Raw genomic sequence first — 56,443 nt, 5'->3', positions numbered from 1 at the left:
CGCTCCGGCGCCGCGAAGGCGAAGGCGACGGGCGAGGGGAGGCGGCCGTGCTGACGGCGGCGGTCAGTGTCGCGCTCACGGCGGCCGGGGTGGCGGTGGCGGGCCTGCGTGCCTACCGCCGGCGCTTCCTCTCCGCGACCCGCTGGTTCGCCGTGGCGCTGCTGCCGCTGGGCCTCTATCTGACCGGCCTGTTCCCGGTGGCCCGGACGATCGGCGACGAGCTGGCCGACTGGGCCACCAAGCTCGTCCTCGATCCCCGGGTGTGGACCGGCATCGTGCTGCTGGGCGTCTCGGCGGGTCTGCTGGCGACGACCCGCTGGGTGGCCCGCCGCGGGGCCGTGGCCGGCGGCGAGTCCCGTCCGGCGGCGGCCGGTCCGGCGCCGGCCAGGCCCGCCGTGGCTCCCGCCGCCGGTGCCCCGGCCGCGGGGCCGGTTCCGAAGCGCGCCGAGGAGGCCGCTCGGGCCGAGCCGGGCCGGGCGGGGAACCCGGGCACGGCGGCGAAGGGCAAGGCGGGCAAGGGCAAGGACGACGACGGACTGGGCGACTTCGCCGAAATCGAGGAGATCCTGCGCCGGCGCGGCATCTGAATCCGAGAGCCCCGCTTCCCGGTCCCGCTCCCGGATGCCGGGCCCCGGCCGCTCAGGCCGGGGCCACCGCGTCCGCGGAGCGCTGGCGCGCCCGGTAGGCGGCCACGTGCAGCCGGTTTCCGCAGGTCCGGCTGTCGCAGTAGCGGCGCGAGCGGTTGCGCGAGAGGTCCACGAAGACCCGTGCGCAGTCCGGCGCCTCGCAGCGGCGCAGCCGTTCGCGTTCGCCCGCGGTGAGGATGAAGGCCAGCGCCATGCCCAGTTCGGCGGCCAGGTGGTCGCCGAGGGCGGCGTGCGGCGCGAAGTAGTGGATGTGCCAGCCGTGGTGGTCGTGGTTGGTCAGCCGGGGTGTCGTCCCGGCGGCCGCGACCAGGGCGTTCACCTGCTCGGCGGCCGCTTCGGTGGACTCGGTGCCGAAGACCTCGCGCAGCCGGGAGCGCAGCCGGTGCACCTTCCGCAGGTCGTCCTCGGTGAGGGAGTCGACCTCGCTGATCTCCTGCCGGACCACGAAGGCGTCGAGCGCCGCGATGTCGGGCAGCAGTTCGGTGCCGCACACCTCGGGCGCGGTGTTGAGCAGCTCGACGAGGATGCTCAGGGCGCACTCGGTGTCATGGGTGATCAGCACGTGGAGGCTCCTCGTGCGGAGGGGGCCGTGGGCACCCCGCGACTACGGGTCATTCCCAGACCTTACCGGGGCGGCGAGCGGTCCGGCGGTGGCTTGCTTCGAAGACGTGTACGGATTCCGTAGGTCTGTACGGAGTTTCCTCCGGGAGTCCGCCCGGGCGGTGCCCGCCGGGGCGGACTCCCGGGGCAGCCGGCGCCGTGTCCCGGGGCACGGCCGCCCGCGCGGGCGGGAAGGCGGGCGGGAAGGCGAAGGGCGAGCAGAGGGGAGCGGAGGGGGCGCCGGGAGCAACGGGGCGGCGGCGGGGAAAACGGTCACGCCCGACAGCGAGGCCGGCCACCCGTGGGATGGCCGGCTCCGGTGCCGGGCGTGTGCGGTGCCGAGGGCCCACCCCGGTCGGGGTGAACCGTTTCAGCACCGGCCCCGAGACCGCGTCGTGCGCGGCTGAGTCTGCTGCCGTGCCCCCGAGTAGGACGGCTGCGGTGACGGCAGGGGTGACGACCCCGCCGACAGCGGGGCGTGACCGCCTCCGGTCGGGGTCAGCTTTCGGCGAGGATGTGGGACAGCTCCCGGTCGAGGTCGAAGTGACGGTGTTCGGTGCCGGGTGGCACGGCGGCGTCCGTCCGCTTGAGGAAAGACTCAAGCGCCCGGGCCGGGGCTTCCAGCAGGGCTTCTCCTTCCGGAGAGCTGAGGGCGATGCAGACCACCCCTTGCCCGTGGCTGCGCGACGGCCAGACCCGGACGTCGCCGGTACCGGTGGGTCGGTGCAGCCCCTCCGCAAGGAGATCTCGGGCGAACACCCACTCCACGGTCTCGTCGGCGCCGGTGTGGAACGTGGCGTGCACGGCATAGGGGTCGGCGGTGTCGTAGCGCAGGCCCGCGGGGACGGGCAGTGAGGACTCGCTGGACACGATGAGGCGCAGGTGCAGCTCGCAGCTGACCGTGGTGTTCATAAGCGCCATGGCCTTTCGCTCAGTGTGCGCTCGGGGAATCGCACGTCGGCGAACGGACCATCCCACCTCCAAGACCGATGTAAACCCCTCTGTCCCGATTCGGGCGCGAGTCGTACCCCTTACGGCGCATTGCGGAATCGCCACAGACCGGCTTCCGGGCGATTAGTGGAGCCCTTCTCGGTTAGTTTCCTGGCATGACTGTGCGAAGCGACAAGGCACGCGGTGACGCGGGCGGGAACACCGGAACGGGGGATGTGGTCGTGCCGGACGACACGGGGGTGCCGACGGGTGCGGACGACGGGGGCCGGGGGGCCGACGGGCCCGGCGCGGAGGGGGCGGCGGAGGCCGGCGCGGACGGCACCGGGGGTGCGGAGGGCGGCAGGCCGCTCGGCTCCAGGGCCCCGCGCTTCATCCGCCGCTCCCGCCCGCTGCACCTGAGCTGGCAGGTCGCCGTCTTCCTGGTCGGGCTGGCCGTCGTGGCGCTCGGCGTGGTCATGCTGCCGCTGCCCGGCCCGGGCTGGGTGGTGATCTTCCTGGGTATGGGCATCTGGGCGACCGAGTTCGTCTGGGCCCAGCTGGCGCTGCGCTGGACCCGCCGCAAGGTGGCCGAGGCGGCCCAGAAGGCGCTGGACCCGAAGGTCCGGCGGCGCAATCTGACGCTCACCGCGATCGGCCTGGTGCTGATGGCCGCGCTCGGCGGCTGGTACCTCTGGAAGTACGGGCTGGTCATGCCCTGGAAGATCCACGAGGACTGAGCCGTCCGCCCGCCCGCCGGGCGGGGCCGTCCGGGTGAGGGTGCCGCCGGCGGCGGCCGGACCCCGGGGGGAGAGCGCCGTTCGGACCACCCCTCGGGATGCGGTAATGTTTTCCCTGCACCCGGGCGATTAGCTCAGCGGGAGAGCACTTCGTTCACACCGAAGGGGTCACTGGTTCGATCCCAGTATCGCCCACCGGAATGCATTGTGATATGTGAGGCCCAGCCGATTATCGGCTGGGCCTCACATGTATTTCCCGCAATCCGTTGAACGGTGTCGGGGAATGTCCTGAGGCGCAGTCATCTTCCGCACCGCGCGGGAGTTCTGTGGGTGCGTCGGACGGCACTCCCCGAACGAGTTGTACGGCACCCCCCGAATGGTGCTACAGTTCTTCTCGTTGCCCGGGCGATTAGCTCAGCGGGAGAGCACTTCGTTCACACCGAAGGGGTCACTGGTTCGATCCCAGTATCGCCCACCGGACAGCACGCAGGCCCTGATCGGGATACCGATCGGGGCCTGCGGCGTTCGTGCGCGGCACACCGCCGCGTGTCGGACGGCGGGTGTCCTGGCGGGAGTGTCCGGGCGGGGCCTACGCGGCCACCTCGCAGTCGTGCTCCGGTGCCAGTCGCCGCCCGCATCCGCACCGGGCCGGGCGCATCGGCCAGGACAGGTCCACCCGTTCGTCCGCCCCCGAGCGGTCGAACCAGGCTTGCAGCCCCCGGGCCTGCGCCGCGTGCCAGACCGCCTGCCGCAGGTGCAGCTCGCCCACCGTCAGCCCGCCCAGCGCCCCCGGGTACCGGGCGCCGACCGCCCGCACCAGTTCCAGCGCCGCCGTCGCGTCCGCCGCCGCCTCGTGCGCCCCGGTCAGCTCGACCCCGTAGTGCGCGCACAGGTCCGTCAGCGTCCGCCGGCCCCGGCGGTAGCGGTCCACGTGCTTGTCCAGCACCCGCGGGTCCAGCACCAGCAGCGCCGCCGGACCGGTCACCTCGGCCAGCGACGTCCCCCGGTGCCGGCGCAGCTCGCGGTCCAGCAGTGTCAGGTCGTACGGGGCGTTCATCACCACCACCGGGCGTCCGGCCCGGGCCTGTTCGGCCAGCGCGGCGGCCACCTCGGCCACCACCACCGCCGCCGGGCGCCCGAACGCCCGCACCCTCGCGTCGTCTATCCCGTGCACCGCGCGGGCGCCGTCGGGTATCGGCACGCCGGGATCGGCGAGCCAGGTGGTCGCCACCGGGGCGGCGCCCGGGGCGGGTTGGACGACCAGGGCGGCCGAGACGATGCGATCGGTCTCGACGTCCACGCCGGTGGTCTCGGTGTCGAAGGAGGCGAGCGGGCCGGTGAACCAGTGCTGCTGCATGACTGCCCCTCGAAAACAGCGTGTTCCGCCCCGGTGATACCCGCCCCTGACACCCCCTCAACCGTTTGGCGCGACACCGGCCGGGCACCCTGCCCACGGGTGCCGTGTTCGAATCCGGACCGGCCGGGGGGACGGGGGAGGGACGGACGGTCATGGCGCTGACGCAGCCGCAGCCCGACGAGGCGGCGGCCGTCCTGCGGGGCGACCTGGCGGTGACGGCCTGCATGGAGACCTTGCAGGTCGGGTATCTGCACGCGGTCGTCGCGGCGGCCGGCTGCTCGCTCTCGCAGCCGTTCCCGGACAACGGCATCGACTGGCAGGTCAGCCACGGCTCGCGCAGCCACGAGGTCGACGACGAGGTCACCGTCAAGATCCAGCTGAAGGCCACCCAGCAGATCGCGCCCGACCCGCGCGGCGCCTTCTTCTCCTTCACCCTGGACAACGACCATCTGCGCAAGCTCGCCCGGCCCCGGGTCGCGGTGCCCCGGATCCTCGTCGTCATGCTGCTGCCCCGCCGGGTGGACCGCTGGCTGGCCGCCCGGCCCGACGCGCTGGAGCTGCGGCACTGCTGCTACTGGGTCAACCTGGCCGGCCACCCCGTGACCGGGCAGCGCCGGACCAACGTCCGTGTCCCCACCGCGAAGGTCTTCGACGACCGCGCCCTGTGCGACATCATGGCCAGGGTCGGCGCGGGCGGCAGCCCGTGACGGCCCGGCCCCCGGCCGGGAGGAGCCGCTCCATGACACTGCCCCACGGGCCGTCGCGCCCCGCGACCGGCGAGCCGCCGCAGACCGGGCCGCTGCCCGATCCGGCCGCCGTCGACCCCGCGGTGCTCGCCACCCTGCTCGCCCGGCACGGCTGGGTCCGGCGCGGCGGGCCCTCCGCCCGCTACGGGCGCTGGACGCCCCCCGAGGGCACCGACCCCGGCGTCAGCCTGCTCGTCCCGGCCGGCGACGGCTTCGACGACGCGGTCGATCTGCTCACCGACGCCGTCACCGCGCTGTCCCGCTCCGCCAGTCCCTCCGCCCGGGCCATCCTGCTCGCCCTCGCCGTCCCCGGCGACGAGCTGCACTGGCACCGAGACCCGGCCGGGCCGCCCGGCGCCGCCGCCCCCGGCACCGCCCCCTGGGAGGAGGCCGAACGGCTCCGGCGGGCCGCCCGCGCCATGCTCGCCGCCGGCGCCAAGGCCGGCCGCACCCGCGCCGCCTACTTCGGCGCCCGCCTGGACGCCTGGGCCGGCGACTTCGTGGACCGGGTCCTGGTCGTCGCCGACGGCCCCGGGCTCACCGTCCGCAGCCCCGCCCCCGAGGGCCGGGCGGCGGTCACCACCCTGGTCCGCGCCCTGGAGGCGCTGCGCGACGCCGTCGACTACCGCCGGGTCAGCGGCGGCGCCGAGGCGTTCGAGAACGCCGTCCAGTCCGGGGTCAGCCGCGAGCTGGTCGACGCCGTCCAGGAGCTCGTGCGCGGCGCGACCGCGGGCCGGTTCGCCGTCGCCTGGTCGGCCGCCGTCGGCACCCCGGGCGGCTTCGGCGACCGCCGGACGGCCGTCGAGTTCTCGCCCGGTGACCTGCCCGCCCTGACCGAGGCCGCCGAACTGCTCGAACGCCTCGAACCCGCCGTCGCCGTCACCCTGGTCGGCCTCGTGGTCCGGCTCAAGCGGGCCGACCCCGCCGGACCGGGCAGCGTCCGGCTGCGGGTGCTCGGCGGCGCCGAGGTCGACGAGGTCAAGATCCGGCTGCCCGACCCCGCCTACCGGCTCGCCGCCGAGGCCCATCTCGCCGGCACCCCCGTGCGGATCGCCGGCCGCCTGGAACGCCGCGGCGGCTTCCGCCGCCTCACCCGCCCGACCGGCCCGGAGCCCTGCGGACTGGAGGACGCCGAGCGGGACCGGCTGCTCAAGACGCTGGGGGAGGGACGGGAGAAATACCCGGGGGAGCGACGGGAGCCGTAGTGGGGGTACGGAGGTGACGGTGGGGTCACCGGTCTCGGTACCATCGTCAGGCGCAGTGCTGTGCTGCGTCCTCTGAATCCAGCACGTCAGGAGAGACCGGTGACGGACGTCCGGGTAATCATCAACCGCGAACCCGATCGGGAAGAGCGCGTGGTGACCACGGGCACCACGGCCGCCGAGCTCTTCGCGGACGATCGCTCGATCATCGCGGCCAAGGTCGCCGGCCAGCTCAAGGACCTCGCCTACGCGGTCCAGGACGGCGACGAGGTCGAGCCGGTCGTGATCGGCAGCCCCGACGGCCTCGACATCCTGCGCCACTCCACCGCGCACGTGATGGCCCAGGCCGTGCAGCAGCTCTTCCCGGAGGCCAAGCTCGGCATCGGCCCGCCGGTCAAGGACGGCTTCTACTACGACTTCGACGTCGAGAAGCCGTTCCACCCCGATGACCTCAAGGCCATCGAGAAGAAGATGCAGGAGATCATCAAGCGCGGGCAGAAGTTCTCCCGCCGCGTCGTCACCGACGAGGCGGCCCGCGAGGAGCTCTCCGGCGAGCCGTACAAGCTGGAGCTGATCGGCCTCAAGGGCTCCGCCGCGACCGCCGGCGAGGGCGCCGACGTCGAGGTCGGCGCGGGCGAGCTCACCATCTACGACAACCTGGACGCCAAGAGCGGCGAGCTGTGCTGGGGCGACCTCTGCCGCGGCCCGCACCTGCCCAGCACCCGGATGATCCCGGCGTTCAAGATCATGCGCTCGGCCGCCGCCTACTGGCGCGGCAGCGAGCGCAATCCGATGCTCCAGCGCCTCTACGGGACCGCCTGGCCGAGCAAGGACGAGCTCAAGGCGCACCTGGAGTTCCTGGAGGAGGCCGCCAAGCGCGACCACCGCAAGCTCGGCAACGAGCTCGACCTCTTCTCCATCCCCGAGGAGATCGGCTCCGGCCTCGCCGTCTTCCACCCCAAGGGCGGCATCATCCGCCGCGCCATGGAGGACTACTCGCGCCGCCGGCACGAGGAGGAGGGCTACGAGTTCGTCTACACCCCGCACGCCACCAAGGGGAAGCTGTTCGAGAAGAGCGGCCACCTGGACTGGTACGCGGACGGTATGTACCCGCCCATGCAGCTCGACGAGGGCGTGGACTACTACCTCAAGCCGATGAACTGCCCGATGCACAACCTGATCTTCGACGCGCGCGGCCGCTCGTACCGTGAACTGCCGCTGCGCCTGTTCGAGTTCGGCACCGTGTACCGGTACGAGAAGTCCGGCGTGGTGCACGGCCTGACCCGCGCCCGCGGCTTCACCCAGGACGACGCGCACATCTACTGCACCCGCGAGCAGATGGCGGACGAGCTCGACTCGACCCTCACCTTCGTGCTCAACCTGCTGCGCGACTACGGCCTGACCGACTTCTACCTGGAGCTGTCCACCAAGGACCCGGAGAAGTTCGTCGGCGACGACGCGACCTGGGAGGAGGCCACCGCCGTCCTGGCCGCGGTGGCCGAGAAGCAGGGTCTGCCGCTGGTCCCGGACCCGGGCGGCGCGGCCTTCTACGGCCCGAAGATCTCGGTGCAGGCGAAGGACGCCATCGGCCGTACCTGGCAGATGTCGACCATCCAGCTCGACTTCAACCTGCCCGAGCGTTTCGACCTGGAATACACCTCGGCGGACGGCTCGCGCCAGCGGCCGGTCATGATCCACCGGGCGCTGTTCGGCTCGATCGAGCGCTTCTTCGCGGTGCTGCTGGAGCACTACGCCGGCGCCATGCCGCCGTGGCTGGCCCCGGTCACGGTGACCGGCATCCCGATCACCGACGAGCACGTGCCGTACCTGCTGGAGGTCGCGGCCGAGCTGAGGAAGCGGGGGATCCGGGTCGAGGTGGACACCTCGGACGACCGGATGCAGAAGAAGATCAGGAACGCCCAGAAGACCAAGGTCCCGTTCATGCTGATCGCCGGCAACGACGACGTCGAGGCGGGCGCGGTCTCCTTCCGCTACCGCAACGGCGAGCAGAAGAACGGCGTCCCGCTGGCCGACGCGGTCGCCGAGATCGTGGACGCTGTGGAGCGCCGGATCCAGGTCTGACCACGACCGTGCGCGCGGGGCGGGCTCCTTCGGGAGTCCGCCCCGCGCGCTTTGCAAGCGGGGGTGGGCGAATATGCTGATCAGCATGACGACTGAGCCGGAACTGCAGCGGGGCGTCGGGGAGCCGGACGGCTTCCGCCGCCTGTGGACCCCCCATCGGATGGCCTACATCCAGGGCGAGAACAAGCCCACCGGCCCGGCTCCGGACGACGGCTGTCCGTTCTGCTCGATCCCGTCGCTCACCGACGAGGACGGGCTGGTCGTCGCGCGCGGGAACGCGGTGTACGCGGTGCTCAACCTGTACCCGTACAACGGCGGCCACCTGATGGTGGTCCCGTACCGGCACGCGGCGGACTACACCGAGCTGGACGAGGCGGAGACGGCCGAGCTGGCGGTGTTCACCAAGAAGGCGATGACGGCGCTGCGCGCGGCCTCGGGCGCGCACGGCTTCAACATCGGGATGAACCAGGGCGCGGCGGCGGGGGCCGGTATCGCGGCGCACCTGCACCAGCACGTGGTGCCGCGCTGGGGCGGGGACACCAACTTCATGCCGGTGGTCGGCCACACCAAGGTGCTGCCGCAACTGCTGGCGGACACCCGGAAGATGCTGGCCGAGGCGTGGCCCCAGGACTGACGCGCACAGCGAGGAGGGCCCCCGCCGACCCGGAACGGTCGGCGGGGGCCCTCCTCGTGCCGCGGGGCGTCCCGGTTCAGGCGTCGTAGCGGTCGACCTTGAACGGGCGGCTGCCCTGGGCCTCGGCCTTGAGGCCGGCCGCGCGGCCCTTGAAGGCCCGTTCGGTGTCGAGGTCGTGCTCGGCGAGGAACTCCATCGTCGCGGTGTGGACGGCGCCGATCACCGGGTGCGAGATGTTGAGCGCGTTGTCGGCCATGCTGCGGGTGTCCCAGGGCAGGCCGGCCCAGATGTGCCGGAGGCCGAAGGGCTCGGGCAGGCCGAGGCCGCCGCCGAGCCAGGACAGCAGGCTCGGCGTCCGGTGGAAGGGGGCGCGGACGGCCTGCCGGACGACCTCGTCGTTGTCGATCAGCGGGAGCTTGACCGTCCGCTCCTCCCAGAACCGTACGGTCTTGGCGACCGACTTCTCCTTGTCCTTGGGCTTGTCGAAGAAGTAGCCGTTGATCGGGCCGAGCGCGAAGGCCGCGACGGTGACGTTGAGGGTGTTGGCGAGCAGGGCGACGGTGACGGTGAAGGTCAGGACGAGCTTGCCGTCGTGGGTGATGAACTGGGTGGCGAGGTAGTGCCGGGGGCCGCCGGGGAAGGTCTGCTTGTCGGCGATGGCCTGGACGGCGAAGTCGCGCATGTGGTCGCCGTCCATGTCGGCGCTGCCGGGGCGGCTGATCTCGTCGGCGTTCTCGCCGACCTCGAAGACGACCCACTGCTTGATCCGGACGTCGGGGATGCCGCTGTTGGCGACCTCGCTGATGCCGAGGGCCTTGAGGTGGCCGGAGATCTTGCGGACGAGGTCCCAGGGGTGGAACTGGCGGAAGTCGATCTGGCCCTCGGCGGGGCGCAGGGTGTCGATGAGCTTCCACTCGCCCCAGCGGCGGCCGGCGCCGAGGATGCCCTTGGGCCCGGCGTAGTGCTGGACGTTGGTCTCCTGCTCGGATTCCAGTCGGCCGAGCTTGGCGCGCAGGTCGGCGGCCTTCTTGTCGAGGTCGTCGCGGGGGACGGCCATCGGGACGGTCGCGGCGACGGCGTTGCCCTCGACCAGTTGCAGCCAGCGGGCGCGCAGGTCCAGGGCGGTGCGGACGACGATGCGCTTGGCGAGGTACCAGCCGACGACCGGGGCGAGCATGACGATGCGCAGGTAGAGGCCGAGGATGCCGCCGGCCGGGGGCTTGATCGCGAGCAGGACGGCGACGGCGGCGGCCAGGGTGAGGACGACGGCCCCGTACATGCCGGCGTTCTTCGGGTTGTCGCGCTTGAGCCAGGCGCGGAGCTGGAAGGCGCCGAGCCAGATCAGGGTGCCGGGAAGGAAGAGCAGGCCGGTGGCGACGGAGACGGTGGACAGCTGCCGGTCGCGGCCGCGGCGGACCTCCTCGGCGGCGAGGCAGTGCTCGACGACCTGGCGGGTGTCGACGCCGAAGGCGGGGACCAGGGGCTTGCGGTCGCCGCCGAGCGCGCGGGAGATGAGCGCCTTGCTGAAAGCCTCGCCGAAGTTGGGCGCGAAGAGCGCGAAGCGGCCCTTCTTGGCGGTGGCCCCGTCGAGCCTGGCGGTGTCGCCGGCGAGCGTGCCGTCGCGGTAGGCGGCCGAGGAGAGCGCCTGGGTGCCGGCGGTCTGCGGTCCGGCGTCGGTCCGGGGTATCTGCGCACCCGGGGTCATGTCGAGTGTGGTCACGGTGGCGTCCCCTCCTCCCCTTGTCCTGCGGCAGGGTACCGCGCCGGGGTACCGGTACGCGGATGATCGTCTGAACTGGCGTCACGAACGGGCCACGTCGGGCCCGTGGGGCATGATGCCCACGTTTCGGCCGTTCGACGCGCCCCGGGAGGTCGCGGCCGGGAGGGATGGGGCACGATGGGCGGCATGGAGAGCGATGCGCTGACGGATCCGGTCCTGGTCTTCGACGGGGACTGCGCGTTCTGCACGACGTGCGCGGGCTGGGCGGAGCGGTACCTGCGGCAGACGCTGGCGTCGGGCGGCTGGGAGGCGGTGCCGTTCCAGTTCGCGGACCTGGCGGGTCTGGACGCCGTGGCCGGGGGGCGCGGGGAGGTGTCGTGGGAGCGCGCGGAGCGCGAGGTGCTCTGGGTGACGCCGGCCGGCCGGGTGTACGGCGGGGCGCAGGCGGTGGCGCGGCTGCTGATGCGTTCGGGCGGGGCGTGGGCGTACCTCGGCGGGGTGCTGGCGCTGGCGCCGGTGCGGCCGGTGGCGGCGCTGGGGTACCGCTGGGTGGCGCGGAACCGGCACCGGATGCCGGGCGGGACGCCGGCCTGCGCGCTGCCGCGGCGCTGACCACCGGGGCGTTCAGCCGTCCTGGTCGGTGAAGCGCGCGGCGAGGGCGGCGGGCATGGGTTCGTGGCGCAGGTGGGAACGGCTGAACTCGGCGGTGCCGTGGGTGAGTGAGCGCAGGTCGACGGGGTAGCGGGCGAGTTCGAGCTCGGGGACCTCGGCGTGCAGCAGACTGAGGCCGGGGCCGGCGGTCCCGGTGCCGAGGACGCGGCCGCGGCGGGCGGAGAGGTCGCCGAGGACGGCGCCGAGGTAGTCGTCGGGCAGCAGGACGCGGACGGCGGCGACGGGTTCGAGGAGCCGGACGACGGCGTGTTCGGCGGCGTCACGCAGGGCGAGGGCGGCGGCGTTCTGGAACGCGGAGTCGGAGGAGTCGACGGAGTGCGCCTTGCCGTCGGTGAGGGTGACCCGGACGTCGACGAGCGGGTGGCCGGTGGCGACGCCCTTGGCGAGCTGGGCGCGGACGCCCTTCTCGACGGAGGGGACGAAGTGCCTGGGGACGGCGCCGCCGACGACGTGTTCCCGGAACTCGAAGCCGGACCCGGCCGGGAGCGGTTCGACCTCCAGCTCGCAGATGGCGTACTGACCGTGGCCGCCGGACTGTTTGACGAGGCGTCCGTGGCCGACCGCGGCGGTGCCGAAGGTCTCGCGCAGGGCGACCCTGTGGGCGACGGTGTCGACGTGGACGCCGTGGCGGTTGCGGAGGCGGTCGAGGAGGGTCTCGGCGTGGGCCTCGCCGGTGCACCAGAGGACGAGCTGGTGGGTGTCGGGGTTCAGTTCGACGCGCAGGGCCGGGTCCTCGGCGGCGAGCCGGGTGAGGGCCTGCGAGAGCTTGTCGTCGTCGGCCTTGCTGTGGGCCTCGACGGCGATCGGCAGCAGCGGGTCGGGGAGGGGCCAGGTGTCGAGTTCGGCCGGGTGGCCGGGTTCCTGGACGGTGTCGCCGGAGCGGGCGGTGGTGAGTTTGGCGGCGCAGACGAGGTCGCCGGCGACGGCGTGCGGGACGGGCCGCTGGAGTTTGCCGAAGGGGCTGGTGAGGGCGGTGACGCGTTCCTCGGTGTCCTGCTCGGCGGGGTGGTGGGGGCCGGTGAGGCGGATGCGGGTGTCCGGGCGCAGGGTGCCGGCGTAGACGCGCAGCAGGCTGACCCGGCCGACGTAGGCGTCCCCGGTGACGCGGACGACCTGGGCGGCGAGGGGGGCGTCGGGGTCGCAGACGGGCCCGGGACGGGTGCGTTCGGTGGGGTCGGGGAAGGCGTCGGCGATGAGGTCGAGGAGTTCGGTGGCGCCGAGGCCGTGTTCGCTGGTGGGGACGGCGGGGTGGAGGACACAGGCGAGGACCTCGCGGCGCAGGCCGGCTTCGAGGGCGTCGGTGTCCAGGGTGTCGCCGGCCAGGTACCGCTCCATGAGGGCGTCGTCCTGGCCGGAGATGGCTTCGACGAGGCTCTCGCGGGCGGGCCCGGTGTCGGGCAGGGGCTCGCCGTGGCCGTAGGTGTGGCCGGTGAGGAGGTCGACGCTGCCGTCGGGGCGGCCGTCGTGGTGGACCGGGAGGAAGAGCGGCCGGAGGGTGTCGGGGCCGAGCTCGAAGGCGTCGTGGCAGGCGGTGAGGATCTCGTCGAGGCTGCCGCGGGCGATGTCGAGTTTGGCGACGGCGATGGCGCGGGGGATGTTCTCGGCGGCGCACTGGCGCCACAGGGCGCGGGTGGGGGCGGTCACCGGGTCGGTGGCGGAGACCACGAAGACGGCGGCGTCGGCGGTGTGCAGGGCGGCGCGCAGGTCGGCGGCGAAGTCGGGGTGGCCGGGCGGGTCGATCAGGTTGATCTTGACGCCGCGCCATTCGAGCGGGAGCACCGAGAGCTGGACGGAGCGCTGCTGCTGGTGTTCGAGGGGTTCGTGGTCGGAGACGGTGGTGCCGTCGGCGACCTTGCCGGGGCGGCCGACGGCGCCGGCGGCGAGGGCGAGGGACTCGGCGAGGGTGGTCTTGCCGGCGCCGGAGCAGCCGACGAGGGCGACGTTGCGCAGGTCGCGCGGTCCGGTGACGGCGGGGGCCTGGCCGGCCCGGGCGGTGCTGCGGTCGGGCATCGGGGTCTCCTCCCGTCGCGCCGGGGGCTGTCGGTGAAAGTCTAGGGCGAGTCCGGTGGATCAGCTCGGACGAGGCGGCGGCGCGGACCTGGGCGGTTCCCGGGGCCGGGCCGGTGGCGCGGCGGGTCGAGGGGGCGCGCGGGCGGTGGCGGGGCGGTGCGTGGGCGGGGAGTGTCGGCGGGCGTCGCTACGATGGGTGCGCCGGGCGGGCTGATCCGCCGGGTCGTCTGCCGCGCTCTCCGCCGCAGGCGGGTACCAGGGAGATCGGAGCGGTCGGGAAGGCCATGCTCAACAAATACGCGCGTGCCTTCTTCACACGTGTCCTGACCCCGTTCGCCGCTTTCCTGATCCGGCTGGGTGTGAGCCCGGACACCGTGACGCTGGTCGGTACGGCCGGTTCGGTGGCGGGCGCGCTGGTGTTCTTCCCGCGCGGGGAGTTCTTCTGGGGCACCATCACGATCACGCTGTTCATCTTCTCGGACCTGGTGGACGGGAACATGGCGCGGCAACTGGGCCGGACCAGCAAGTGGGGGGCGTTCCTCGACTCGACGCTGGACCGGGTCGCGGACGCCGCGGTCTTCGGCGGCCTGGCCATGTGGTACGCGGGCAAGGGCGACAACAACCTGCTGTGCGCGGTGGCGGTGTTCTGCCTGGCGAGCGGCCTGGTGGTGTCGTACACCAAGGCGCGGGCCGAGAGCCAGGGGCTGCCGTGCGACGTGTCGGGGCTGGTGGAGCGGGCCGAGCGGCTGGTGATCAGCCTGGTCGCGGCCGGGGTGGCGGGTCTGGCGACGTTCGGGGTGCCGTACGTCGAGTGGCTGCTGCCGGTGGCGCTGTGGCTGGTGGCGGCCGGCAGCCTGGTGACGGTGGTGCAGCGGATGGTGACGGTGCGCCGCGAGGCGTTCGAGGCGGACCGCGCGTCGGCCGGAAGCTGAAGGGGGCGGTGCCGCGGTGAAGGAACGAGTGATGGACCGGTTGGTGTACACGGCGTACGCGGCGGGCTGGGCGGTGCTCAAGCACCTGCCGGAGCCGGCGGCCCGGGCGCTGTTCGACCGGCTGGCGGACTCGGCGTGGCGGCGGCGCGGCAAGCGGGTGCTGCAGCTGGAGGCGAATCTGCTGCGGGTGCGCCCGGAGGCGGACGAGGCCCGGCTGCGGGAGCTGTCGCGGGCCGGGATGCGTTCGTACATGCGGTACTGGCAGGAGTCGTTCCGGCTGCCGGTCTGGGGCCGCGCGCGGGTGCTGCGGGACGTCCGGGTGGACGGTTTCGAGCAGTTGCGGGAGGCGCTGGAGTCCGGTCGGGGCGCCGTGATCGCGCTGCCGCACATGGGCAACTGGGACCTCGCGGGGGCCTGGGTGGCCTCGCTGGGGTATCCGTTCACCACGGTGGCGGAGCGGTTGGAGCCGGAGCGGCTGTTCGACCGGTTCGTGGCGTTCCGCGAGAGCCTGGGCATGGAGGTGCTGCCGCTGACCGGCGGCTCGGTGAACGTGGTGGGCACGCTGGCGCGCCGGCTGCGGGCGGGGAAGATGGTCTGCCTGGTGGGGGACCGCGACCTCTCCGAGGCGGGCGTCGGGGTGTCGTTCTTCGGTGAGGCGACCCGGATGCCGGCCGGTCCGGCGGCGTTGTGCCAGCGGACCGGGGCGGCGCTGATGCCGGTCACGCTCTGGTACGAGGGCCGGATCCTGCGGGGCCGGATCCACCCGGAGGTGCCGGTGCCCGCGGAGGGCGACCGGGCGGAGCGGACCAGGGTGATGACGCAGGCGATGGCCGACGTCTGGGAGGACGCGATCCGGCGCCACCCGGAGGACTGGCACATGCTGCAGCGCTTCTGGCTGGCCGACCTCCCGGTCCGTGAGACGGTGGGGGCGGAGCGGGCCCGAGCCGGGGAGCCGGACCGGGGGGCGCCGGTCAGCGGGGCTCCGGTCGCCGCCGACCAGGTGGGTGCCGACCCCGCCGCCGGGGCCGCGGGGGCCTGAGGCCGGCCCGCCGTACCCCGCCGCCCGCACCGGGCCGTACCGCCCGCACCGGCTGCGCCGCCCGCGTGCCGTCCGCATCGCCCGCACCGTCCGCAGGATTTCGAGGAGACCCGTGAAGATCGGCATCGTCTGCCCGTACGACTGGGACGTTCCCGGCGGCGTGCAGTTCCACATCCGGGACCTCGCCGAGCACCTGATCGGCCTGGGTCACTCGGTGTCGGTGCTGGCTCCGGCCGAGGACGACGAGGCGCTGCCGCCGTACGTGGTCTCGGCGGGCCGGGCGGTGGCGGTGCCGTACAACGGCTCGGTGGCGCGGCTGAGCTTCGGGATCCTGTCGGCGGCCCGGGTGCGGCGGTGGCTGCACGAGGGACGCTTCGACATCCTGCACGTGCACGAGCCGACCTCGCCGAGTCTGTCGATACTGGCCGCCTGGTCGGCCTCGGGGCCGATGGTGGGTACCTTCCACACCTCGAACCCGCGCTCGCGGGCGATGATCGCGGCCTCGCCGATCCTCCAGCCGGGCCTGGAGAAGATGCGGGCCCGGATCGCGGTGAGCGAGTACGCGCGGCGCACCCTGGTGGAGCACCTGGGCGGGGACGCGGTGGTGATCCCGAACGGCGTGGACGTGGGCTTCTTCGCGGACGCCGAGCCGGACGCCCGCTGGACCGGCGGGGCGGCCGACGGCGGACCGGGGACGATCGGCTTCATCGGGCGGATCAACGAACCGCGCAAGGGACTGCCGACGCTGCTGGCGGCGCTGCCGCGGATCGTGGCCGAGCGGCCCGGGGTGCGGCTGCTGGTCGCGGGCAAGGGCGACGAGGAGGAGGCGGTCGCCGGGCTGGCGCCCGAGGTCCGCGCGCAGGTGGAGTTCCTCGGCATGGTGAGCGACCGGGACAAGGCCCGGCTGCTGCGCAGCGTGGACCTGTACGTGGCGCCCAACACCGGCGGCGAGAGCTTCGGGATCATCCTGGTCGAGGCGATGTCGGCGGGCGCGCCGGTGCTGGCGAGCGATCTGGACGCGTTCAAGCAGGTACTGGACGGCGGGGACGCGGGCGAGCTGTTCCCGGTGGAGGACGCGGACGCGCTGGCGCGGACGGCGCTGCGGCTGCTGGGGGACCCGGGGCGGCTGGAGGAGCTGCGGAAGGCGGCGTCGCGGCATGTGCGGCGGTTCGACTGGTCGACCGTGGGCGCGGACATCCTGGCCGTCTACGAGACGGTGACGGCGGGCGCGGCGGCGGTGGTCGAGGAGGACGAGCGCAGCGGTCGGCGGGGCCGGTTCGGGCTGGCCCGGGACTGAGCCGGCGGCGGGGCGCGGATAGGGTCGGACGGTCGTACCGTTCGACCTCTCCGCTTCCGTTCCCCTTCCGACCGTGCCGCCCGGAGGCCCCGATGCCGCAGATCTCCGTCGACTACTCGCCGAGCCTGGCCGACTCCTTCGACCGCCGGGAGCTGGGGCTGGCGATCAACCGGCTCGCGGTGGAGACGATCAACGCCACGCCGGAGGGCTGCAGGACGGTGTTCCGGGCGACCGACCCGGAGGTCGTGGTCGGCTCCGGCGAGCGGGTCGAGGCGCAGGTGTTCGTGCAGTTCCAGATCTTCCCGGGGCGGACCCCGGAGGCGAAGGCGGCGCTCAGCGAGGGGGTGCTGGCGCTGCTGGCCGAGCGGGTGAAGCCGGTGCCGGGGGAGCGGCTCCAGCTCGCGGTGGACGTGCGCGACATCGACCGCGGGGCGTACCGGAACACGGCGGTCGAGGGGTGAGCCGGGGGCACCCGGTAGCGTAGCGCCCCGTGACTACGTGGATCTGGGCCGGCGTGGCCGTGGTGCTGTTCGGTATGTACCTGAGTTGGACGGCCGGGAGGCTGGACCGGCTGCACGCCCGGATCGACGCCGCCCGGGCGGCGCTGGACGCGCAGTTGGTGCGCCGGGCGTCGATGGCGATCGAGCTGGCGACGTCCTCGCTGCTGGACCCGGCGGCGTCGCTGCTGCTGCTGGACGCGGCGCACGCGGCCCGGCAGGCGGAGGACGAGCAGCGCGAGGTGGCCGAGAGCCAGCTGAGCCTGGCGCTGCGGGCGGTGTTCGCGGAGCCGGAGCAGGCCGCGGCGCTGGTGGCCGCGCCGGGCGGCGAGGAGGCGGTGCGGGACCTGACCGCGGCGGTGCGGCGGGTGCCGCTGGCGCGGCGGTTCCACAACGACGCCGTGCGGGCGGCGCGGGCGGTGCGGGAGCACCGGCTGGTGCGGTACTTCCGGCTGGCGGGCCGGGCGCCGTTCCCGATGGCGTTCGAGATGGACGACGCGCCGCCGGCGGCGCTCACGCCGGAGGGCGCGCCCGCGTAGGGCGGGTACCGGGGGCGTGCGGTGGGGGCCGTGCGGGGCGGGCCCGGCGCGGTCCGGGTGGAACGCGTCCCACCGGCCGCGGCAGCTGGTCCGGATCCGGCCTGTTTGTCGTATCCCGTCACGCACGCTGGACTTGATGGCGCATGGAGGGGCCGTTTCTTCCGCCTACCATAGGGCGATAGCACTGGTTCATCTTCGAGTGAGGTCTCACGTGTCCACCACCCCCACCACCGCAGACCAGCCGCAGATCGGTACCGCCCGGGTCAAGCGCGGCATGGCCGAGCAGCTCAAGGGCGGTGTGATCATGGACGTGGTCAACGCCGAGCAGGCGAAGATCGCCGAGGACGCCGGCGCTGTGGCCGTCATGGCCCTGGAGCGCGTGCCGGCCGACATCCGCAAGGACGGCGGCGTGGCCCGGATGTCGGACCCGAACATGATCGAGGAGATCATCGCCGCGGTCTCGATCCCGGTCATGGCGAAGTCCCGGATCGGCCACTTCGTCGAGGCCCAGGTCCTCCAGTCGCTGGGTGTCGACTACATCGACGAGTCCGAGGTGCTGACCCCGGCCGACGAGGTCAACCACTCCGACAAGTTCGCGTTCACCACGCCGTTCGTCTGTGGTGCCACCAACCTGGGCGAGGCGCTGCGCCGCATCGCCGAGGGCGCGGCCATGATCCGCTCGAAGGGCGAGGCCGGCACCGGCAACGTCGTCGAGGCGGTCCGCCACCTGCGTCAGATCAAGAACGAGATCGCCAAGCTGCGCGGCTTCGACAACAACGAGCTGTACGCCGCCGCCAAGGAGCTCCGCGCCCCGTACGAGCTGGTCAAGGAGGTCGCCGAGCTCGGCAAGCTGCCGGTCGTGCTGTTCTCCGCCGGTGGTGTGGCCACCCCGGCCGACGCCGCGCTGATGCGCCAGCTGGGTGCCGAGGGCGTCTTCGTCGGCTCGGGCATCTTCAAGTCCGGCGACCCGGCGAAGCGTGCCGCCGCCATCGTCAAGGCCACCACGTTCTTCGACGACCCGAAGATCATCGCCGATGCCTCCCGCAACCTGGGCGAGGCCATGGTCGGCATCAACTGCGACACCCTGCCGGAGACCGAGCGCTACGCCAACCGCGGCTGGTAATACGCGTCCTACGGCCCGCCGCGCGGTGTGATCATCGGCGCGGCGGGCCGCTGCGCGTCGTCCGTTCGAGAGTCAAGAGGTACGAGAAGTGTCCACTCCAGTCATCGGCGTCCTCGCCCTGCAGGGCGACGTCCGCGAGCACCTGATCGCGCTGGCCGAGGCCGACGCGCTGGCCCGTCCGGTCCGCCGGGTGGAGGAGCTGGCCGAGGTCGACGCGCTGGTGATCCCCGGCGGGGAGTCCACCACGATGTCCAAGCTGGCGCTGCTGTTCGGCGTGATGGGCCCGCTGCGCGAGCGCGTGGCGGCCGGGATGCCGGTGTACGGGACCTGCGCCGGCATGATCATGCTGGCCGACAAGATCCTGGACGGGCGCGAGGACCAGGAGACGGTCGGTGGCATCGACATGACCGTGCGCCGCAACGCCTTCGGCCGCCAGAACGAGTCCTTCGAGTCGGGCGTCGCCTTCACCGGACTGGACGAGGCGCCGGTGCACGGCGTGTTCATCCGCGCCCCGTGGGTGGAGGCGGTCGGCGCGGGTGTCCGGGTGCTGGCCGAGCTGCCGGCGGCGGACGGCCCGGACAGCCGGATCGTGGCGGTGCGCCAGGGCAACCTGCTGGCCACCTCGTTCCACCCCGAGCTCACCGGCGACCACCGGGTGCACGCCTACTTCGTGCGGATGGTCGAGGAGCACCTCGCCGCCGCGTGACGGTGCGCGAACGACCGTGTGCGGGCGAGGACCGACCGCACCGGTAAGATCTCATCTGTTCATTTCCCATTGGCGACGTAAAGGAGCTGGCGATGTCCGGCCACTCTAAGTGGGCTACCACCAAGCACAAGAAGGCCGTGATCGACGCCAAGCGCGGCAAGCTCTTCGCCAAGATGATCAAGAACATCGAGGTGGCGGCGCGCACCGGCGGTCCGGACCTGAACGGCAACCCGACGCTGTACGACGCCGTGCAGAAGGCGAAGAAGGCGTCCGTCCCGATCGACAACATCAACCGCGCCGTCAAGCGCGGTGGCGGTCTGGAGGCCGGCGGCGCCGACTACCAGACGATCATGTACGAGGGCTACGGCCCGAACGGTGTCGCCGTGCTGATCGAGTGCCTCACCGACAACCGCAACCGCGCCGCCTCCGACGTGCGCGTGGCGATGACCCGCAACGGCGGCTCGATGGCCGACCCGGGCTCGGTCTCGTACCTGTTCAACCGCCGCGGTGTCGTGATCGTCCCCAAGGCCGACGGCGTGGACGAGGAGAAGCTCCTGGAGATCGTCCTCGACCACGGCGCCGAGGAGGTCAACGACCTCGGCGAGGCGTTCGAGATCGTCTCCGAGCCGGGCGACATGGTCCCGGTGCGCACCGCGCTGGTGGACGCCGGCCTCGACTACGACTCGGCCGACGCCAACTTCGTCCCGAGCATGCAGGTCGAGCTGGACGTCGACGGCGCCCGCAAGATCTTCAAGCTGATCGACGCCCTGGAGGACAGCGACGACGTGCAGAACGTCTTCGCCAACTTCGACATCAGCGACGAGGTCGGCGCGCAGCTCGACGCCGAGTGATCGTGCCCCCCTCCCGGCCCGGCGGTCCCCAGGACCGCCGGGCCGGTGTCGTCGGTGGCGCTGTCGGTGGCGGGCGGTAGCCTTCGCAGGTCGGAGGACGTGATGACGGAGGGGGCGCGGTGGTTCGGGTGCTGGGGGTCGACCCGGGGCTGACCAGGTGCGGGATCGGCGTGGTCGAGGGCGCGCCGGGCCGGCCGCTGCGGATGGCCGGGGTCGGGGTGGTGCGCACCCCCGCCGAGGCGGAGATCGGGCCGCGGCTGCTGCTGGTCGAGCAGGGCGTCGAAGCCTGGCTGGACGAGTACCGGCCCGACCTGGTGGCGGTCGAGCGGGTCTTCGCCCAGCACAACGTCCGCACCGTGATGGGCACCGCGCAGGCCAGCGCGGTCGCGATGCTCTGCGCGACCCGGCGCGGCATACCGGTCACCCTGCACACCCCCAGCGAGGTCAAGGCCGCCGTCACCGGCTCCGGCCGGGCCGACAAGGCCCAGGTCACGGCGATGGTGCAGCGGCTGCTGCGGCTCGACGCGCCGCCGAAGCCGGCCGACGCGGCCGACGCGCTGGCGCTGGCCATCTGCCACATCTGGCGCGGCGGTGCCACCAACCGCCTGGAGGCCGCGGTCAAGGCCGCCGCCGCCCGCACCACCTCCCCGCCCGGCCCGAGAGGAACCCCCCGATGATCGCCTTCGTGCAAGGACCCGTGGCGGCGGTCTCCGCCGGCCTCGCGGTGGTGGAGGTCGGCGGCGTCGGCCTGGCCCTGCAGTGCACCCCGGCCACCCTGGCCGGCCTGCGGCTGGGCGAGCCGGTCCGGCTGGCCACCTCGCTGGTGGTCCGGGAGGACTCGCTGACCCTGTTCGGCTTCGCCGACGACGACGAGCGCGCGGTCTTCGAGATCCTCCAGGCCGCGCCCGGGGTCGGCCCGAAGCTGGCGCAGGCCGTCCTCGGCGTGCACAGCCCGGACGCGCTGCGCGCCGCCGTCGCGAGCGGGGACGAGAAGGCCCTGGTGGCGGTGCCGGGCATCGGCAAGGCCAAGGCGGCCAAGCTGCTGCTGGAGTACAAGGACAAGCTGGGCGCGCCGCACGGCGCGGTACCGGCGCAGAAGCCGGTCGCCACCGGGCCGGCGCCGTGGGGCGAGCAACTGCACTCCGCGCTGGTGGGTCTCGGCTACGCCCCCCGCGAGGCGGACGACGCGGTCGCCGCCGTCACCCCGGAGGCGGAGGCGCAGTCGGTGCCGGACGTCGGAGCGCTGCTGCGGCTCGCGCTGCGCGGCCTCAACCGCGCGCGCTGAAGCCGGCTGACGACCTGTCACCTTGTCGACACCGATGTGGGAGCCCCCTCCGATGAGCCCGTACGACCCCGAGCCCGCCGACCGGCTGGTGACCGCCGCCGCCGACGGTGAGGACCAGGCCGTCGAGGCGGCCCTGCGCCCCAAGCTGCTGGACGAGTTCATCGGCCAGGAGCGGGTGCGCGAGCAGCTGTCGCTGGTGCTCCAGGCGGCCCGCCGGCGCGGCTCCGCGCCGGACCACGTCCTGCTCAGCGGCCCGCCCGGGCTCGGCAAGACCACGCTGTCGATGATCATCGCGGCCGAGCTGGGCGCGCCGATCCGGATCACCTCCGGGCCGGCGATCCAGCACGCGGGGGACCTCGCGGCGATCCTCTCCTCGCTCGCCGAGGGCGAGGTGCTCTTCCTCGACGAGATCCACCGGATGTCCCGGCCGGCCGAGGAGATGCTCTACATGGCGATGGAGGACTTCCGGGTCGACGTGATCGTCGGCAAGGGGCCGGGCGCGACCGCCATCCCGCTGGAGCTGCCGCCGTTCACCCTGGTCGGCGCGACCACCCGGGCCGGGCTGCTGCCGCCGCCGCTGCGGGACCGGTTCGGCTTCACCGGGCACATGGAGTTCTACGCCCCGGCCGAGCTGCAGCGGGTCGTGCACCGCTCGGCCGCGCTGCTGGACGTCGAGATCGACCCGGCCGGAGCGGCCGAGATCGCCGGCCGCTCCCGGGGGACGCCGCGGATCGCCAACCGGCTGCTGCGCCGGGTCCGCGACTACGCGCAGGTACGGCACGACGGCGTGGTGACCGCCGAGATCGCCGGCCGGGCGCTGGAGGTCTACGAGGTGGACGCCCGTGGTCTGGACCGGTTGGACCGCGCGGTGCTGGGTGCCCTGCTGCGGCTCTTCGGCGGCGGCCCGGTCGGGCTGTCGACCCTGGCGGTCGCGGTCGGCGAGGAGGCCGAGACGGTCGAGGAGGTCGCCGAGCCGTTCCTGGTCCGCGAGGGTCTGCTGGCCCGGACCCCGCGCGGGCGGATCGCCACCGCCGCGGCCTGGCAGCACCTCGGTCTCGTCCCGCCGCTCCAGTCCGGCCGCGGCGCGGTGCCTCCCCAGCCCGAGCTCTTCGCCCCCGACGGGCGGCGGAGTCCCGAGGTCTGAGGCCGGGACCCGGGCGGGAGGCCGAACGGGTGAGGGCGGAGCGTGTGCGGAGGGTGTGCGCCCGCGGTGGGGGTGAGCGCGCGAGCCGGGGGAGAAGTCCCGGGAAACTGTGCAGGACGAGGCTCGCCACTTTCGGCGGCAGGATGCGATGCTTGGCGTTGTCCGATCAGTTCGGGGTCGCCTAGACTCCGCCGGACCGCCCCTCTCACCCGACGGGACGACCGATACCACACAGGCCGCCGGCCGGCGGCCCGTAAAGGACCCTGGCTGCAGTGAACCTCATCATCCTTCTCCTCCCGATCCTCGCGATCGTGCTCATGTTCCGGTCGCAGAAGAAGCGCCAGTCGCAGATGCAGCAGATGCAGACCGCGCTGGAGCCCGGGGCGGGGGTCCGCACCATCGGTGGTCTGTACGCGCGGGTGAAGGCGGTCAACGAGGAGACCGTCGAGCTGGAGATCGCGCCGGGCGTGGTCAGCCACTTCACCAAGAGCGCCATCGCGGCGGTCATGGACCCCGCGGACTACGACGCGATCATCAACGGCCGCCCGGCCGAGGACGAGCCGGTCGACGCCGAGGACGCCGAGATCGAGCCGGCCGCGGCCGAGCCGCTGTCGTTCACCAAGGACGACGCCGCCAAGGGCGACGCGAAGGCCGAGGCCGAGGGCGGCGCTCCCGCGAGCAAGTAGTACGGCCGGGCACCCGCCCGGTCGCGCGGCGTCACGCCGCGAGCCCACAGGACTCAGGGCCGCAGTTCCGCCACACCCCGTCCAGCCACGAGCCGGGCGGGGTCCGGTGGGGGGAAGTGGCATGGACAGGGAGAAACGAGCAAGGTGGCAACACCCAAGTCGCGCCCGCGCGACGGCTACCCAGGGCGGGCGCTGGCCCTCATCCTGGTCGTCACCGTCGGACTGGTCGCCCTCATGTTCGGGACGGGCAACACCAAGCCCCGCCTCGGGATCGACCTCGCCGGCGGTACCAGCATCACGCTGAGTGCGAAGTCGAGCGACCCCAAGGCGATCAACAAGTCCAGCATGGGCATCGCCACCGGGATCATCGAGCAGCGGGTCAACGGGATGGGCGTCTCCGAGGCGGAGGTGCAGACCCAGGGTGACCGCAACATCATCGTGAACATCCCCAAGGGCGGGGACAAGCAGACCGCGGCCGACCAGGTCGGCACCACCGCGAAGCTGTTCTTCCGCCCGGTCCTCGCCCTCGCCCCGAGCGGCATCCAGGCCCCGGCCCCGAGCGCGACCCCGTCCGCGGGTGCCTCCGGCACCCCCGCCGCGACCGGGACCGGCTCCGCCGCCCCGAGCGCCGCCGCCGGGACCGGCGCGCCGAGTGCGACCCCCACCAAGCAGGGCCGCCCGGCCGGTGAGGCCCTCGCGGCCGACAACACCCCGTCTCCGGTCGCCACCACCGGTGCCTCGGCCTCCACGGCTCCGAGCGCGAACGCGAGCACGGCCCCGAGCGCCGCCGCGACCGGCGCGCCGTCGGCCGCCGCCACGCCGCCGGCCAACCCGGACCTCTCCGCCGCGATGACCTCGGGCACCGTGCCGCCGGAGCTGGCCGCGCAGTTCGCCGCGCTGGACTGCAGCAAGCCGGACCAGCGGAACAAGAACTACCAGGGCGCCGACGGCGCGCCGGCCGTCGCCTGCACGCAGAAGGACGAGAAGGGTCTCTTCTACAAGCTCGCGCTCGGCCCGGTCGCGGTCCAGGGCGCGAACGTGTCCAAGGCCCAGGCGAGCATCGACACCCAGCAGGGCGGCGGCTGGCAGGTCCAGCTGCAGTTCGACGGCAAGGGCACCGACGCGTTCACCGCCGTCACCGGCCAGCTGGCCACCCAGCCGGACCCGGCCAACCAGTTCGCCATCGTGCTGGACGGCCAGGTCGTCTCCCACCCGTACGTCCGCGGCGCCATCCCCGGCGGCTCGGCCGTGATCTCCGGCAACTTCGGCCAGGAGGAGGCGCAGAGCCTCGCCAACGTGCTGAGCTTCGGCGCGCTGCCGCTGGAGTTCACCACCAGCGACGTCACCACCGTCTCCCCGCAGCTCGGCGGCGACCAGCTGAAGGCCGGTCTGATCGCCGGTCTGATCGGCATGATCCTGGTGGTCCTGTACTCGCTGGTCTACTACCGCGGTCTGGGCCTGGTCTCGATCGCCGGTCTGCTCGTCTCGGCGGCCCTGACCTACTCGATCATGAGCCTGCTCGGCGGCGGGATCGGCTTCGCGCTGAACCTGCCCGCGGTCTGCGGCGCCATCGTCGCGATCGGTATCACCGCGGACTCCTTCATCGTGTACTTCGAGCGCATCCGCGACGAGGTCCGCGAGGGCGCGCTGCTGCGCCCGGCCGTCCAGCGCGCCTGGCCGCGCGCCCGGCGCACCATCCTGGTGTCGGACTTCGTCTCCTTCCTCTGTGCCGCCGTGCTCTACGTGGTCTCGGTCGGCAAGGTGCAGGGCTTCGCGTTCACGCTGGGCCTGACCACGGCGCTCGACGTCGTGGTGATCTTCCTCTTCACCAAGCCGCTGATCACGCTGCTGGCCCGCCGGAAGTTCTTCTCCGACGGTCACCCGTGGTCCGGCCTGGACCCGAAGCGGCTGGGCGCCCGTCCGCCGCTGCGCAGCACCCGTCGTCGCAACCCTTCGTCCTCCGCCGCCGTGAAGGGGGCCTGACACCGTGTCGCGCTTCTCCAATCTGGGCCACAAGCTCTACCAGGGCGAGGTCAGCTTCGACTTCGTCGGCCGTCGCAAGCTCTGGTACAGCATCTCCGGCGTGATCGTCCTGGTCGCCGCGATCGGCCTCGCGATGGGCCTGCACCTCGGCATCGAGTTCAAGGGCGGCTCGGTCTACACCGTGACCAAGCCCGGGCTCACGGTGTCGCAGGCCCAGGACGCCGTCGACAAGATCGTGTCCTCGCACCCGCTGGTGCAGTCGACCGACAACGGCGAGATCCGGATCCAGATCTCCTCCGAGGACAAGACCACCTCCTCGGAGTTCACCGGCAAGTTCGCCAAGGCCATCGACGTCCCGGTCGAGGACATCGGCGCCCAGGTGATCGGCCCCAGCTGGGGTGAACAGATCTCCAACAAGGCGATCACCGGCCTGGTCATCTTCATGATCCTGGTGACGATCTACCTGGCGATCGCCTTCGAGTGGCGGATGGCGGTGGCCGCCCTGGTCGCCCTCATCCACGACCTCCTGATCACCATCGGCGTCTACGCCCTGGTCGGCTTCGAGGTCACCCCGGGTACCGTGATCGGCTTCCTGACCATCCTCGGTTACTCGCTCTACGACACGGTCGTCGTCTTCGACACCGTGAAGGAGAACTCCAAGGGGCTCACCAAGCAGAACAGGATCACCTACAGCGAGGCGGCCAACGCGGGCCTCAACCAGACCCTGGTCCGCTCGCTCAACACCACGGTGGTCGCCCTGCTCCCGGTGGCGGCGCTGCTGTTCATCGGTGGCGGTCTGCTCGGCGCCGGCACCCTGAACGACATCTCGCTGGCCCTGTTCATCGGTCTCGCCGCCGGTGCCTACTCCTCCATCTGCGTCGCCACCCCGCTGCTCGCGCAGCTGAAGGAGGAGCAGCCGGAGATGAAGGCCCTCGCCAAGCGGGTGGCCCAGCGCCGGGCCGCCGAGGCCAAGGCCGCCGCGGCCGCCGAGGCCGGCGACGGCGAGGAGATCGCGGACGAGGACCTGCCGGCGGGTATGGTCGGTCAGCGCGGTCGGGCGGGCGGCACCCCGCGTGCCAAGGGCCGTCCGTCCACCAAGCGCTGATCCCCGCCGACCGTAAGGACCCTTCGTGACCACCGCCGACACCGTCCTGTCCGAGCTGCTCACCAGCCGGATCCGGGACGTCCCCGACTACCCGAAGCCGGGCGTGCTGTTCAAGGACATCGCGCCGCTGCTCGCCGACGCCGACGCCTTCGCGGCGCTCACCCGGGCGCTGGCGGAGCGGGCGCGGGAGCTCGGGGCGACCAAGGTGGTCGGTCTGGAGGCCCGCGGGTTCGTCCTGGCGGCCCCGGCGGCCTTCGCGGCCGGGCTCGGCTTCGTGCCGATCCGCAAGGAGGGCAAGCTGCCCGGCGAGGTGTTCCGGCGCTCGTACGAGCTGGAGTACGGCTCGGCGACGCTGGAGGTGCAGTGCGACGCATTCGCGCCCGGTGAGCGGGTGCTGGTGGTGGACGACGTGCTCGCCACCGGCGGGACCGTCGGTGCCTCGCTGGACCTGGTCCGGGAGGCCGGGGCCGAGCTCGCCGGTGTGGTCGTGCTGATGGAGCTGGGCTTCCTCGGCGGCCGCGAGCGGCTCGCCCCGCACCTGGGCGGCGCTCCGCTGGAGACACTGGTCATGGTCTAGACGCTGTTCGTCGTCCGAGGACGCACGACCCCTACGGGCGGCGGCCGGAGTGATCCGGCCGCCGCCCGTCGTCGTGCCCCGGGTGTGTCGGGTCCGTGCGCGGGCCCGGCCGACCGGACGGCCCGGCGCGAGGCTCGGTACCATGAAGGTTCATCCCCTCCCGGTTGCGCGAGGCGCGGCCAGAGCCGCACGGCGCCCGCGGGGGGCAGGCCGAGTGCCCCGAGGAGTGTCCTTGCCCGACGAGGTTGTGCCCAAGGCCGCTGCGGCCGCCCCCGAGAACCGGCCCACGCCCTCGGGGGCCACTCCGGCACGCCCGGCGCCGGCCCCGTCCCGTCCGGCCGCGCCGGCCGGCCGGGCCTCCAGCGCCGGAGGCATGCGCGCCCGCCTCGCCCGCCTCGGCGGCCAGCGTTCCAGTGTCCTCAACCCGGTGCTGGAGCCGCTGTTCCGCTCCATCCGGGCCAACGACCCCAAGGCCGATCCGGCGTTGCTGCGGGACATCGAGAAGGCGTACGCGGTCGCCGAGAAGTGGCACCGCGGGCAGAAGCGCAAGAGCGGTGACCCCTACATCACCCACCCGCTGGCGGTCGCTACCATCCTGGCCGAGCTGGGCATGGACGCCCCGACCCTGATGGCCGGGCTGCTGCACGACACCGTCGAGGACACCGACTACGGCCTGGAGACCCTGCGCAAGGACTTCGGCGACTCGGTGGCCCTGCTGGTCGACGGTGTCACCAAGCTGGACCGGGTGAAGTTCGGCGAGGCCGCGCAGGCCGAGACGGTCCGCAAGATGGTCGTGGCGATGGCCAAGGACCCGCGGGTCCTGGTGATCAAGCTGGCCGACCGGCTGCACAACATGCGCACCATGCGGTACCTCAAGCGGGAGAAGCAGGAGAAGAAGGCCCGCGAGACGCTGGAGATCTACGCCCCGCTGGCGCACCGGCTGGGTATGAACACCATCAAGTGGGAGCTGGAGGACCTCGCCTTCGCGATCCTCTACCCCAAGATGTACGACGAGATCGTCCGGCTGGTCGCCGAGCGCGCCCCCAAGCGGGACGAGTACCTGGCGACCGTCATCGACCAGGTCCAGGGCGACCTGCGCGGCGCCCGGATCACCGCCTCCGTCACCGGCCGGCCGAAGCACTACTACTCGGTCTACCAGAAGATGATCGTCCGGGGCCGGGACTTCGCCGAGATCTACGACCTGGTGGGCATCCGGGTCCTGGTCGACACCGTCCGCGACTGCTACGCGGCGCTGGGCACCATCCACGCGCGGTGGAACCCGGTGCCGGGGCGGTTCAAGGACTACATCGCGATGCCCAAGTTCAACATGTACCAGTCGCTGCACACCACGGTGATCGGTCCCGGCGGCAAGCCGGTCGAGCTGCAGATCCGCACCTTCGACATGCACCGGCGGGCCGAGTACGGCATCGCCGCGCACTGGAAGTACAAGCAGCGGGCGGTGGCCGGCGCCTCCAAGGTGCGCACCGACACCCCGACCCAGACCCGCAAGGACGACAAGGCCGGCGCCGTCAACGAGATGGCCTGGCTGCGGCAGCTTCTGGACTGGCAGAAGGAGACCGCCGACCCGGGCGAGTTCCTGGAGTCGCTCCGGTTCGACCTGGCCAGCAACGAGGTCTTCGTCTTCACGCCCAAGGGCGACGTCATAGCGCTCCCGGCCGGCGCCACCCCGGTGGACTTCGCGTTCGCGGTGCACACCGAGGTGGGCTACCGCACCATAGGGGCCCGGGTGAACGGGCGGCTGGTGCCGCTGGAGTCGACCCTGGAGAACGGCGACACCGTCGAGGTGTTCACCTCCAAGGCGGAGAACGCCGGGCCGTCCCGGGACTGGCTGGGCTTCGTCAAGTCGCCCCGGGCCCGCAACAAGATCCGGGCCTGGTTCTCCAAGGAGCGCCGCGAGGAGGCGATCGAGCAGGGCAAGGAGGCGATCGTCCGGGCGATGCGCAAGCAGGGCCTGCCGATCCAGCGGATCCTCACCGGGGACTCGCTGGTCACCCTGGCCCACGAGATGCGCTACCCGGACATCTCCTCGCTGTACGCGGCGATCGGCGAGGGCCACGTCGCCGCGCAGAACATCGTCCAGAAGCTGGTGCAGGCGCTGGGCGGCGAGGAGGGCGCCACCGAGGACCTCGCCGAGACGGCCACGCCCACGCACGACAACCGGCGCGCGGCGCGCCGCCGGGCCAAGGGCGACCCGGGCGTGATCGTCAAGGGCGTCGAGGACGTCTGGGTGAAGCTGTCGCGCTGCTGCACCCCGGTCCCGGGCGACGGCATCGTGGGCTTCATCACCCGCGGCAACGGCGTCTCGGTGCACCGCGCCGACTGCGTCAACGTGGAGGCGCTCAGCCAGCAGCCCGAGCGCATGATCGACGTCGAGTGGGCGGCCACCCAGTCCTCGGTCTTCCTGGTGGCGATCCAGGTCGAGGCGCTGGACCGCTCCCGGCTGCTCTCCGACGTCACCCGGGTGCTGTCGGACCAGCACGTCAACATCCTGTCGGCGGCGGTGCAGACCTCCCGCGACCGGGTGGCCATGAGCCGGTTCACCTTCGAGATGGGCGACCCCAAGCACCTCGGCCACGTCCTCAAGGCCGTCCGCGGCGTCGAGGGCGTCTACGACGTCTACCGGGTCACCTCGGCCCGCAAGTAGCGGCCGCGGCCAACACGAAGGGCCCCCGGGGATCGCTCCCCGGGGGCCCTTCGCACGCGGTCGGTGGCCGGATCAGCCGCTGAACTCCTCCTGGCTGCGGTGGGCCTGCTGCAGCAGCTCCTCGACGCCGGCCAGCTCGGACTCCAGCTTCGCCGTCCGGGAGGCGTTGCCGGCCGCGCGGGCCTTGTCGAGGTCGGCGCGCAGCTTCTCGGCCTTGGCCTGGAACAGGCCGACCATGCCGGCCGCGCGGGCCTTGGCCTCCGGGTTGGAGCGCTTCCACTCGCTGTCCTCGGCCTCGCGGATCGCCCGCTCGACCGTGTTCAGCCGGCCGTCCAGCTTCGGGCGGACGTCGCGCGGGACGTGGCCGATGGCCTCCCAGCGCTCGTTGATGTCGCGCAGCGCCGCCTTGGCGGCCTTGAGGTCGGTGATCGGCAGGATGGTCTCGGCCTCGGCCGCCAGCGCCTCCTTGAGCTTCTGGTTGGCCACCTGCTCGGCGTCACGCTCGCTGAACACCGCGGAGCGCGCCTGGAAGAAGACGTCCTGGGCGCCGCGGAAGCGCGCCCAGAGCTCGTCCTCGATGTCGCGCTGGGCGCGGCCGGCGGCCTTCCAGCGCGCCATCAGGTCGCGGTAGCCGGCCGCGGTGTCGCCCCAGTCGGTGGACGAGGAGAGCGCCTCGGCCTCGGTGACCAGCTGCTCCTTGGTGAGCCGGGCCTGCTCGCGCTCGGCGTCCAGCGACGCGAAGTGCGACTTGCGGTGCTTGGAGAAGACCGAGCGGGCGTGCGAGAAGCGGTGCCACAGCTCGTCGTCGCTCTTGCGGTCCAGCCGGGGCAGGGCCTTCCAGGTGTCCACCAGGGCGCGCAGCCGGTCGCCGGCCTCCCGCCACTGGGTGGAGTCGGCGAGCTGCTCGGCCTCCGCGACCAGCGCCTCCTTGGAGGTGCGGGTCTCGTCCTGGGCCTTGGCCCGGGCGGCCTTGCGCTCCTCACGGCGGCTGTCGATCTCGCCGGTGAGCGTCTCCAGGCGCTTGGCCAGCGCGGCCAGGTCACCCACCGCGTGGGCCTCGGTGACCTGCTCGCGCAGGTGCTCCAGCGCGGCCTGGGCGTCCTTGGCGGCCAGGTCGGTGGTGCGCACCCGCTTCTCCAGCAGGCCGATCTCCACCTCGATGCCCTGGTACTTGCGCTCGAAGTAGGCGAGCGCCTCCTCGGGCGAGCCGGCCTGCCAGGAGCCGACGACGCGTTCGCCGTCCGCGGTCCTGACGTAGACCGTGCCCTGCTCGTCGACACGGCCCCACGGGTCGCTGCTCATAGCGCGTCCTCCACATGACGTCGCGCCCGCCGCGGGGCGGCAGGCGTCCGTCGTCCACAGTTGATGTGCGGCGGACCGATGAGTCCGCCGTCCCCGTCCGCCGTGTCCTGCTTGCCGAGGGTGACGGCCGGCGGGTCTGGGCACCCTATACAACGCCAACATAGGCGACCAGGCCCGGTGCTGTCCGCATCCGGGCCGGGCGATTTCGGGCCAGGACCGGCCCGGCGGGCCGCGGGGGCGCCGCCGGGCCGGTCCCGGAGCGGATCAACCCTTGGCGGCGGTCACCGAGTTGAGGGTGACGTCGGCCATCGGGTGGCCGTCCGTACCGCCCTCCAGGGTGCCCGCGGCGGCGATCTTCTGGAGCACGTCCAGACCGCCGGTGATCTTGCCGAAGGGGGTGTAGTTCGGCGGCAGCTGGGTGTCCTTGTAGACCAGGAAGAACTGGCTGCCGTTGGTGCCGGGGCCGGAGTTGGCCATCGCCACGGTGCCCGCCGGGTAGGTCGCGCCGGTGAGGTTCTCGTCGGCGTACTTGTAGCCCGGGCCGCCGGTGCCGCCGGGGGCGGTGGCGCTGGCCGTCGGGTCGCCGCACTGCAGCACGAAGATGCCGTCGGTGGTGAGGCGGTGGCACTTGGTGTGGTCGAAGTACTGCTCGCCGGCCAGGAAGGCGAACGAGTTCACCGTGTGCGGGGCCTTGGCGGCGTCCAGCGCCAGCGTCACCTTCCCGCAGTTGCTGTCCAGGGTCGCCGTGTAGGTGGCCTTGGTGTCCACGGTCATGGCCGGTTCGGCCTGCCACTGCTTGCCGTTCGGGCTGCCCGGGGCGGCGTCGACGCAGCCGTCGACCGCCTTGCGGGTCGGGACCGACGGCTCGGTCGGGGTGGGCGCGGCCTGGGCGGCCGGGTCGCTCTTCTTCTTGTCGTCCGAGTCGAAGGCGCCGGTCGCGAACAGGGTGCCGCCGCCGGCCAGCACGACCACCGCCAAGGCCGCGCCGAGGACGCTGTTGCGCCGCTTGCGCGCCGCCGCCGCGGCGGCCCTGCGCTCCGCCTGGCGTTCGTACTTGTCCCGGGCGAGCTGCCGCCGCCGCTGTTCGCTGCTGACCACCGGCTCTGTCTCCTACGGATGTGCTGGTCACTGATGTGGGGGCTTCGTGTGTGCGACGCCGATGCGGATCATCGCACCCATCGGCGGCCAAGTGTAGGGACCGCGACCGTAAGAACGGGGTGAACCTGTCAGGTCGAAGTGAACCTGACACCCGGATCTGGTTCGCAACCGGACCCGGACCGCCGGTAGGCTGCCCCTGCAATCACCGCTTGCAGCAGCAGCCGGAGCCACCGCGGCGGCCGAGACCGAGAGCCCGAGACCGAGACCGAAGGACGCGCGTGTTCATCGCCGGATTCCCCGCTGGAGCCTGGGGCACCAACTGCTACCTGGTCGCGCCGGGACCGGGCGAGGAGTGCGTCATCGTCGATCCGGGCCACCAGGCCGCCGCCGGCGTCGAGGAACTCGTCCGCGAGCACCGGCTGAAGCCGGTCGCCGTGCTGCTCACCCACGGCCACATCGACCATGTCGCCTCCGTGGTCCCGGTCTGCGGCGCCAAGGGCGTCCCGGCCTGGATCCACCCCGAGGACCGCTACATGATGAGCGACCCCGAGCGGGCGCTCGGCCGCTCCCTGGGCACCCAGCTGATGGGCGAGCTCACCGTCGGCGAGCCGGACGACGTCCGCGAGCTGACCGACGGCAGCGTGCTGGAACTCGCGGGCCTCTCGCTCACCGTCGACCACGCCCCCGGCCATACCGGGGGGTCGGTGACGTTCCGGACGCCCGGTGCCGAGGACCTCCCCCCGGTGCTCTTCTCGGGCGACCTGCTCTTCGCCGGCTCCATAGGGCGGACGGACCTCCCGGGCGGGGACGGCGCGGCGATCATGCGCTCGCTGGCCCGGGTGTGCCTGCCCCTCGACGACGCCACCGTGGTCCTCTCCGGCCACGGCGGACAGACCACCATCGGCCGCGAGCGCGCCACCAACCCCTACCTCCGACAGGCAGCGGGGGCGGACGGCGCCCCGGTCTTCCCGCGACGAGGAATGTGACGGAAGAGAAGTTGAGCACCTTCACCGCCCCCAAGGGCACCTACGACCTGCTGCCGCCCAGCTCCGCGACCTTCCTGGCGATCCGCGAGGCCATCGCCGCCCCCGCCCGCCGGGCCGGCTACGGGTACATCGAGACCCCGGTCTTCGAGGACGTCAAGCTGTTCTCCCGGGGTGTCGGCGAGTCCACCGACATCGTCTCCAAGGAGATGTACACCCTCACCACCAAGGGCGGCGACGAGCTCGCGCTGCGCCCCGAGGGCACCGCCTCGGTGCTGCGCGCCGCGCTCCAGGCCAATCTGCACAAGCAGGGCAACCTGCCGGTCAAGCTCTGGTACTCCGGTTCGTACTACCGCTACGAGCGCGCCCAGAAGGGCCGCTACCGCCAGTTCTCGCAGGTCGGCGCCGAGGCGATCGGCGCCGAGGACCCGGCGCTCGACGCCGAGCTGATCATCCTCGCCGACGACGCCTTCCGCGCGCTCGGCCTGAGCGACTACTCGCTGCTGCTCAACAGCCTCGGCGACAAGCAGTGCCGCCCGGTCTACCGCGCCGCCCTGATCGACTTCCTGGCCGGCCTGGACCTCGACGAGGACACCCGCCGCCGCGCGGAGATCAACCCGCTGCGCGTCCTCGACGACAAGCGCGAGTCCGTGCAGGCCCAGCTCGTCGGCGCCCCGATGCTGCGCGACTACCTCTGCGAGGAGTGCAAGGCGTACGACGAGAAGGTCCGCGAGCTGCTCACCGCCAACGGCGTGGCCTTCACCGACGACCCCAAGCTGGTCCGCGGGCTGGACTACTACACCCGCACCACCTTCGAGTTCGTGCACAACGGCCTCGGCGCCCAGTCCGCGATCGGCGGCGGCGGCCGCTACGACGGCCTGTCCGAGATGATCGGCGGCCCGGCGCTGCCCTCGGTCGGCTGGGCGCTCGGCGTGGACCGCACCTTCCTGGCCCTGGAGGCCGAGGGCGTCGCCCTCGACCTGCCGGCCGCCACCGCCGTCTACGCCGTCGCGCTCGGCGAGGAGGCCAAGAACGTCCTGTTCGCCAAGGTGGTCGAGCTGCGCCGGGCCGGCGTCGCCACCGACCTCGCCTTCGGCGTCAAGAGCATCAAGAACGCCATGAAGTCCGCCGACCGTTCCGGCGCCCGCTTCGCCCTCGTCGCCGGCGACCGGGACCTCGCGGAGGGCGTGGTCCAGCTCAAGGACCTCACCACCGGCGAGCAGAACCCCGTCGCCCTCGACGCACTCGTCACCACCCTGAAGGAGAAGCAGCTGTGATCCGCACGCACGACGCGGGCACGCTCCGCCCGGAGCACGCAGGCACCACCGTCACCCTGGCCGGCTGGGTCGCCCGCCGCCGCGACCACGGCGGCGTCGCCTTCATCGATCTGCGCGACGCCTCCGGCACCGTGCAGATCGTCGTCCGCGACCTCGACTCGGTCCACGGCCTGCGCGCCGAGTACTGCGTCAAGGTGGTCGGCGACGTCCGGGTCCGCCCCGAGGGCAACGAGAACCCCGACATCCCGACCGGCGCCGTCGAGGTCGTGGTCAGCGCGATCGAGGTCCTCTCCGAGGCCGCGCCGCTGCCGTTCCCGGTCGCCGAGTACGAGCCCGGCACGGTCAACGAGGAGGTCCGCCTCCGCTACCGCTACCTCGACCTGCGCCGCGAGGGCCCGGCCAAGGGCCTGCGCCTGCGCTCCAAGGTCAACAACATCATCCGCCGGGTGATGGAGGACAACGACTACCTCGACATCGAGACGCCGTACCTCACCCGCTCCACCCCCGAGGGCGCCCGCGACTTCCTGGTCCCGGTCCGCCTCCAGCCGGGCCACTGGTACGCCCTGCCGCAGTCGCCCCAGCTGTTCAAGCAGCTGCTGATGGTGGCCGGCATGGAGCGCTACTACCAGATCGCCCGCTGCTTCCGCGACGAGGACTTCCGCGCCGACCGCCAGCCGGAGTTCACCCAGCTGGACATCGAGGCGTCCTTCGTCGACCAGGAGGACATCCTGGCCCTCGGCGAGAAGATCATCGGCTCGATCTGGCGCGAGGTCCACGGTTACGAGGTCCCGAACCCGCTGCCGCGGATGACCTACGCCGACGCCATGGGCCGCTACGGCTCGGACAAGCCCGACGTCCGCTTCGGTCAGGAACTCACCGACCTCACCGAGTACTTCAAGGGCACCGAGTTCCGGGTCTTCCAGGCCCCGTACGTCGGCGCCGTGGTCATGCCCGGCGGCGCCTCGCAGCCGCGCAAGCAGCTCGACGCCTGGCAGGACTGGGCCAAGGCGCGCGGCGCCAGGGGCCTCGCCTACGTGCTCATCGACGCCGAGACCGGCGAACTGCGCGGCCCGGTCGCCAAGAACCTCTCCGCGGAGCACCTGGCCGGCCTCGCCGCCGCCGCCGGTGCCAAGAACGGCGACGCGGTCTTCTTCGCGGCCGGCAAGGAGCGCCCCTCGCAGGAGCTGCTCGGCGCCGCCCGACTGGAGATCGGCCGCCGCTGTCAGCTCATCGACGAGTCCCAGTGGGCCTTCCTCTGGGTCGTCGACTTCCCGATGTTCGAGCCGATCGAGGACGACAAGGGCGCCTTCCAGGGCTGGCACGCGGTGCACCACCCCTTCACCGCCCCCACCGCCGAGTCGCTGGCGACCTTCGACACCGACCCGGGCAACGCCCTGTCCAACGCCTACGACCTCGTGCTCAACGGCTCGGAGCTGGGCGGCGGTTCGATCCGTATCCACCAGCGGGACGTGCAGAAGCGGGCGTTCGACGCGATCGGCCTGTCCGAGGAGGAGGCCGCCTCGCAGTTCGGCTTCCTGCTGGACGCCTTCAACTACGGCCCGCCGCCGCACGGCGGCGTCGCCTTCGGCCTGGACCGGATCGTCACCCTGCTCGGCGGGTACGACACCATCCGTGACGTCATCGCCTTCCCGAAGACGTCCACCGGCGGCGACCCGCTGACCGGTGCCCCCACCGCGATCACCCCGGCGCAGCGCCGCGAGGCCGGCGTGGACGCCCAGCCGAAGGTCCGCGAGGACGCCAAGTCGGAGGCGCAGCCGAAGGGCTGACATTCCGTCGGCCGGCATCGGCTAACCTTTCACGGCCCCGGACAGCAACCGCGCTGTCCGGGGCCGGTCCACAACGGCGTGAGACAGAGAGAGGGATCCCCTGTGAAGGTCAGTACCAGAATCGAGTGTGCCGAGGACGCTCCCGCCACCAGACGTGTCCACATGGCCGCCTTCCCCGGCCCCGACGAGGCCGACCTGGTCGACGCGCTGCGCCGCGACCCGGCCTGGCTGCCGAAGCTGTCGGTGGTCGCGGTGGACCGCTCCGGGCTGGTCGTCGGCCACGCGCTGCTCACCCGGCTGCGGGTCGGCGAGGGCACCGGGCTGGCGCTCGCACCGGTCGCGGTCGCGCCCGAGTGGCAGCGCAAGGGCGTCGGCGAGCAGGTGGTCCGGGCCGCGCTGGCGGCCGCCGAGGAGGCCGGCGAGAAGCTCGTCGTCGTACTCGGCGACCCGGACTACTACGGCCGCTTCGGCTTCGTCCCGGCCCGGGGGCACGAGGTGAGCGGCCCGTTCGAGGTGCCCGAGGGGTACTTCCAGACGCTCGCCCTGTCCGCGTACGACGGCTCCCCGCGGGGCCTGTGCCGCTACCCGGAGCCGTTCGAGGTGGTCTAGACCCTCCCCCCGGGCGTGTCCTGCGACGCGTCCTGAGCCCCTCGCTCGTCGATCCGGTTCCCGAGACCTACCGTGGCCCGGCAGCTGCGCACGAACGCGGCCATGGCAGGTGTCGGCGTCCGGTCCTTCGGCCAGTACAGCCCTACCTGGCACGGGCTCAGTCCCCGCACCGGCCGGTACGCGACATCCGCGCGCGGTGCCAGCCGGCTCATGGTCTCCGGGGCGAAGCCGACGCCCTGGCCGCACACCACCGCGGCCAGCCACTCGTCGGTGTTGTGCGCCACCGCGCCGATCCGCACCGGTCGCCCGCCCCGCTCCCGGACCGCCAGCCAGTAGTCCCGCCAGTGCCCGGCCTCGTGCGGGATCGCCACGAAGGGCTCGTCGAGCAGCTCCTCGAAGTCGATCACCGCACGGTCGGCCAGCCGGTGTCCGGCCGGCAGCGCCGCGCAGCGCGGCTCCTCGCCCAGCACGGCCACGCTGTAGCGCCGGGCCAGTGAGGGCGGCGCGTGCCAGAGGGTCAGGTCGATCTCGCCGGTGGCCAGGCCGGAGGTCGGGTCGAACCAGTTGTTCTGCCGCAGCTCCACCTGCCAGCCCGGCATCCGCAGGTTGAAGTCGGCCACCGTGCGGTGGGTCATCAGGTTGATGATGCCGCCCTCGAACCCCACCCGGAGCGTCGAGCCCCGCTCCGTCGCGGCCGCTCGGGTGGCGCGCAGCGCCTCCTCCCAGCCGGCCATCAGCGCGCCGGTGTGCGCGGCCAGGGCGAGGCCGGCCCGGGTCGGGGCCATGCCGTGCCGCGAGCGTTCGAACAGCTCGACCCCGAGCAGGTTCTCCAGCTGTCGGATCTGCTTGGTCAGGGTCGGCTGGGAGACGAACAGCCGGGCCGCCGCCGCGGTCAGCTGCCCCTCCTCGCAGACCGCGGCGAAGCCGCGCAGCAGACGGGTGTCGACATCCATGCCCCAAGGTTATGGAACGGGAAATTGGACCCGTTCGGCAGGTCTGGGTCATGGTTGGTCGTTCGGTCTTCGGGCCGGTCGACGGGGGAGCCCGGCAGCGACGGTTCAGGGGGCCGCCGGTGCCGGGCCGGAACATTCCCGGGCCGGGACGGACGGTCCCCGGTGGGCCGCCGGCGCGGCCGGGACCTGCGGGAATCCGCTCCAGGACGTACGGTGAGGGATCATCAGCACCCCGCCGAACGGAGGCGCCCAGGTGGCAGCCAAGGCCAAGCGTGAGCAGAGCGCCCAGGACGGGCGGAGCGCCCAGGACGGACCGGGCGGGCCGGGCGGCCGGCTGGCGAGGAAGCCGTACGAGCACGAACTGCTCCGGCTCCAGCACGAACTGGTGAAGCTCCAGGAATGGGTGCGGGCCGAGGGCGCCCGGCTGGTGGTCGTCTTCGAGGGGCGCGACGCGGCCGGCAAGGGCGGCGCGATCAAGCGGGTGACGGAGTATCTGAACCCCCGCATCGCCCGGGTCGCCGCCCTGCCCGCCCCGACCGAGCGCCAGCGCACCCAGTGGTACTTCCAGCGCTACGTCGAGCACCTGCCGGCCGCCGGGGAGATCGTCTTGTTCGACCGCAGCTGGTACAACCGCGCCGGGGTGGAGCGGGTGATGGGCTTCTGCGGCGAGGAGGAGTACTGGCAGTTCCTGCACCAGGCCCCGATCTTCGAGCGGATGCTCACCGAGTCCGGTCTGCTGCTGCGCAAGTACTGGTTCTCGGTCAGCGACACCGAGCAGGAGCGGCGCTTCCGGGACCGGCTGGAGGACCCGATGAAGCGCTGGAAGCTCTCGCCGATGGACGTCGAGTCGATCAGCCGCTGGGAGGACTACTCGCGGGCCAAGGACGAGATGTTCCTGCACACCGACACCCCGGAGTCGCCCTGGCACGTGGTGGAGAGCGACGACAAGCGGCGGGCCCGGATCAACATGATCGCCCACCTGCTCTCCACCGTCCCCTACCGCGAGGTGGGCCCGCGGCCGATCGAGCTGCCGGAGCGCCCGGCCTCCCGGGGCTACCGGCGGCCGCCGCGCGACCTCCAGAAGTACGTGCCGGACCACGCGGCGCGGCTCGTCCACGGGTAGGGCCGATCCTGGTGGCGGGATCCGGGCGGACGGAGCCGGGGCGGGCTGTCGGAGGGCTCGCATAGGCTTCCGGTGTGGACGAACCGGACCTCTTCACCGCCGCCGCCGAGGAACGCCAGGCCAAGGAGCCCGGCCGGGCCCCGCTCGCCGTGCGGATGCGCCCGCGCACCCTCGACGAGGTGGCCGGTCAGCGGAAACTGCTCAAGGACGGCTCCCCGCTGCGCCGGCTGGTGTCGGGGTCGAGCGGACCGGCGGCGACCAGCTCGGTGATCCTCTGGGGTCCGCCCGGCACCGGGAAGACCACGCTCGCGCACGTCATCAGCCGGGCCGTCGAGGGCCGCTTCGTCGAGCTCTCCGCGATCACCGCCGGGGTCAAGGAGGTCCGCGCGGTCATCGACGGCGCCCGGCGGGCGGTCGGCATGAGCGGCCGGGAGACGGTGCTCTTCCTCGACGAGATCCACCGCTTCTCCAAGGCCCAGCAGGACTCCCTGCTCCCCGCGGTGGAGAACCGCTGGGTGACCCTGATCGCCGCCACCACCGAGAACCCGTACTTCTCGGTGATCTCCCCGCTGCTCTCCCGCTCGCTGCTGCTCACCCTGGAGTCGCTGACCGACGACGACGTGCGGGCGCTGCTGCGCCGCGCGGTCGTCGACGAGCGCGGGCTCGGGGGCGCGGTGGAGCTGACCGCGGAGGCGGAGGACCACCTGGTCCGGCTGGCCGGCGGCGACGCCCGGAAGGCGCTCACCACGCTGGAGGCGGCGGCCGGGGCGGCACTGGAGCAGGGTGAGGCGGACATCACCCTCGCCAGTACCGAGACCGCCGTCAACCAGGCGGCCGTCCGCTACGACCGGGACGGCGACCAGCACTACGACGTGGCCAGCGCGCTGATCAAGTCGATCCGGGGCAGCGACGTGGACGCCACGCTGCACTACCTGGCCCGGATGATCGAGGCGGGGGAGGACCCGCGCTTCATTGCCCGCCGGCTGATGATCTCGGCGAGCGAGGACGTCGGCCTGGCCGATCCGACGGCGCTGCCGACGGCGGTGGCGGCGGCCCAGGCGGTGGCGCTGATCGGCTTCCCGGAGGCGCGGATCATCCTCTCCCAGGCGGCCATCGCGCTCGCCCTGGCGCCCAAGTCCAACGCCGCCTACCTGGCGATCGACGCGGCGCTCGCGGACGTCCGGCAGGGCCTGGCCGGGCCGGTGCCGCCGCATCTGCGGGACGCGCACTACGGGGGCGCGGGCAAGCTGGGGCACGGCAAGGGCTACCAGTACCCGCACGACCTGCCGGAGGGAATCGCGGCCCAGCAGTACGCGCCGGACGCGGTGCACGGGCGGTCGTACTACCGGCCGACCCGGCGCGGCGGCGAGGCGCGTTACGCGGACGTCGTGGAGTGGACCAGGGGGCGGCTGCGGGGCGAGCCGGCCGGCCCCGCCAAGGGCGCGCCGAGGGGCGGCGGGGCGAAGGCGGCTCCGCCGCGGACGGACCCCGCGGCGGAGCCGAAGGCGGAACCGGTGGCGGAGCCGAGGACGGAGCCGGTGGCGGCCCCGGAACCGGTGGCGGAGGGGGAACGGGAGGCCGGGTGAGGGGGCCGGTGATCTGCCGGTATACTCGGCCGGAGTGCCATGTCCCGGGACGGCGGTGGGGGAGACCCGACCGACCGGCCGCACCAGCGGGGCAGTGGCCGTAGGCCCCCTTCGGGGGGTCCGCACCAGGAGCGTCGCGCACCTTCTCGGTGTCGCGGGCAACCGGTTCCGGTTCGCCCGTGTGACCAGCACTTTCGTGCCCGGCTCCGGAGAGCGGCTGATCGCACTGCCCCAGGGCGGTGAGGTTTTCTCCGGGCCGCGACATGCGACCTCCGTCAACACCTGGTGAAGCCGTAGTCGTCAGTTAGGAAGGTTTGGTTCATGGCGAACCAGAAGCGTCCCAAGGTCAAGATCGCGCGTGCGCTCGGCGTGCCGCTGACCCCGAAGTCCGTCAAGTACTTCGAGGCCCGCCCGTACCCGCCCGGCCAGCACGGCCGTGGTCGCAAGCAGAACTCGGACTACAAGGTCCGTCTGGTCGAGAAGCAGCGTCTGCGCGCTCAGTACGACCTGAGCGAGAAGCAGATGGCGCGCGCGTTCGACCGCGCGAAGAAGGCCGAGGGCAAGACCGGTGAGGCGCTCGTCGCCGAGCTGGAGACCCGCCTCGACTCGCTGGTGCTGCGTTCGGGCATCGCCCGCACCATCTACCAGGCCCGTCAGATGGTCGTCCACGGCCACGTCGAGGTCAACGGCGGCAAGGTCAACAAGCCGTCGTTCCAGATGAAGCCGGGCTTCGTGGTGACCATCCGCGAGCGCAGCAAGGAGAAGGTCCCGTTCCAGGTCGCCCGTGAGGGTGGCAACGCGGGCGAGGGCCAGACCCCGAAGTACCTCGAGGTCAACCTGAAGGCCCTGGCCTTCCGCCTGGACCGCGCGCCGCAGCGCAAGGAGGTCCCGGTGATCTGCGACGAGCAGCTCGTCGTCGAGTACTACTCGCGCTGACCCGCGAGCGGTATCACCTGCGGTACCAGCGAGCCCCCGTCGCCCTTGTGGCGGCGGGGGCTCGCCCCTGTTCGGGGGAGGTCTCCGGGCGTTGCGCTCCGGGGGAGGACTCAGACCTGCTCGCCGGTCATCGCGGCGACCAGCCGCAGGTGCGGCCGGGCCTCCTCCCGGCGCCCCTGGCGCTCCAGGGTGCGGCCCAGCATCAGCCGGGCGTAGTCCTCGGCCGGGTCGGAGTCCAGCACCCGGCGCAGCTCCGCCTCGGCGCGGCCGAGCTGGGCGGAGTGGAAGTAGCTGCGGGCCAGCAGCATCCGGACCGACAGGTTGGCCGGCTCCTCGGCGAGCACCCCCTCCAGCATCCGGGCGGCGTCCGTGTACGCCTTGGAGTCGAAGTAGAAGTTCGCCATGCGGTAGTCGTCGGCGAGGTTGGTGGCCACGGGGGTGCTCCTTCCGTACGGGCCGGTGGTTCTGCCCCCTCCAGCAATGGACAAGTTTCAACTATTCCCGCGCCGCCGAGCCCCGTCCGGCGTCAGCGACCCACCGGCGACGGCTGCGGCGTCGGCGGCAGCGGCCCGGGCCCCGGCCGCGGCCCCTGGTCCCCCGGGCGCTCGCCGCCGCCCAGCGCCCGGTGCACGGCGGCGTCCAGGTCGAGCCGGGTGCCGGTGGCGAAGAAATCTGCGTACTCCTGCTCGGTCAGCCCGGCGACGGCGCGCTCCTCGCAGGCCCGGTGCGGGCCGTTGAAGGTGCGGGAGCCGAAGAACGGCTTGCCGACCGCCTGCCAGATCCGGTGCGCGGCGCCCTGCAGCACCCGGGCCTCGCGCAGGTCGCCCGGCTCGCCCGGGCCGGCCGGCTCGGTCTCCAGCAGCGCCAGCAGGTCGATCGCCAGCACGATGCCCAGCAGGTCGTTGAAGAGGTGGTTCAGCCGGACGCTCTCCCGGGCCAGCGACCGGGCCGGACGGACCTCGCCGTTCAGCCAGTGCGAGTACGCGAACGCGTACAGCCCGTACGCGTACGCCCACTGCTCGCCGTGCTCCTCGCACAGCTCGCGGACCTGGCCCAGCCACAGCTCGCCGCTGTCCTGGTCGCCCTGGAACAGGTAGGCGATGCCCAGCTCGAACATCGCCATCAGCACGTTGCTGTTGAGCTCGCCGATGGTCCGGTAGTGCCAGAGCGCCTCCTCGAACAGCTCCGCCGCCCGGGCCGGTTCGTCGCCGATCAGCGCCGCGCAGCCCTGCCGGTGCACCGCGTAGGCGAGCGCGCGGTCGTCACCGGTGGCCAGCGCCTGCCGCCGGCACTCCTCCAGCGCGGGCCGGGCGGCGACCAGGTCGCCCTGGAGGGTGGCCATGTAACCGGTCACCCAGAGCGCCTTGGCCCGGGCCTCGGTGGGTTCGGGGGCGAGGGCGAGCGCCCGGTCGAGCCAGTGCCGGCCCTCGCCGAGGTGGCCGCAGCCAACCCAGTAGAACCAGAGCGTGCCGGCCATCAGCAGGGCGATCTGCTCCTCGCCCGGCTCGGCCAGGCAGAACTCCAGCGCGGCCCGCAGATTGGCGTGCGCCAGCTCCGTCCGCTCGGCGGTCTCCGCCTGCCGGGGGCCGAACCACTCGACCTCGCCCCAGGTGGCCACGCCCAGGTACCAGTCGCGGTGCCGGCACAGCAGCCGCTGCTCCTCGCCGGCCGCGCGCAGCCAGCCGAGTCCGTACTCGCGGACGGTGTCCAGCAGCCGGAACCGGACGCCGAACGGGCTGTCCTCGCGCAGTACCACGGACTTGGCGACCAGCTCGGTGAGCAGGTCCAGCAGCTCGTCCGGATCGACGCCCGCGCCGGCGCACACGTACTCGGCGGCGTCCAGGTCGAAGCCCCCCGCGAAGACCGAGAGGCGGGCCCAGAGTAAACGTTCCTGCTCCGTGCAGAGCTCGTGACTCCAACCGATCGTGGTGCGCAGCGTCCGATGGCGCGGCAGGGCGGCCGGATCCCCGCCGGTCAGCAGCCGGAACCGGTCGTCCAGCCGCGCGCCGATCTGCTCCACCGACAGCGCCCGCAGCCGCCCGGCGGCCAGCTCCACCGCCAGCGGGATGCCGTCCAGCCGACGGCACAGCTGGGCGATCCCCTCGGCGTTCGCGGCCGTGACGGCGAACGCCGGCAGCACCGCCCGGGCCCGGTCCGCGAACAGCAGCACCGCGTCCGGCGGCGCCCCCGGGACGATCGCGCCGGCGGTGCCGACCGGCAGCGGGGCGAGGTTCAGCAGGTGCTCCCCGGCCGTCCGCAGCGCCACCCGGCTGGTCGCCAGCACCCGCAGCCCCGGCAGCGCCCGCAGCAGCGCCACGGCCAGTTCGGCGCAGGCCGGCGCCAGGTGCTCGCAGCCGTCCAGTACCAGCAGCAGTCGGCGCCCGGCGAGCCGTTCGGCCAGCACCTCGACCGGGGTCCGCGCCGTCCCGTCGGTCAGCCGCAGCGCCTCCAGCACGGCGTGCCCGAGCAGCCGGCCGTCCTGCACCGGGGCCGCGTCGACCAGCCAGGTGCCGTCCGGGAACGCCCCGGCCGCCCGGGCGGCGGCCCGCAGCGCCAGCCGGCTCTTGCCGACCCCGCCCGGGCCGGTGACCGTCACCAGCCGCCGTTCGGCCAGCAGCAGGGCCAGCTCGGTCAGCTCGCGCCGCCGGCCGACGAAACTGGTGACCTCCGCCGGGAGCCGCCCCGGCCCCGGCCGGTCCGGCCGTGGTGTGGAATCGCGATCCAAGCCCTGCTCCCCGTTTCGCGGCCCGGGCAGGTCGGCCCGGGCGTCCGGCTCGGCCGCGTGGGTGGCGACCTGCCTGGCAGAACGAGGTGACCGGCGGGTAGGTTACGCGCGCGGATCGCACACCCGGTCGGTTCGCCGCGCGGCCCGCGGGGGAAACCCGGTCCGGAAACCCGGTGCGGTCGCGATAGGGTTCCCCTGGGAAACAGCAAGGCGAGGGAGCGCGCAAAGGTGTCCGTGGGAGAGCTGGCCGGTCTGCTCGTCGCCGTGTTCTGGGCGGTCCTGGTCACCCTGCTCGCCGTCGTGCTGGTCCGGCTGTCGCGGGTGCTGAAGGAGGCCACCGTCCTCGTCTCCGCCGTCACCGAGCAGGCCGTGCCGCTGCTGGCCGACGCCGGCGCCGCCGTGCGCAGCGCCAACGAGCAGCTGGAGCGGGTGGACGAGATCACCGCCAACGTGCAGGACGCGGCGGCCAACGCCAACGCGCTCTCCTCCACCGTCGCGGCGACCCTCGGCGGTCCGCTGGTCAAGGTCGCGGCGTTCAGCTACGGCGTGCGCAAGGCCGTCGCCAAGCAGCAGGGCACCGCGACGCTGCCCACCCAGCCGTCCGAGCGCGAGGAACTGGCCCGGCTGATCCGGGCCGAGGTCCGCGCCGCGACCGCTCCGAAGACCGGTCTGCTGTCCCGGGTCCGGCGCGCGGTGAGGGGCTGACGGCATGGTGCGACGCATCTTCTGGATGGCGGTCGGCGCCGGCGCCACCGTCTGGGCCATGAACAAGGCCAACGAGGCCGTGCACCGGCTCACCCCGGACAGCCTGTCCGGTACCGCCGCGCGCGGCGCGCTCCACCTGGGCGACCTCGCCAAGCAGTTCGCCCAGGACGTCCGGACCGGGATGACCGAGCGCGAGGAGCAGCTGCGCGAGGACCTCGGGCTGGACGGCACCGCCGTCGTCGAGCCGCGCCGCCGGGTGCCGCGCGGCGAGCCCCAGTACCGAGCTATCTCGGCGGCGCCCGGGAGCCCGGCCGCCGCCCTGCCTCCGCCCAGCCGTGCCCGCGCCTCGTCCGACGGCGCCGGCACCACCCCCCAAGCCATCGAGAGAACGCCCCGGCGCGCGATTCCGCCGCGGGGCGGTACGAACCGGAAGGACCACTAATGGAGTCGGCAGAGATCCGCCGCCGCTGGCTGCGCTTCTTCGAGGAGCGCGGCCACACCGTCGTTCCGTCGGCGTCCCTGGTCGCCGACGACCCCACCCTGCTGCTGGTCAACGCCGGCATGGTGCCGTTCAAGCCGTACTTCCTGGGCGAGGTCAAGCCGCAGTTCTCGCGCGCCACCAGCGTTCAGAAGTGCGTGCGCACCCTGGACATCGAGGAGGTCGGGAAGACCACCCGGCACGGCTCCTTCTTCCAGATGTGCGGCAACTTCTCCTTCGGCGACTACTTCAAGGAAGGAGCCATCAAGTTCGCCTGGGAGCTGCTCACCAGTTCCGTCGCGGACGGTGGCTACGGCCTGGAGAAGGAGAAGCTCTGGATCACCGTCTACAAGGACGACGACGAGGCCGAGCAGATCTGGCGTGACGTCATCGGTGTGCCGTCGGAGCGGATCCAGCGCCTGGGCATGAAGGACAACTTCTGGTCCATGGGCGTCCCCGGCCCGTGCGGCCCGTGCTCGGAGATCAACTACGACCGCGGCCCCGCCTACGGCGAGGAGGGCGGCCCGGCCGTCAACGGCGAGCGCTACCTGGAGATCTGGAACCTGGTCTTCATGCAGTACGAGCGCGGCCACGGCGACGGCAAGGACGGGTTCGAGATCCTCGGCGACCTGCCGAGCAAGAACATCGACACCGGCCTCGGCCTGGAGCGTCTGGCCGCGATCCTCCAGGGCGTCGACAACCTCTTCGAGATCGACACCAGCCGGATGATCCTGGACCGGGCGGCCGAGCTGACCGGCCACACCTACGGCGCCGACCACAAGTCGGACGTCTCGCTGCGCGTGGTCACCGACCACATCCGCACCGCGCTGATGCTGATCGGCGACGGCGTCACCCCCGGCAACGAGGGCCGCGGCTACGTGCTGCGCCGCATCCTGCGCCGCGCGATCCGCAACATGCGCCTGCTGGGCGCCACCGGCGTGGTCGCGAAGGACCTCACCGAGGTCGCGATCGCGGCGATGGCCCCGCAGTACCCGGAGCTGGAGACCGACCGCAAGCGGATCGAGACGGTCGTCGTCGGCGAGGAGGCGGCCTTCCTGCAGACCCTGAAGGCCGGTACCAGCCTGCTCGACGCCGCGGTCACCGAGACCAAGCAGTCCGGCGGCGCGGTGCTCTCCGGCGACCAGGCGTTCAAGCTGCACGACACCTACGGCTTCCCGATCGACCTGACCCTGGAGATGGCCGAGGAGCAGGGCCTCCAGGTCGACGAGACCGGCTTCCGCCGCCTGATGCAGGAGCAGCGGGACCGCGCCAAGGCCGACGCCAGGGCGAAGAAGATGGGCCACGCCGACGTCGCCGCGTACCGCGAGGTCGCCGACAGGTCCGGCGCCAGCGTCTTCACCGGCTACACCCTGACCGAGGGCGAGGCCACCGTGGTCGGCCTGCTGGTGGACGGCGTCCCGGCGCCGGCCGCCTCCGAGGGCGACGAGGTCGAGCTCATCCTCGACCGCACCCCGTTCTACGCCGAGGGCGGCGGCCAGCTCGCCGACCACGGCCGGATCCGGCTGGACTCCGGCGCGGTCGTCGAGATCCGCGACGTGCAGCAGCCGGTGCCGGGTGTGGTCGTGCACTCCGGCGGCGTGCTGTTCGGCGAGGTCGTGCTCGGTGCCGCGGCCTACGCCAGCATCGACGTGGACCGCCGCCGGGCGATCGCCCGCGCCCACTCGGCCACCCACCTGACCCACCAGGCGCTGCGCGACGCGCTCGGCCCGACGGCCGCCCAGGCCGGTTCGGAGAACGCCCCGGGCCGCTTCCGCTTCGACTTCGGCTCGCCCGCCGCCGTGCCCGGCAGCGTGCTGACCGACGTCGAGCAGAAGATCAACGACGTGCTGACCCGCGAGCTGGAGGTCACCGCCGAGGTCATGACGATGGACCAGGCCCGCAAGGCCGGCGCCATCGCGATGTTCGGCGAGAAGTACGGCGACGAGGTCCGTGTCGTCACCATCGGCGACTTCTCCAAGGAGCTGTGCGGCGGCACCCACGTCGGCAACACCGCCCAGCTGGGCCTGGTGAAGCTGCTCGGCGAGTCCTCGATCGGCTCCGGGGTGCGCCGGGTGGAGGCGCTGGTCGGCGCCGACGCCTACCGCTTCCTGGCCCGTGAGCACACCGTGGTCGCCCAGCTGACCGAGCTGGTCAAGGGCCGTCCGGAGGAGCTGCCGGAGAAGATCTCCGGCATGCTCGCCAAGCTCAAGGACGCCGAGAAGGAGATCGAGCGCTTCCGCGCCGAGAAGGTGCTCGCGGCCGCCGCGGGTCTCGCCGACTCGGCCGAGGACGTGCACGGCATCGCCGTGGTGGCCGCCCGGGTCGCCGACGGCGTCGGTGCCGACGAGCTGCGCAAGCTGGTCCTGGACGTGCGCGGCCGGCTCGGCTCGCGCCCGGCCGTGGTCGCCGCCTTCACCGTGGCGAACGACCGCCCGCTGACCGTGATCGCCACCAACGAGGACGCCCGCGGCCGCGGCGTCAAGGCCGGAGAGCTGGTCCGCACCGCGGCCAAGACCCTCGGCGGCGGCGGTGGCGGCAAGGACGACGTCGCCCAGGGCGGCGGCACCGACCCGACCGCGATCGACAAGGCCGTCGCCGCCGTGCGCGGCCTGGTCGCGGAGCGCGCCTCCTGATGGGGTCCGCGTTCTGATGGAGACCGAGCAGATCGAGGAGAAGCCCTTCCGGCGCGGGCGGCGGATCGCCGTCGACGTCGGGGACGCCCGGATCGGGGTCGCGTCCTGCGACCCCGACGGGGTGCTGGCCACCCCGGTGGAGACCGTCCCGGCCGGGGCGAAGTCGCAGGCCCGGATCGCCGCGATCGTCGAGGAGTACGGCGCGATCGAGGTGATCGTCGGTCTGCCGCGCTCGCTCAGCGGCAAGGAGGGCCCGGCGGCGGAGAAGGTCCGCGGCTACGCGCTGCGGCTGGCCGACCGGCTCTGGCCGGTCCCGGTCCGGCTGGTCGACGAGCGGATGTCGACCGTCACCGCGACCCACGGGCTGCGCGCCTCGGGGGTCAAGGCCAAGAAGGGCCGCTCGGTGGTCGACCAGGCCGCCGCGGTGGTGATCCTCCAGACCGCCCTTGAGTCCGAACGGGTGAGCGGACGCCCGCCCGGTGAGAGCGTCGGGGCGGCGGGCTGACCGGCCTGCTCTAACGTCCCGGTGAGGGGTCCGTGCGGACGCGTCCGCACGGACCCCTCTGCCATTGCCGTCGTGCCGCACACCGTGCGGACCGTCGAGGGGGCACGCCGTGACCGACCTGGACCTCACACCCGGACTGAGCCCCGGCCACCTCGGTGCGCCGGTGATCGAACCGGAGGGCCGTCCGCCGGGCCCGCCCGCCCCGCGGCCGGAGCCGCCGGACCCGCACCGGCGGCGCAACGGGCTGGCCTGCCTGCTGACCGCGCTGTCGCTGGTGGTCGTGTTCGGCGGGATCGGGCTGGCCGGCTTCGGCTGGATCCAGGGGCAGCGCAAACCGCCGGCCGCCGCCGACTTCACGGGCGGAGGGTCCGGATCGGTGCAGGTCTCGGTGCCCGAAGGGGCGGGCCTCAGCCAGATCGCCTCCGCCCTGGTGCGCAACGGCGTGGTCGCCAGCTCGCTGGCCTTCACCCGGGCGGCGAAGGGCAGCGCGGCCGCGGCCGGGCGGATCCAGCCGGGTACCTACACCCTGCGGCAGCGGATGTCGGCGGCCGCGGCGCTCGCCGTCCTGGTCGACCCGGCCAACGCCAACGGCCTGACCATCCCCGAGGGCTGGCGCGGCAGCCAGATCTTCGCGGCGATCGACAAGAAGCTGCGGCTGGCCGAGGGCACCACCGAGCAGACGGCGAAGGACCAGGCCGCCGAGCTGGGCCTGCCGGAGAACGCCAACGGCACCCCCGAGGGCTATCTCTTCCCCGCGACCTACAGCGTCACCGAGGACACCACCGCGGCCGAGCTGCTGAAGCAGATGGTCGACCGGGCCGGGAAGGAGTTCGCCCGGGACGACGCGGAGGTCGTCGCGACCAATCTCGGGCAGAGCCTGTACGGGCTGGTGACCATCGCGAGCATGGTGCAGGGCGAGGCGGACAACTCCGAGGACATGGCCAAGGTCGCGCGGGTGATCTACAACCGGCTCGCCAAGAACATGCCGCTCCAGCTGGACTCCACCATCAACTACGCGCTCGGGCGTTCGACCCTGAACACCAGCGTCACGGACACCAGGCTCGACTCCCCCTACAACACCTACAAGCACGCCGGGCTGCCGCCGACCCCGATCTCCAACCCGGGGCGGCAGGCGATCATGGCGGCGGTGGACCCGGCGCCGGGGGACTGGCTCTACTTCGTGACCGTGAAGCCCGGGGACACCCGGTTCACCGACAGTTTCGAGGTGCAGCAGAAGAACGTCGCCGAGTTCAACGCGACCCGGGCCGCGAGCCCGTCCCCGACGGCCTCCGGCTCGGCCGCGGCCTCCGGTCCGTCCTCCGGACCGGCGTCCGCCCCGGCCAACCCCCAGGGGGCGGGCGGTCACTGAGCGCAGCCGCGGCGGCCCGCCCGGACGGCCGACTGCGGTACGGTAGCGTCTCCGTCCAGGTGTTGCGCTAGCACGCCGGTTCGACAAGCAGCCGGGACGCCGTCCCGGGCGACCGGGCCGATCCTCCGGTCGTCTCCGTCGGTATAAGGGGATCAATGACCGATCTGGGTCGGGGCTACGGCCCCCAGGGCTCCGAGCCGTGGCATCCGGGTGACCCCGGGTACGGCGGTCAGCAGCCGGTCCCCGGCCAGCAGGACGGGCAGTGGCAGCAGCATCCCCAGCAGCAGCAGTACGGCGACGGCGGCGGCCAGGGCATGGGCGGTCAGCAGGGTTACCCCCAGCAACACGGCGTTCAGGGTCAGCAGCAGTACGGCGGCGGTCAGCAGGGCTACCCCCAGCAGGGGACGGGCCAGCAGGGCTATCCGCAGCAGCAGGGCGGCCAGGGTCAGCAGCAGTACGGCGGCGGTCAGCAGGGCTACCCCCAGCAACAGGGCTATCCGCAGCAGCAGGGGATGGGCCAACAGGGTTACCCGCAGCAGGGGATGGGCCAGCAGGGCTACCCCCAGCAGGGCGGCCAGGGCCAGCAGGGGTATCCGCAGCAGCAGGGTGGTCAGGGTCAGCAGCAGCAGTACGGCGGCGGCCAGCAGGGCTACCCCCAGCAGCAGGGTGGTCCCCAGCAGCAGATGCCCCAGCAGGGCGGCCCGCAGCAGGGCGCGCCGGGCGTCCCCGGGCGGGCCGTTCCGGCCGGGCGCAAGCAGCCGGCCGCCGCGGCGCCCGCCGGTCCCGGGCCCGACGGCATCGACTGGGAGGCGGAGGCCGCCGCGCTGGAGGCCGGGGCCGACCCGGTCGGCGCCGCCGCGGAGGCCGAGCACGCCGAGGGCGAGTGGGACGGCCAGGAGAGCGAGTACGCCGAGGACGAGTACCGCGGCGACGGCTCCGACGAGGACGGCAACGGCTTCCTCGGCGAGGAGGACCAGTCCCGCGAGGCCAAGAAGAAGCGCAAGGAGAGCGGCAAGAAGTCGGGCCGGCGCAACGGCGGCGCCTGTCTGGTGGTCGCCCTGGTGCTGCTGGGCATCGTCGGCGGCGCCGGCTGGTGGGGCTACGGCTTCTACAAGGACCACTTCGGCCCGCCGCCGGACTTCCCCGGCCCGGGTACCGGCTCGGTCAAGGTCGAGATCAAGCAGGGCGCGGTCGGCAGCCAGATGGGCCTCGCGCTGAAGCAGGCCGGCGTGGTCAAGAGCGTCGACGCCTTCAGCGGCGCCTGCGAGAAGAACATCAAGTGCGGCACCATCCAGCCCGGCACCTACAGCATGCCGACGCAGATGTCCGCCGAGGGCGCCGTGCAGTTCCTGGTGGACGCCAACGGTGGTGAGAAGCTGATCGTCCAGGAGGGTCTGACCGCCGCGGCCACGTACGTCAAGATCGACGACAAGCTGAAGCTGGCCAAGGGCACCACCGCGGCCGTCGCCAAGGAGCAGGTGGCCACCCTCGGCCTGCCGCCGTACGCCAACGGCAACATCGAGGGCTTCCTCTGGCCGACCCGCTACTCGATCACCGAGGGCATGAAGCCCGAGGAACTGCTCAAGCAGATGGTCAAGAACGCGGTCGACCGGTACGCGGGCCTGGACGCCGAGGCCGCGAAGATCGGGCTGAAGACCGGCTACGAGGTGGTCATCGAGGCCAGCATCCTCCAGGCCGAGGGCAACAACCCCGAGGACTTCGCCAAGATGGCCCGGACCATCCAGAACCGGCTGGCCGACAAGGGCAAGGTCAACGGCAAGCTCGGCATGGACACCACGCTGCAGTACGCGCTGGGCCGCAAGACGCTGGACAAGAAGGACATCAACGACGCGTCCAACAAGTACAACACCTACTACAACGCCGGCCTGCCGCCGACGCCGATCTCCAACCCGGGCGACGCCGCGCTGAAGGCGACGCTGAACCCGGCGGACGGCAAGTGGCTGTACTTCATCGCGATGTCGCCGACCCAGACCCTGTTCGCGGACACCGACGCCGAGCACGCCAAGAACGTCGAGTCCTACTGCACGGCGGCCGGTCAGAAGTTCGACGCGGCCTCCGTCCACTGCACCACCAAGTGACGAGCGCCGGGAGGCGCCGGAGGAAGTGAGCAGCGTGACCAGCAAGCACCGGGCGGCCGTCCTCGGCTCGCCGATCGCCCACTCGCTCTCGCCCGCCCTGCACCGGGCCGCCTTCGCGGCGCTCGGCCTGGACGGCTGGCGCTACGACCGGTTCGAGGTGGACGAGGCCGGCCTGCCCGGTTTCGTCGCGGGGCTGGACGAGGCCGAGTGGACCGGCTGCTCGCTGACCATGCCGCTCAAGCGGGCCGTGATCCCGCTGCTCGACGAGGTGAGCGACACCGCCCGCGCGGTCGACGCGGTGAACACCCTGGTGTTCACCGCCGACGGGCGGCGCGAGGGCCACAACACGGACGTGCCCGGCCTGGTCAACGCGCTGCGCGAGCGCGGCATCACCGAGGTACCGTCGGCCGCGGTGCTCGGTGCCGGGGCCACCGCCTCCTCGGCGCTGGCCGCGCTGGCCCGGCTCGGTGCCCGCGAGGTGACCGTCTACGTCCGCACCCCCGGGCGGGCCCGGGAGATGGCCGCGCTGGGCGAACGGCTCGGTGTGGCGGTGCGCACCGCAGACTGGGAGCGCGGCGCCGGGGCGCTGGAGCACCCGCTCACGGTGGCCACCACCCCGGCCGGGGCGACCGACGCCTTCGCCGAGGGGCTGACCGCCGGACCGGGCGCGCTGTTCGACGTGCTGTACCACCCGTGGCCGACCGCGCTGGCCGCGGCCTGCGCCGAGCGCGGGGCCACCGTGCTGGGCGGCCTCGACCTGCTGGTGCACCAGGCGGTGCTGCAGAGCGAGCTCTTCACCGGGCGCGCCCCCGGCCCGCTGGCGGCGATCCGCGCGGCCGGCGAGGCGGCGCTCGCGGCGGGCTGAGCGCCTGTTCGCCACGGCCGACCGCCGCCCCCGGCACGGGTGGTGCACGGACGGTGCGGGTCCCGTGCCCGGAGTGTGGTGGCCGCCCCGTCGGCGGAGCCGCGGCCGCGCGGCGACCGGCCATTCCCGTCCGCCGGTCGGCCGAATGCTGTCCGGTGATCGGACTCCAGGGCCGGTCGGGTCCTCCGGCATGAAAGGATTCGGGGGAGAAGGCACGCCCGGACGGGTGCGGCAGCCCCGCGCCGGTCCGCTGATGAAGGAGCTCCGTTGGGTACGTTGCGCTGGCTGACGGCGGGGGAGTCGCACGGCCCCGCACTCGTCGCGACGCTGGAGGGCCTGCCCGCCGGTGTACCGGTCACCACCGCCGTGGTGGCCGACGCGCTGGCGCGTCGCCGGCTCGGTTACGGTCGCGGCGCCCGGATGAAGTTCGAGCAGGACGAGGTGACCTTCCTCGGTGGCGTCCGGCACGGGCTCACCATGGGCAGCCCGGTCGCCGTCATGGTCGGCAACACCGAGTGGCCGAAGTGGGAGCAGGTCATGTCGGCCGACCCGGTCGACCCCGAGGTGCTGGCCGGTCTCGGCCGCAACGAGGCGCTGACCCGCCCGCGCCCCGGCCACGCGGACCTGGCCGGCATGCAGAAGTACTCGATCGACGAGGCCCGCCCGATCCTGGAGCGCGCCAGCGCCCGGGAGACCGCCGCCCGGGTCGCCCTCGGCGCCGTCGCCCGCTCCTACCTCAAGGAGACCTGCGGCATCGAGATCGTCAGCCACGTGGTCGAGCTGGCCGCCGCCAAGGCCCCGGCCGGGGTGCTGCCGCTGCCCTCCGACGAGGCGAAGTTGGACGCCGACCCGGTGCGCTGCCTGGACGCCGACGCGTCGAAGGCGATGGTCGCCGAGATCGACCAGGCCCACAAGGACGGCGACACCCTGGGCGGTGTGGTCGAGGTCCTCGCCTACGGCGTCCCGGTCGGCCTCGGCTCGCACGTGCACTGGGACCGCCGCCTCGACGCCCGGCTGGCCGCCGCGCTGATGGGCATCCAGGCGATCAAGGGCGTCGAGGTCGGCGACGGCTTCGACCTCGCCCGCGTCCCCGGCTCGCAGGCGCACGACGAGATCGTGCCCGGCCCCGACGGCGCCAAGCGTGTCTCCGGCCGCTCCGGCGGCACCGAAGGCGGCCTGTCCACCGGTGAGCTGCTGCGGGTGCGCGCCGCGATGAAGCCGATCGCGACCGTCCCGCGCGCGCTGCGCACCGTGGACGTGCGCACCGGCGAGCCCGCGAAGGCGCACCACCAGCGCTCCGACGTCTGCGCGGTGCCGGCGGCCGGCATCGTCGCCGAGGCGATGGTGGCCCTGGTGCTCGCCGACGCGGTGAACGAGAAGTTCGGTGGCGACCACGTGTCGGAGACCCGGCGCAACGTGCGGAGCTACCTCGACAACCTGATCGTCCGATGACCACTCCGGTCCTCGTGCTGGTCGGCCCGCCCGGCAGTGGCAAGTCCACCGTCGGGCGGGTCGTCGCCGAGCGCCTCGGGGTGGCCTTCCGGGACACCGACGCCGACATCGCGGAGCGGGCCGGCAAGCCGATCCCGGACATCTTCGTGGACGAGGGCGAGCCGCACTTCCGCGCGCTGGAGGAGGCGGCCGTGCGCGCTGCGGCCGGGACCCACACCGGGGTGCTGGCGCTCGGCGGCGGCGCGGTGATGGCCGGGCCGACCCGGGAGCTGCTGCGCGAGCTGCCGGTGGTGTTCCTGGAGGTCCCGCTCGCCGACGCGGTCAAGCGGGTCGGTCTGGACGCGCCTCGCCCGCTGCTGGCGGTCAACCCGCGGGCCCGCTGGCGCGAGCTGATGGAGGCCCGCCGCCCCCTCTACCTGGAGGTGGCCACCGCCGTCGTCGACACCGCCGACCGCACCCCCGAGCAGGTCGCGGACGCCGTACTGGAAGCACTGGAGCTGAAGACCCCCCATGACTGACAACGTCAGGATTCACGTCGGCGGCAGTGCCGGCCACGACCCGTACGACGTGCTGATCGGGCACCAGCTGCTCGGTGAGCTGTCCCCGCTGATCGGGGCCAGGGCCAAGCGGGTCGCGATCATCCACCCTGAGGCGCTGTCCGCCACCGCCGACGCGATCCGCGAGGACCTGGCCGGCGAGGGCTACGACGCGATCGCGCTGCAGGTGCCCAACGCCGAGGAGGCGAAGAGCGCCGAGGTGGCCGCGTACTGCTGGTCGGTGCTCGGGCAGACCGGGTTCACCCGCAGCGACGTCGTCGTCGGTCTCGGCGGCGGTGCCACCACCGACCTGGCCGGCTTCGTCGCCGCCACCTGGCTGCGCGGGGTGCGCTGGATCTCCATGCCCACCACGCTGCTCGGCATGGTCGACGCGGCGGTCGGCGGCAAGACCGGCATCAACATCGCCGAGGGCAAGAACATGGTCGGCGCCTTCCACCCGCCGGTGGGCGTGCTGGCCGACCTCGACACCCTGGAGACCGTGCCCAAGCACGACTACGTCTCCGGGCTCGCCGAGGTCATCAAGTGCGGCTTCATCGCCGACCCGGTCATCCTCGACCTGGTCGAGGCCGACCCCGAGGGCGCCAGGAGCCCGGCCGGGCCGCACACCGTCGAGCTGATCCGGCGCGCGATCCAGGTCAAGGCCGACGTGGTCTCCGGGGACCTCAAGGAGTCCGGGCAGCGCGAGATCCTCAACTACGGCCACACCCTGGGCCACGCCATCGAGCGCAACGAGCGCTACAAGTGGCGGCACGGCGCGGCGATCTCGATCGGTATGGTGTACGCCGCCGAACTGGGCCGCCTGGCGGGCCGGTTGGACGACGCGACGGCCGATCGGCACCGCTCGGTGCTGGCCTCGGTCGGCCTGCCGCTCACCTACCGGGCGGACGCCTGGCCGAAGCTGCTGGACGCGATGAAGATCGACAAGAAGTCGCGCGGCGACCTGATCCGCTTCATCGTGCTGGACGGCCTCGCCAGGACCTCCGTGCTGGAGGGCCCCGACCCGTCCCTGCTGGTCGCCGCCTACGCGGAGGTGTCCGAGTGACCAGGGTGATGGTGCTCAACGGCCCCAACCTGGGCCGGCTGGGCAGCCGCGAGCCCGACGTCTACGGTGCCACCTCGTACGCCGGGCTGGTCGAGCGCTGCACCGCGCTCGGCAAGGAGTTCGGCTTCGAGGTCGAGGTGCACGAGACCAACTCCGAGCAGCAGATGGTGGAGTGGCTGCACGAGGCCGCCGACGGGCGGGTGCCGGTGGTGATCAACCCGGGCGCGTTCACCCACTACTCGTACGCGATGCGGGACGCGGCCGCGCAGCGCACCGCGCCGCTGGTCGAGGTGCACATCTCCAACCCGTACGCCCGGGAGACCTTCCGGCACACCTCGGTGATCGCCGCGGTGGCCTCCGGCACGATCGCCGGATTCGGGATCGGCTCGTACGAGCTGGCCCTGCGGGCGCTCGCCGAGCAGCTCGCCGCTGGCTGACAGGGCCTGACGGGGCCCGGCGGGCCTGACCGGCGGGGGGGGGGGGGGGGGGGGGGGGGGGCCCCCCCCCCCCCGGGGGGGGGGCGGGGGGGGCGGGGGGGGGGGGGGGGGGGCGGCGGGGGGGGGGGGGGGGGGGGCCCCCGGGGCGGGGGGGCG

Annotated in this window: 52 protein-coding genes and 2 tRNA genes; 43 read left to right on the top strand and 11 right to left on the bottom strand. The window is 73.0% G+C overall.

All coding sequences use genetic code 11. The features are described from left to right. Positions 1–47 precede the first annotated feature (47 nt). Positions 48–587, top strand: a complete 540-nt coding sequence (locus ACIQ9P_RS34415) for a hypothetical protein (RefSeq protein ID WP_402365266.1) — start codon at positions 48–50, stop codon at positions 585–587. 52 nt (positions 588–639) lie between these two features. Here ACIQ9P_RS34415 and ACIQ9P_RS34410 read toward each other — a convergent pair whose 3' ends face one another. Both ACIQ9P_RS34410 and ACIQ9P_RS34405 read right to left on the bottom strand, forming a co-directional pair. Beyond that, positions 640–1,209: a CGNR zinc finger domain-containing protein gene (locus ACIQ9P_RS34410; RefSeq protein WP_402365264.1), complete on the bottom strand. Its 570-nt coding sequence runs from the start codon at positions 1,207–1,209 to the stop codon at positions 640–642. A 536-nt stretch (positions 1,210–1,745) separates the two neighbouring features. Next, positions 1,746–2,159, bottom strand: a complete 414-nt coding sequence (locus ACIQ9P_RS34405; RefSeq protein WP_030056266.1) for an SsgA family sporulation/cell division regulator — start codon at positions 2,157–2,159, stop codon at positions 1,746–1,748. A 194-nt stretch (positions 2,160–2,353) separates the two neighbouring features. Between ACIQ9P_RS34405 and ACIQ9P_RS34400 the strand changes: the two genes are divergently transcribed. The 3 genes from ACIQ9P_RS34400 (at position 2,354) to ACIQ9P_RS34390 (ending at position 3,389) form a co-directional block, all read left to right on the top strand. Next, on the top strand, positions 2,354–2,914 hold the full coding sequence (locus tag ACIQ9P_RS34400; RefSeq protein ID WP_402365262.1) for a TIGR02611 family protein: 561 nt from the start codon (positions 2,354–2,356) through the stop codon (positions 2,912–2,914). Between the two features lie 123 nt (positions 2,915–3,037). Further along, positions 3,038–3,109: transfer RNA gene (locus ACIQ9P_RS34395), tRNA-Val, on the top strand. A 208-nt stretch (positions 3,110–3,317) separates the two neighbouring features. After that, positions 3,318–3,389: transfer RNA gene (locus tag ACIQ9P_RS34390), tRNA-Val, on the top strand. A gap of 114 nt (positions 3,390–3,503) precedes the next feature. Here ACIQ9P_RS34390 and ACIQ9P_RS34385 read toward each other — a convergent pair. Continuing rightward, positions 3,504–4,271, bottom strand: coding sequence for an exonuclease domain-containing protein (locus ACIQ9P_RS34385; protein WP_402365260.1), 768 nt, complete (start codon positions 4,269–4,271; stop codon positions 3,504–3,506). Positions 4,272–4,423: 152 nt separating this feature from the next. Here ACIQ9P_RS34385 and ACIQ9P_RS34380 point away from each other — a divergent pair, with 152 nt between their 5' ends. The 4 genes from ACIQ9P_RS34380 to ACIQ9P_RS34365 all read left to right on the top strand — a co-directional run bounded on the left by ACIQ9P_RS34380 (position 4,424) and on the right by ACIQ9P_RS34365 (position 8,935). Further along, complete coding sequence (locus tag ACIQ9P_RS34380) at positions 4,424–4,978, top strand: DUF4365 domain-containing protein (RefSeq protein ID WP_043471851.1); 555 nt, start codon at positions 4,424–4,426, stop codon at positions 4,976–4,978. A 32-nt stretch (positions 4,979–5,010) separates the two neighbouring features. Then, complete coding sequence (locus ACIQ9P_RS34375; protein WP_402365258.1) at positions 5,011–6,222, top strand: hypothetical protein; 1,212 nt, start codon at positions 5,011–5,013, stop codon at positions 6,220–6,222. 99 nt (positions 6,223–6,321) lie between these two features. Continuing rightward, positions 6,322–8,301 (top strand): threonine--tRNA ligase, encoded by a 1,980-nt coding sequence (gene thrS / locus ACIQ9P_RS34370; protein ID WP_402365256.1) that lies wholly within the window; start codon positions 6,322–6,324, stop codon positions 8,299–8,301. Positions 8,302–8,374: 73 nt separating this feature from the next. Beyond that, on the top strand, positions 8,375–8,935 hold the full coding sequence (locus ACIQ9P_RS34365) for an HIT family protein (protein WP_402365254.1): 561 nt from the start codon (positions 8,375–8,377) through the stop codon (positions 8,933–8,935). A 76-nt stretch (positions 8,936–9,011) separates the two neighbouring features. Here ACIQ9P_RS34365 and ACIQ9P_RS34360 read toward each other — a convergent pair whose 3' ends face one another. Beyond that, the gene (locus tag ACIQ9P_RS34360) at positions 9,012–10,655 is read right to left on the bottom strand and encodes a hypothetical protein (RefSeq protein ID WP_402365252.1); all 1,644 of its coding nucleotides are present in this window, start codon (positions 10,653–10,655) and stop codon (positions 9,012–9,014) included. A 186-nt stretch (positions 10,656–10,841) separates the two neighbouring features. On the opposite strand from ACIQ9P_RS34360, the gene ACIQ9P_RS34355 reads away from it, so the two are divergent. Beyond that, entirely contained in the window at positions 10,842–11,267 is a 426-nt protein-coding gene (locus ACIQ9P_RS34355) for a thiol-disulfide oxidoreductase DCC family protein (protein ID WP_402365250.1), read from the top strand. Between the two features lie 12 nt (positions 11,268–11,279). Here ACIQ9P_RS34355 and ACIQ9P_RS34350 read toward each other — a convergent pair whose 3' ends face one another. Further along, positions 11,280–13,337: an elongation factor G-like protein EF-G2 gene (locus tag ACIQ9P_RS34350; RefSeq protein WP_402365248.1), complete on the bottom strand. Its 2,058-nt coding sequence runs from the start codon at positions 13,335–13,337 to the stop codon at positions 11,280–11,282. Between the two features lie 284 nt (positions 13,338–13,621). Between ACIQ9P_RS34350 and pgsA the strand changes: the two genes are divergently transcribed. From pgsA to ACIQ9P_RS34270, 16 genes are all read left to right on the top strand, one after another. After that, positions 13,622–14,269 carry a phosphatidylinositol phosphate synthase gene (gene pgsA, locus ACIQ9P_RS34345; RefSeq protein WP_266275256.1) on the top strand — a complete coding sequence of 216 codons (648 nt, stop codon included), beginning with the start codon at positions 13,622–13,624 and terminating at the stop codon, positions 14,267–14,269. 31 nt (positions 14,270–14,300) lie between these two features. Next, a complete protein-coding gene (locus ACIQ9P_RS34340; protein WP_402365246.1) occupies positions 14,301–15,308 on the top strand; it encodes a phosphatidylinositol mannoside acyltransferase in 1,008 nt (335 codons plus the stop codon). A gap of 112 nt (positions 15,309–15,420) precedes the next feature. Further along, positions 15,421–16,605: a glycosyltransferase family 4 protein gene (locus tag ACIQ9P_RS34335; RefSeq protein WP_402365244.1), complete on the top strand. Its 1,185-nt coding sequence runs from the start codon at positions 15,421–15,423 to the stop codon at positions 16,603–16,605. A 92-nt stretch (positions 16,606–16,697) separates the two neighbouring features. After that, complete coding sequence (locus ACIQ9P_RS34330) at positions 16,698–17,066, top strand: 5-carboxymethyl-2-hydroxymuconate Delta-isomerase (RefSeq protein ID WP_402365242.1); 369 nt, start codon at positions 16,698–16,700, stop codon at positions 17,064–17,066. 29 nt (positions 17,067–17,095) lie between these two features. Beyond that, positions 17,096–17,641, top strand: a complete 546-nt coding sequence (locus ACIQ9P_RS34325) for a hypothetical protein (RefSeq protein WP_402365240.1) — start codon at positions 17,096–17,098, stop codon at positions 17,639–17,641. A 211-nt stretch (positions 17,642–17,852) separates the two neighbouring features. Then, the gene (gene pdxS / locus ACIQ9P_RS34320) at positions 17,853–18,764 is read left to right on the top strand and encodes a pyridoxal 5'-phosphate synthase lyase subunit PdxS (RefSeq protein ID WP_030300161.1); all 912 of its coding nucleotides are present in this window, start codon (positions 17,853–17,855) and stop codon (positions 18,762–18,764) included. 88 nt (positions 18,765–18,852) lie between these two features. Beyond that, positions 18,853–19,470 (top strand): pyridoxal 5'-phosphate synthase glutaminase subunit PdxT, encoded by a 618-nt coding sequence (pdxT, locus tag ACIQ9P_RS34315; protein ID WP_402365237.1) that lies wholly within the window; start codon positions 18,853–18,855, stop codon positions 19,468–19,470. A 92-nt stretch (positions 19,471–19,562) separates the two neighbouring features. Continuing rightward, positions 19,563–20,321: a YebC/PmpR family DNA-binding transcriptional regulator gene (locus ACIQ9P_RS34310; protein ID WP_402365235.1), complete on the top strand. Its 759-nt coding sequence runs from the start codon at positions 19,563–19,565 to the stop codon at positions 20,319–20,321. A gap of 119 nt (positions 20,322–20,440) precedes the next feature. After that, positions 20,441–20,998, top strand: a complete 558-nt coding sequence (gene ruvC, locus ACIQ9P_RS34305; protein WP_402365233.1) for a crossover junction endodeoxyribonuclease RuvC — start codon at positions 20,441–20,443, stop codon at positions 20,996–20,998. Next, positions 20,995–21,606 carry a Holliday junction branch migration protein RuvA gene (gene ruvA, locus ACIQ9P_RS34300; RefSeq protein WP_402365231.1) on the top strand — a complete coding sequence of 204 codons (612 nt, stop codon included), beginning with the start codon at positions 20,995–20,997 and terminating at the stop codon, positions 21,604–21,606. Before ruvC ends, ruvA begins: the two co-directional genes overlap by 4 nt. 52 nt (positions 21,607–21,658) lie before the next feature. Further along, complete coding sequence (gene ruvB, locus ACIQ9P_RS34295) at positions 21,659–22,750, top strand: Holliday junction branch migration DNA helicase RuvB (RefSeq protein ID WP_402365229.1); 1,092 nt, start codon at positions 21,659–21,661, stop codon at positions 22,748–22,750. Positions 22,751–23,022: 272 nt separating this feature from the next. Then, positions 23,023–23,436, top strand: coding sequence for a preprotein translocase subunit YajC (gene yajC, locus ACIQ9P_RS34290; RefSeq protein WP_402365227.1), 414 nt, complete (start codon positions 23,023–23,025; stop codon positions 23,434–23,436). A gap of 144 nt (positions 23,437–23,580) precedes the next feature. Continuing rightward, a complete protein-coding gene (secD, locus tag ACIQ9P_RS34285) occupies positions 23,581–25,419 on the top strand; it encodes a protein translocase subunit SecD (RefSeq protein WP_402365225.1) in 1,839 nt (612 codons plus the stop codon). Positions 25,420–25,423: 4 nt separating this feature from the next. Beyond that, positions 25,424–26,524: a protein translocase subunit SecF gene (secF, locus tag ACIQ9P_RS34280; protein ID WP_402365223.1), complete on the top strand. Its 1,101-nt coding sequence runs from the start codon at positions 25,424–25,426 to the stop codon at positions 26,522–26,524. Positions 26,525–26,549: 25 nt separating this feature from the next. After that, positions 26,550–27,101 (top strand): adenine phosphoribosyltransferase, encoded by a 552-nt coding sequence (locus ACIQ9P_RS34275; RefSeq protein ID WP_402365221.1) that lies wholly within the window; start codon positions 26,550–26,552, stop codon positions 27,099–27,101. A gap of 232 nt (positions 27,102–27,333) precedes the next feature. After that, positions 27,334–29,766, top strand: a complete 2,433-nt coding sequence (locus ACIQ9P_RS34270; protein ID WP_402365219.1) for a RelA/SpoT family protein — start codon at positions 27,334–27,336, stop codon at positions 29,764–29,766. Positions 29,767–29,838: 72 nt separating this feature from the next. On the opposite strand, the gene ACIQ9P_RS34265 is transcribed toward ACIQ9P_RS34270, so the two are convergent. Further along, positions 29,839–31,068, bottom strand: coding sequence for a DUF349 domain-containing protein (locus ACIQ9P_RS34265; RefSeq protein ID WP_402365217.1), 1,230 nt, complete (start codon positions 31,066–31,068; stop codon positions 29,839–29,841). 264 nt (positions 31,069–31,332) lie between these two features. Continuing rightward, positions 31,333–32,166 carry a peptidylprolyl isomerase gene (locus tag ACIQ9P_RS34260; protein ID WP_402365215.1) on the bottom strand — a complete coding sequence of 278 codons (834 nt, stop codon included), beginning with the start codon at positions 32,164–32,166 and terminating at the stop codon, positions 31,333–31,335. Positions 32,167–32,444: 278 nt separating this feature from the next. On the opposite strand from ACIQ9P_RS34260, the gene ACIQ9P_RS34255 reads away from it, so the two are divergent. From ACIQ9P_RS34255 to ACIQ9P_RS34240, 4 genes are all read left to right on the top strand, one after another. Then, positions 32,445–33,152, top strand: coding sequence for an MBL fold metallo-hydrolase (locus ACIQ9P_RS34255; protein ID WP_402365213.1), 708 nt, complete (start codon positions 32,445–32,447; stop codon positions 33,150–33,152). An 11-nt stretch (positions 33,153–33,163) separates the two neighbouring features. Beyond that, positions 33,164–34,426: a histidine--tRNA ligase gene (gene hisS, locus ACIQ9P_RS34250; RefSeq protein ID WP_402365212.1), complete on the top strand. Its 1,263-nt coding sequence runs from the start codon at positions 33,164–33,166 to the stop codon at positions 34,424–34,426. Beyond that, positions 34,423–36,213, top strand: coding sequence for an aspartate--tRNA ligase (aspS, locus tag ACIQ9P_RS34245; RefSeq protein WP_402365210.1), 1,791 nt, complete (start codon positions 34,423–34,425; stop codon positions 36,211–36,213). The genes hisS and aspS overlap by 4 nt, the downstream gene beginning before the upstream one ends. Before the next feature lie 78 nt (positions 36,214–36,291). Next, positions 36,292–36,822, top strand: coding sequence for a GNAT family N-acetyltransferase (locus tag ACIQ9P_RS34240; RefSeq protein WP_402365208.1), 531 nt, complete (start codon positions 36,292–36,294; stop codon positions 36,820–36,822). Here ACIQ9P_RS34240 and ACIQ9P_RS34235 read toward each other — a convergent pair. Continuing rightward, positions 36,819–37,775 carry a LysR family transcriptional regulator gene (locus ACIQ9P_RS34235; protein WP_402365206.1) on the bottom strand — a complete coding sequence of 319 codons (957 nt, stop codon included), beginning with the start codon at positions 37,773–37,775 and terminating at the stop codon, positions 36,819–36,821. The genes ACIQ9P_RS34240 and ACIQ9P_RS34235 overlap by 4 nt on opposite strands. Before the next feature lie 334 nt (positions 37,776–38,109). Here ACIQ9P_RS34235 and ppk2 point away from each other — a divergent pair, with 334 nt between their 5' ends. From ppk2 to rpsD, 3 genes are all read left to right on the top strand, one after another. After that, complete coding sequence (gene ppk2, locus ACIQ9P_RS34230; RefSeq protein ID WP_402365365.1) at positions 38,110–38,898, top strand: polyphosphate kinase 2; 789 nt, start codon at positions 38,110–38,112, stop codon at positions 38,896–38,898. Positions 38,899–38,972: 74 nt separating this feature from the next. Then, positions 38,973–40,484 (top strand): replication-associated recombination protein A, encoded by a 1,512-nt coding sequence (locus tag ACIQ9P_RS34225; RefSeq protein ID WP_402365204.1) that lies wholly within the window; start codon positions 38,973–38,975, stop codon positions 40,482–40,484. A 321-nt stretch (positions 40,485–40,805) separates the two neighbouring features. After that, positions 40,806–41,420: a 30S ribosomal protein S4 gene (rpsD, locus tag ACIQ9P_RS34220; protein ID WP_030396046.1), complete on the top strand. Its 615-nt coding sequence runs from the start codon at positions 40,806–40,808 to the stop codon at positions 41,418–41,420. Positions 41,421–41,530: 110 nt separating this feature from the next. Here the strand turns inward: rpsD and ACIQ9P_RS34215 are convergent, their stop codons facing one another. Both ACIQ9P_RS34215 and ACIQ9P_RS34210 read right to left on the bottom strand, forming a co-directional pair. Next, positions 41,531–41,824, bottom strand: coding sequence for a tetratricopeptide repeat protein (locus tag ACIQ9P_RS34215; protein WP_402365363.1), 294 nt, complete (start codon positions 41,822–41,824; stop codon positions 41,531–41,533). A 122-nt stretch (positions 41,825–41,946) separates the two neighbouring features. Next, positions 41,947–44,145 carry an ATP-binding protein gene (locus ACIQ9P_RS34210; protein WP_402365202.1) on the bottom strand — a complete coding sequence of 733 codons (2,199 nt, stop codon included), beginning with the start codon at positions 44,143–44,145 and terminating at the stop codon, positions 41,947–41,949. Between the two features lie 228 nt (positions 44,146–44,373). On the opposite strand from ACIQ9P_RS34210, the gene ACIQ9P_RS34205 reads away from it, so the two are divergent. From ACIQ9P_RS34205 to mltG (ACIQ9P_RS34185), 5 genes are all read left to right on the top strand, one after another. Continuing rightward, the gene (locus tag ACIQ9P_RS34205; protein WP_402365200.1) at positions 44,374–44,850 is read left to right on the top strand and encodes a DUF948 domain-containing protein; all 477 of its coding nucleotides are present in this window, start codon (positions 44,374–44,376) and stop codon (positions 44,848–44,850) included. Between the two features lie 4 nt (positions 44,851–44,854). Continuing rightward, on the top strand, positions 44,855–45,292 hold the full coding sequence (locus tag ACIQ9P_RS34200; RefSeq protein WP_402365198.1) for a DUF6167 family protein: 438 nt from the start codon (positions 44,855–44,857) through the stop codon (positions 45,290–45,292). Then, complete coding sequence (gene alaS, locus ACIQ9P_RS34195) at positions 45,292–47,961, top strand: alanine--tRNA ligase (RefSeq protein WP_402365196.1); 2,670 nt, start codon at positions 45,292–45,294, stop codon at positions 47,959–47,961. The genes ACIQ9P_RS34200 and alaS overlap by 1 nt, the downstream gene beginning before the upstream one ends. Positions 47,962–47,977: 16 nt before the next feature. Next, positions 47,978–48,466, top strand: coding sequence for a Holliday junction resolvase RuvX (gene ruvX, locus ACIQ9P_RS34190; protein ID WP_402365194.1), 489 nt, complete (start codon positions 47,978–47,980; stop codon positions 48,464–48,466). 109 nt (positions 48,467–48,575) lie between these two features. Beyond that, positions 48,576–49,835 (top strand): endolytic transglycosylase MltG, encoded by a 1,260-nt coding sequence (gene mltG, locus ACIQ9P_RS34185; protein ID WP_402365192.1) that lies wholly within the window; start codon positions 48,576–48,578, stop codon positions 49,833–49,835. Positions 49,836–49,987: 152 nt separating this feature from the next. On the opposite strand, the gene ACIQ9P_RS34180 is transcribed toward mltG (ACIQ9P_RS34185), so the two are convergent. After that, a complete protein-coding gene (locus tag ACIQ9P_RS34180; protein ID WP_402365190.1) occupies positions 49,988–50,356 on the bottom strand; it encodes a hypothetical protein in 369 nt (122 codons plus the stop codon). On the opposite strand from ACIQ9P_RS34180, the gene mltG (ACIQ9P_RS34175) reads away from it, so the two are divergent. The 6 genes from mltG (ACIQ9P_RS34175) to aroQ all read left to right on the top strand — a co-directional run bounded on the left by mltG (ACIQ9P_RS34175) (position 50,348) and on the right by aroQ (position 56,287). Then, entirely contained in the window at positions 50,348–51,934 is a 1,587-nt protein-coding gene (gene mltG, locus ACIQ9P_RS34175; protein WP_402365188.1) for an endolytic transglycosylase MltG, read from the top strand. The two genes, ACIQ9P_RS34180 and mltG (ACIQ9P_RS34175), sit on opposite strands and share 9 nt — an antisense overlap. A gap of 34 nt (positions 51,935–51,968) precedes the next feature. Then, entirely contained in the window at positions 51,969–52,799 is an 831-nt protein-coding gene (locus ACIQ9P_RS34170) for a shikimate dehydrogenase (protein WP_402365186.1), read from the top strand. A gap of 267 nt (positions 52,800–53,066) precedes the next feature. Beyond that, complete coding sequence (gene aroC, locus ACIQ9P_RS34165; protein WP_079008809.1) at positions 53,067–54,251, top strand: chorismate synthase; 1,185 nt, start codon at positions 53,067–53,069, stop codon at positions 54,249–54,251. Beyond that, on the top strand, positions 54,248–54,769 hold the full coding sequence (locus tag ACIQ9P_RS34160) for a shikimate kinase (RefSeq protein ID WP_402365184.1): 522 nt from the start codon (positions 54,248–54,250) through the stop codon (positions 54,767–54,769). The genes aroC and ACIQ9P_RS34160 overlap by 4 nt, the downstream gene beginning before the upstream one ends. Beyond that, complete coding sequence (gene aroB, locus ACIQ9P_RS34155) at positions 54,762–55,850, top strand: 3-dehydroquinate synthase (RefSeq protein ID WP_402365182.1); 1,089 nt, start codon at positions 54,762–54,764, stop codon at positions 55,848–55,850. The genes ACIQ9P_RS34160 and aroB overlap by 8 nt, the downstream gene beginning before the upstream one ends. Positions 55,851–55,858: 8 nt before the next feature. After that, positions 55,859–56,287, top strand: coding sequence for a type II 3-dehydroquinate dehydratase (gene aroQ, locus ACIQ9P_RS34150; RefSeq protein WP_030396059.1), 429 nt, complete (start codon positions 55,859–55,861; stop codon positions 56,285–56,287). The last annotated feature ends 156 nt before the right edge of the window (positions 56,288–56,443 follow it).

The sequence above is a fragment of the Kitasatospora sp. NPDC094019 genome (assembly GCF_044764505.1).
Classification (GTDB): domain Bacteria; phylum Actinomycetota; class Actinomycetes; order Streptomycetales; family Streptomycetaceae; genus Kitasatospora.
Note: the sequence above shows the minus strand (reverse complement) of the source record. Positions and strands in the feature narration are given on the sequence as shown.

Excerpts from the sequence above, each read along its gene's own strand:
- rpsD (WP_030396046.1), top strand. The coding sequence starts at position 40,806 with ATGGCGAACCAGAAGCGTCCCAAGGTCAAGATCGCGCGTGCGCTCGGC.
- ACIQ9P_RS34385 (WP_402365260.1), bottom strand. The coding sequence starts at position 4,271 with ATGCAGCAGCACTGGTTCACCGGCCCGCTCGCCTCCTTCGACACCGAG.
- aroQ (WP_030396059.1), top strand. The coding sequence starts at position 55,859 with ATGGTGCTCAACGGCCCCAACCTGGGCCGGCTGGGCAGCCGCGAGCCC.
- ACIQ9P_RS34200 (WP_402365198.1), top strand. The coding sequence starts at position 44,855 with ATGGTGCGACGCATCTTCTGGATGGCGGTCGGCGCCGGCGCCACCGTC.
- ruvB (WP_402365229.1), top strand. The coding sequence starts at position 21,659 with ATGAGCCCGTACGACCCCGAGCCCGCCGACCGGCTGGTGACCGCCGCC.
- pgsA (WP_266275256.1), top strand. The coding sequence starts at position 13,622 with ATGCTCAACAAATACGCGCGTGCCTTCTTCACACGTGTCCTGACCCCG.
- ACIQ9P_RS34365 (WP_402365254.1), top strand. The coding sequence starts at position 8,375 with ATGCTGATCAGCATGACGACTGAGCCGGAACTGCAGCGGGGCGTCGGG.
- ACIQ9P_RS34215 (WP_402365363.1), bottom strand. The coding sequence starts at position 41,824 with ATGGCGAACTTCTACTTCGACTCCAAGGCGTACACGGACGCCGCCCGG.
- ACIQ9P_RS34350 (WP_402365248.1), bottom strand. The coding sequence starts at position 13,337 with ATGCCCGACCGCAGCACCGCCCGGGCCGGCCAGGCCCCCGCCGTCACC.
- ACIQ9P_RS34375 (WP_402365258.1), top strand. The coding sequence starts at position 5,011 with ATGACACTGCCCCACGGGCCGTCGCGCCCCGCGACCGGCGAGCCGCCG.
- ruvA (WP_402365231.1), top strand. The coding sequence starts at position 20,995 with ATGATCGCCTTCGTGCAAGGACCCGTGGCGGCGGTCTCCGCCGGCCTC.
- ACIQ9P_RS34355 (WP_402365250.1), top strand. The coding sequence starts at position 10,842 with ATGGAGAGCGATGCGCTGACGGATCCGGTCCTGGTCTTCGACGGGGAC.
- ruvX (WP_402365194.1), top strand. The coding sequence starts at position 47,978 with ATGGAGACCGAGCAGATCGAGGAGAAGCCCTTCCGGCGCGGGCGGCGG.
- alaS (WP_402365196.1), top strand. The coding sequence starts at position 45,292 with ATGGAGTCGGCAGAGATCCGCCGCCGCTGGCTGCGCTTCTTCGAGGAG.
- ACIQ9P_RS34380 (WP_043471851.1), top strand. The coding sequence starts at position 4,424 with ATGGCGCTGACGCAGCCGCAGCCCGACGAGGCGGCGGCCGTCCTGCGG.
- ACIQ9P_RS34265 (WP_402365217.1), bottom strand. The coding sequence starts at position 31,068 with ATGAGCAGCGACCCGTGGGGCCGTGTCGACGAGCAGGGCACGGTCTAC.
- ACIQ9P_RS34400 (WP_402365262.1), top strand. The coding sequence starts at position 2,354 with ATGACTGTGCGAAGCGACAAGGCACGCGGTGACGCGGGCGGGAACACC.
- ACIQ9P_RS34310 (WP_402365235.1), top strand. The coding sequence starts at position 19,563 with ATGTCCGGCCACTCTAAGTGGGCTACCACCAAGCACAAGAAGGCCGTG.
- aroB (WP_402365182.1), top strand. The coding sequence starts at position 54,762 with ATGACTGACAACGTCAGGATTCACGTCGGCGGCAGTGCCGGCCACGAC.
- mltG (WP_402365188.1), top strand. The coding sequence starts at position 50,348 with ATGGGCCAACAGGGTTACCCGCAGCAGGGGATGGGCCAGCAGGGCTAC.
- ACIQ9P_RS34160 (WP_402365184.1), top strand. The coding sequence starts at position 54,248 with ATGACCACTCCGGTCCTCGTGCTGGTCGGCCCGCCCGGCAGTGGCAAG.
- ACIQ9P_RS34405 (WP_030056266.1), bottom strand. The coding sequence starts at position 2,159 with ATGAACACCACGGTCAGCTGCGAGCTGCACCTGCGCCTCATCGTGTCC.
- ACIQ9P_RS34330 (WP_402365242.1), top strand. The coding sequence starts at position 16,698 with ATGCCGCAGATCTCCGTCGACTACTCGCCGAGCCTGGCCGACTCCTTC.
- ACIQ9P_RS34235 (WP_402365206.1), bottom strand. The coding sequence starts at position 37,775 with ATGGATGTCGACACCCGTCTGCTGCGCGGCTTCGCCGCGGTCTGCGAG.
- ACIQ9P_RS34340 (WP_402365246.1), top strand. The coding sequence starts at position 14,301 with ATGGACCGGTTGGTGTACACGGCGTACGCGGCGGGCTGGGCGGTGCTC.